The organism is Nonomuraea sp. WAC 01424 (genome assembly GCF_003947315.1).
Taxonomy (GTDB): Bacteria; Actinomycetota; Actinomycetes; order Streptosporangiales; family Streptosporangiaceae; genus Nonomuraea; species Nonomuraea spiralis.
Window position 1 is genome coordinate 392,291 of record NZ_QHHZ01000009.1, and the last position, 56,179, is coordinate 448,469.

Below are 56,179 nucleotides of genomic sequence, written 5' to 3' on the forward strand. Positions count from 1 at the left end.
GCAGGACGGCGGCCACCAGCACCATCACCACACCCTGGACGAGCAGCAGGTCGCGCCCGGCCACGCCGTTGAGCAGCAGGTCGCCGAGCCCCGGCAGGACGAAGACACGCTCGACCACGACCGCCCCGATCAGCAGGGTGGCCAGTTGCAGGCCGAGCACGGTGACGACGGGGATCGAGGCGTTACGCAGGCCGTGCCGCCACAGGGCGCCGGTGCTGCCGCGGCCCTTGGCGCGGGCGGTGCGCAGGTAGTCCTCGCGCATGACGTCGAGCACGGCGCTGCGCACGTAGCGGGTCAGCACGGCGCCCTGGACGAGCCCGAGCGAGAGCCACGGCAGCAGCAGCGAGCGCAGCCACTCCTGCGGGCTGTCGGCGATCGGGACGTACCCGCCGGACGGCAACGCCTGCGCCTTCACCGCGAACACGTACACCAGCAGGATGCCCGCGAGGAAGGCGGGGACGGCGATGCCGGCCTGGCTGAGCGCACTGACGGCGGCGCCGAGCGGGTTGCGGTGGCGCACGGCGGCGAACGTGCCGAGCGGCACCGCGACGACCAGCGCCAGCACCATGCCGCCGAGCACCAGCACGGCCGTCACGCCGAGCCGGTCGCCGATCTGCGGGCCGATCGGCGAGCTGGTGACGTAGGAGGTGCCGAAGTCGCCGTGGGCCAGGCCGCCGAACCAGTCGAGGAACTGCGTGACCGGCGGCCGGTCGGTGCCGTACTGCGCGCGCAGCGCGGCGACCGCGTCGGGGGTGGCGTTGACGCCGAGCGCGATCTCGGCCGGGTCGCCGGGCAGCAGGGCCATGAACGCGAACACCGCGACGGCGGCCACGGCGGTGCTCGCGATCAGCACCGCCAGCCGTTTGAGCAGGTAGAGCGTCACTGCTTGGCGAGAGCGGTGAAGTCGAAGGACTCCGCGATGGCGTTCTTCGGCAGCCCGGTGACGCCCTTCTTCGCCACGATCAGGTTGGGGAACAGGAACAGCCAGTCGTCGGCGGCGTCGTCGGACAGCAGTTTGGCGGCCTTCTTCAGGTCGTCGGTCTGCTGCTGCTCGGTGCCGGAGTCGGCGGAGGCGAGGAGCTTGCCGAACTCGGGGTTGTCGTAATGGAAGTAATACGACTTATCGGCAAAAATCCCCATGTCGCGGGGCTCGACGTGGTTGATGATGGAAAGGTCATAGTCGCCCTGCTTGAAGACGACGTCCAGCCAGCGGGCCGGGAACTCCAGGGGCTCGATGTCGGCCGTGATGCCCACCTGGGCGAGCTGCGACTTCACCACCTGGGCGCTCGCCACCGCGTACGGCAGGTTGGGGATGCGCATCTTGACGGTGAGCGTCTTGCCGCCCAGCAGTTCCTTGGCCTTGGCCGGGTCGTACGGGTAGTCGCCGGTGCGGTCCTCGTACCAGGGGTCGGTGGGCGGCACCATCGAGCCGATGAGCTGCCCGCGTCCGGCCCACGCGGTGTCCAGCAGGGCCTTGTGGTCGATCGCGTACCGGACCGCCTGGCGGGCCTTGACGTCGTCGAACGGCGGGCGGGCGTTGTTCATCGACAACACGACCTCGCCGTTGGTGGTGCCTTCGACCGTCTGGAAGCGGTTGGGGTCGGCGAACTGCTGCAGCGACTCGGGCGCCTGCACGCTGGAGATCACGTCGATGCCGCCGGTCAGCAGCGCGTTGTTCATCGCCGTGGCGTCCTTGAAGTACTTCAGCGTGATCGCCGACAGCGCCGGCTTGGTGCCCCAGTACGAGGGGTTGGCGTCGAGCCGGATCGACTCGCCGCGCTTCCACGCCCCCAGCGTGTACGGCCCCGTGCCGACCGGCTTGTTGGCCAGGTCGGCCACCCCGGTACGGCTGAACATCGCGCCGAGGCGGGTGGCGAGGGCGTAGAGGAAGCCGTTGCTCGGCTGCTTGAGCGTGACGACGGCCGTGGTGTCGTCGGTCTTGGCCACCTTGTCGATGACGTCGAACTGGGCCTTGATCTTGAGCTTCCAGTCCGTCCTGACCCGGTCGAGGGAGAACACGACGTCGTCGGCCGTGAACGGCGCGCCGCCGTTGAACGTGACGCCCTTGCGCAGGGTGAAGGTGTAGGTCTTGCGGTCGTCGGAGACCGTCCACTTCTCGGCGAGCAGCGGCTTGATCGCGCCGTCCTGGTCGAGCTTGACCAGGCCCTCGTAGACGTTGACGAGCAGCGCCTGCGGGATGGCCGCGCCCTCGGTGGCGGTGAAGTCGAGGTTGGCCGGCTCGGCCACGAATCCGACGGACAAGGACTGCGCCTTGGGGGTGCCTCCGGTGCCGGAACCGCCGGAACCGCCGCCGCAGGCGGCTGTGACCAGCAGGAGACCGCCCACGGCGATCCAGATTCCGATTCGCCTCATGTCTTACAGCCTCCTGGCTAGTGCACTGGTCTGACCAGTAGGCTACGCACATTGCCAGTCGGTGACGGCTCGGGTCAAGGGGGCTTCCCATGGGTGCACGGTTCGAGCCGGTGCGGGCCGTACGCGCCTACGAGCGGGTCGTGGAACAGGTCGAGGAGGCCATCGAGAGCGGGGCCCTCGGCCCGGGGGCGCGGCTGCCGAGCGAGCGCGAGCTGATGGTGCAGTTCTCGGTGGGGCGCTCCACGGTGCGGGAGGCGCTGCGGGTGCTCCAGGCGCGCGGCCTGGTGCGTTCCCGGCCGGGCGATCCCAACGGCGCCGAGGTGCTGCCGTTCTCCCCCGCCGCATTACACAAGTCGATGACCACGCTGGCGCGGGTGGCCGAGTTGTCGCTGGCCGAGCTGGTGCAGTTCAGGATGGTGCTCGACTCCTCGGCCGTGCTGCTGGCCGCGCGGCTGCGCACCGAGGAGCAGCTCGCGGAGATGGAGGCGGCCATCGCCGGCATGCGCGCGGCCCTGGCCTCCGACCACGACGCCTTCAGCGCCGCCGACGTGGCCTTCCACGACGTGATCGTGGCGGCCGGCGGCAACAAGCTGATCCAGGTCTGCACCGACGTGGTCCGTTCGGTCGTGCTGGACCTGATCGCCGGGAAGATCGCCGACGCGCCCGACCGCGGGTCGCTGATGCGGCGCAGCATCCGGCACCACGAGGAGGTGCTGGAGGCCGTGCGCGAGGGCGACGGCGCCGCCGCCGCGCGCCTGCTCCGCCGGTCCATGTACGACTACTACGCCGTCCACCTGCCCGACGCCGAACGCTCCGCCCTGCGCGCCCTCCTGGAGTGACGCCCGCCACAGGGTGTTATGTTGCACGCGTGTCGCGCGAGGATGGGGACGGGGTTGCGGAGGCGTTCCTGCGCGAGCCGCGCCGCTACACCAGCAGCCAGGTGGCCCACATGGCGGGCGTGCCGGTCTACCGCGCGCGCCGGTTGTGGCGCGCGCTGGGGTTCGCCAACGTGGCCGACGACGCGGTCGAGTTCACCGACTCCGACGTCGAGGCGCTGCGGACCATGCTCTCGATGGTCAGCTCCGGCGCCTACGACGAGGAGCACATGCTGCTGATGGCCCGCTCGATCGGGCGGGCGACGGCCCGGCTCGCCGAGTCGCAGGCCGAGCTCGACGCCGAGGCGCTCGACCAGTCGGGCGTGCCGCTGGCCGAACGTCCGCGGGCCTGGCGCCGGCGGGCCGAGCTGGTGGTGCCCGACCTGGCGCGGCTGCTGGTCTACGCCTGGCGGCGCCAGCTCGCCGCCGCCGCCGGCCGCCTCGCCGACCAGGACATGAGCGCCGTACGCATGGCCGTGGGCTTCGCCGACCTGGTGGCCTTCACCCGGCTCAGCAGGCAGATCACGGCGACCGAGCTGGCCAGGCTGGTCGACAGGTTCGAGGGGCGCTCGGCCGACATCGTGACCTCCTCGGGCGGGCGGGTGGTCAAGACGCTCGGCGACTCGGTGTTGTTCGTGGCCGACAAGTCGCACGTCGCGGCCGAGATCGCGCTGCGCCTGGTGGAGACCCACCGCGGCCGGGACATGCCGGAGCTGCGGGTGGGCCTGGCCGCCGGTCCGGTGATCTGGCGTATGGGCGACGTGTTCGGCACCACCGTCAACCTGGCCAGCCGGCTCACCGCGCTCTCCCTCCCTGGAACGATCCTGGCCGACCCCGCCCGCGCCGAGGAGCTGGAGGGCGACCGGGCCTTCCTGCTGCGCGCGGTCGACCGGCTGTCGGTGCGTGGCCTGGGCGAGCTGGCGCCCTTCACGATCATGCGCGCCGGGGCAACCTGACGTCGCCGACGATGCGTCAGTACCGGTGTGCCTGACAGAAAGCTCTTCCACGACTTCGTGGCCTCCCGGTCCGAGCGGTTGCTGCGGACCGCGTACCTGCTGACCCATGACTGGGGGACGGCCGAGGACCTGCTGCAGGAGTCCCTGGCCAAGGCGTGGTTCGCCTGGCCGCGCATCGACGAGCCCGAGGCGTACGTGCGGCGCGTGCTCGTGACGACGTACACGTCGTGGTGGCGGCGGCGCTGGCGTACGGAGCTGCCGAGCGACGCCCTGCCCGAGAAGGGCGCCAAGGCCGATCGGCACGGGCCCGACGAGCTGTGGGAGGCGGTGGGCAGGCTGCCCGCCAGGCAGCGCGCGGTGATCGTGCTGCGTTTCTACGAGGACCTGACGGTGCAGGAGGTGGCGCGGATCCTCGGGTGCCAGGACGGGACGGTCAAGAGCCAGACCTCCAAGGCGCTGGCCAAGCTGCGCGTGGACGAGTCGATCGTGAAGGAGTACCGATGAGCGTGCAGGACCTGCGTGACGTGCTGCGGGAGCGGGCCGAGGGTCCCGCGCCGGCGAACCCGGCCCGCCACGAGCACATCCGCCGCCGCGTGCGCCGGACCCGGCGGCGCAGGGGCCTGACGGCCGCCGCCGCGGCGGTGGCGGCGGCCGTGACCGTGTTCTCCCTGCTGCCGGGGGACGCCGCGCCCCCGCAGGAGGCGGCGACCTCGGCCGTCAAGGCGGCGCGCGAGTTGCCGGAACGGTTCACCGCCCGCGACGGCACCGGCTACCGGCGGCTGGCCACGGCGACGGTCAGGACGGAGAAGACGACGAAGGCGTCGGTCACGATCCCGGTCTCGGGCAAGCCGCTGGACGTGGCCGCGGTGTGCGAGGGCGGCCCCGGGGCCAAGCCGCCGGCGATCTCCGTGACCGGTGGCGACGCCGCGGCCTCCCGGTCCTTCTCCCCGTGCCCGAAGGACATGGAGCTGGTCCCGCTCGTCGTGCCCGGCGGGGCCGGCCGGGTCACGGTCACGTTCGACACGGCCACCAGGGGCTGGGGGTGCGTCCGCGAGAGCAAGGACGGGCCGTGCGTGACTCGGAAGCCCGACCAGGCGGTCTGGAGCCTGGCCGTCTACGAATGGACCCCGCCCGACCGGCCGGTCGAGCCCGGGCCGCTGAAGCCCTTCCCCAAGCGGCTGGCACGCTGGGACCTGGCCGCCGCCACCCGGCAACTGGTGTGGCCCCAGGACAGGACATTCACGGTCACGGCCGGGGGCGACGGCGGCCGGATCGGCATCGAGGCGCTCTGCACCGGTGACCTGGCACCGCGGATGCGGTTCACGTACCTGATCGAGGGCGGGGAGGGCGGCGAGGTGACCGCGACCTGCGGCCAGTGGGAGAGCGGCCCGTATCCGATGGCGATGAACGAGTTCCGCGTCCCCGCGGGCAAGCCGGTGAAGGTCACCGTCAGGGCGGGCATCATGGGCCCGGACACCAACCGCCCGGTCCGCTGGTCCGTGGCCGTCTACCGCAAGGGGTAACGTCGCTCCCGTGATCGTACGAGCGGTGGTCGAGGGCAGGGCGGTGGACGCCGACGCGCGCTTCGCGCTGGAGGCCCGCTACGGGCACTTCACCGCCATGCAGGTCAGGGACCGGCGCACCCGCGGGCTCGCCCACCACCTGGACCGGCTGGCCGCGGCCAACCTGGAGGTGTTCGGCGCCGCGCTCGACCGGGCGGCGGTGCTCGGCTCGATCCGGGCCGTGCTCGGCGACGACCTGCGCGACGCGGGCGTGCGGGTCTATGTCGTCGAGCACGACGGCCGCCCGCGGGTGGTGGCCACCGCCGCCCCGCCCACGGAGGTCTCGGCCCGCCCGCAGCGCGTCACGGCCGTCGCCTACCAGCGATACCTGCCGCACATCAAGAAGGCGGCCGGGTTCGCCCAGGCGCACATCCGGCGCGCCGCCGGGCCGCTGGGCTTCGACGAGGCGCTGCTGACCACCGGCGACGGCCTGATCAGCGAGGGCGCGATCACCAACGTCGGCTGCCTGTCCGGCGGCCGCCTCCTGTGGCCGGACGCCCCCATGCTGCACGGCACCGCCATGCGCCTGCTGGAGGACCTGGACGTGCCCCAGGAACGCCGCCCGCTGCGGGTCGCCGACCTGCCGGGCTTCGACCTGGTGTTCCTGTGCAACTCCCACGGCGTGGTCGCCGTCGGCGAGGTCGACGGCGTGCCGCTGCGCCAGGACGCGGAGACGCTGGCCCGGCTGCTCGCCTTCTACGACGCCCTCCCCTGGGACCCGCTGGATTGATCCCGGGCCGTCCGGCGTTGCACGCAGGCGTGACCCTGTACTCGATTCTCGACCGTTCGCTCCTTCGCCAGGGCTCCGGCGCGGCCGCCGCCCTGCGCGACACCGTCGCGTTCGCTCCGCAGGCCCGTCACGTCCTCGGGTTTCGTCACCAGCTCCTCCTCGGGGCCAGGTCGCACAGCATGGACGGGAAGTAGCACCACTACGGCGACCATCGCCACGACCAGGACGCCGCCAACCTGGCCCACACGGTCATCGCGAGAAGCGCCAGTGCTCGGCTTCGGCACGCGGTTCGGCGACGACGGTGGCTCACGCTTGCTTTCTACCGGAAACCATGAAGGACCCCGTCCGGGGAGCAGGCGAAAGGCATGAGGCGCATCCGGATGATCAATCGTCGACCCTCATTGCGACGGCTGGATAGGCGCAGGAGGGTGTGGCAGAGTGGCGCGACGCAGATCAGACCAACCTGCCGACACCCCCACGCGAAGGACATCCTTGACCACCCACCGTTGCGCGTGCCCCGACAATGCCGACGAGGCGGGGCCATGGAGATGCTCCGAATGCGGAATGCTGTGGGAGTCGCTCAGCGCGACGCCGATCACGCTCCAGCCGGCCGCCGAACCCAAGCGGAAGCGCACCATCTACAAGCCCGCCATCTTCGCGATCACGGGATTGATTGCGTGGGTCGGATTGGTCGAGATGGCAGCAGCGCGAGCGCTCATGGCCCCGGGCATCAGCTTGCTCTCAGTAGTAGGCGTCGCTGTGGTAGTCGCGTTCTGGCAGAAGGCCCGATCGAAGGACAGGTACTACCGCTGTCCCGACTGCGGTAGACAGGACATTCTCCCCGTATGCGTAGACTGCGCGCCGCCACCATCCATGGCACCCAACACGGACTGAGGCGCCATGCGTAGAGAAGAGACGTGGAAGCGGCGCTGAGCATACAGCTTGCACGGAAAATGCTGGCGAGAGGTGGCGCCGGTCGGCCGGCCATAGCTCGCCGACGACGTACAGTCGCTGGAACTGAGGCAGGCCGATCAGCTTGGAGGCGGTGCGGCCGGCATTGTCGTTGGTGCCGGGGTGGCGAGCGAACCAGCCGAGTATCCCCCACAAGATGGCCCACCGGCAGCAAGAAAGATCAGAATGACACGTTCAGGTGACATATGGACATTTGCGCCATATATGAGCGGACACAATACCACCTATACAAGGGCCGGGCGACATATTTGCCCTGATCGGCACGTTGAACGTCGGTTTTGTGTACCGATGCGGCGCGAACATGCCTGATGGCCGGATTGAAGCGCGGCTAGGGTGACTTGATCTCCTTGCGGTGGCGGTAGACGAGGCTGGCTACGCAGTTCAGGGTCCGGCGCGACAAATCGGCTCCGGCACGATAGAACAGCACCCAGCGCTGCTCATGTGGTGATGGTTGTGGCGATCAATCCGACCACCAGAGGCAAACTAAGTCCTCCGGAGAACGCCAGACTTGCGATCACCTTTGGCCCTGAGCCGTCCGCCGCCAGGAAACGAAAGGATCAGTACAGCGGTTCGCATAGCCGTAATGATCCAGCGCTGGCGACACAACTACCCCCTTCGCATCCCGACTCTGCAGGAGAGGTCATGTCAGACAGGAGATCGGGCGGCAACGGTCGCGGGATCGCAATCGCTTCCCTGGCTGCTGGAGTCATCTCAGCCGCAGCCGCCATTGTAGTGATCCCAGACTTTCGCATTGCGGTAGGTCTAGACACCCCTTCCTCCGCAACCTCTCCGCCAGCGTCAGCCATCCGTTCTTCAGATCCTTCGACGAAGGACACCGTGGTTGATCGTCTCAGTCCGACGCCTGTGCAGGAACAGTCCATCGAGGTCACAGTCGAACCCGATGCGGGCCCATTAGAGGCAACAGTCGTCGCTTCCGGTCAAGGGTTCGCGCCCGGCGAGATGGTTCGACTTTTCTTGACTCAGCACGGAAGCGCAGGCGGATACGATATGCGCGATACTCGTGCGGCAAGCGACGGCACGTTCTCCGCTGAAGTGGTCATTCCTTCTGACGCCTTTCTATGGCGTGGAACCATGGTCAACTTTGAAGCGTTGGGGTTGCAGAGCAAACGACGGATCGAGACCCCGTTCCGCATAACGGAATAGTCCAGATCAGCAGTCAATGCCGGCAGGGTGGATCAGTATGCGCGCCACGCTCGCCGCCGGGCCCCTTCTACGTTTTTCAAGGTGCCGTTCGATGACGCAAGAATCGCAACGGCCGTTCCCGCTTCAGGTTGCTGTCGGCGCGCACACGAGACTTGACGGACAGCACAAGGCTTCCTTGAGGCGAGAAACAGAAGGCCCCCGCATCAAACGATGCCGGGGCCTTTGATACGGAAAGCTACGAACGTGACCTACGGGGCATTGTAGTATTGATAATATACGGCGCCCGTATCGCTGCAGGATCCGATGTACCAGCCCCTCAAGAGGCACTTGCTCGCGTCCGCCAGCGGGTGGTACATGTATCGGCCGCTGTGTTTGCTGGTGCCGGCCGAGATCTTTTCCTCGTTGAACCCTTGGGTCCAGATGCTGCTGCAGCCACCGGTGGTGACCTTGAAGTTGCTGTCGACGTTCAGGCAGGTGTCATAGGCCACGTTATGGAGTGCGACCAGATGGGTGACCGTGTTGTAGCGGACGTGCCAACGCCCCCTCGTGCCGCTTGCCGCGCAGGACCCCTCATAGGTGGCGCCGCCGGAGATGGAGACCATGCACGTTCTGCTCTGAAGATCGAACACGAAACTGTAGGGGCCGTACGTCTTCCACTCGCCGCTGCTGGTCGCACTTGCAGCCGGAGTTACGACTGACAGAGTGGCAAGAATCGCCACGACAAGTGCTGCAAACTTGGCCCTGAGTTTGGGCATAATACCGCCTCCCGGGTTCGTGAGGTTATCGAGAACAACGCAAGGAAGTGCAGGTAGAAACGCAGGCCATCGCTTGGACGTTTGCGGAATTGCCCAGCTTCCTGAAGCCGTGCCACTCCTCATTCCGAACCTCGCCCTGACGGTCCTTCTGTCCACACAGCGCGACGTCCAGGTCGAGCGCACGCGTTTCCTAGGCGATGAACCAATGCTGAGCCTCGAGCGGCGGTGCCGGCACTTCTGCCATCGAGCTCAACATAAGATCGAAACTCCGCCCCGGGGCTCACCCGCCGTTGCCGGGATAGTAGTCGTCCTTCGGGGCGATCCCGCCGCTGTGGGGCCAGTAGTCGTCGCCCATCGGGGCGACCGTGCCGCCGCCGGGATAGAAGTCGTGCTTGGCGGCTGCCGGGCCAGCGGTCAGGGCGAGTCCGGTTGCGGTCAGGAGCCCGATCGCGGCCAGTTTGAGCATCGTCTTGGTCATGCTGTCACCTTTCGTCACTCTTGATGTGTGATCTCCGGTCCGTGTCCGGGGCGGACACAAAGTCCAGTGCACAACGCGGGGTCGCCGCCTGTCCCTCTGTTCCGGCCTGAACAGGAACAGGCAGTTCACAGCCCCGCCTAGGTCAGCGGCTGCATCGACATCCGCCGTGTCACCGGCGAGTCCTCAGTCTCCGCGGACCGCCGATTGTCTGACAGCCCCCTTCGCCAGTTCAGACAATCGGTGGCGGGCCTGCTCACCCACGCTCGTGCTGGGTGAGTCGATCGCCGCGTGGTGGGGTCGCTGGTGGAGGTCGCCGGGGCCGAGGAGGTGCTGGTCACGATGAACACGTACGACCTGGACCGGCGGCTGGAGTCCTACCGGCGGCTGGCCGTCACGATGTGATCGCCAATTCCGCTGCGTTTTGTTGGCAAATGCCCCTATTGCGCGCGCCAATCGGGTTCCGGTAATTACCGGATGTCACCCCTGTTCCATCCGGGCAACACCCATAGCTAGGGGGTTCAATGGCGCGCACCCGAATCATCGGAATCGCTGCCGCACTTCTCTTACTACCTGCGCTGACCGCGTCACCCGCGTCGGCCGAATCCACACCGGCCGCCGCCTCGGCGGCCCAGCCGCCGAGCGACGTCAAGGAGCTCACCCGCAAGGACGTCACGCTCGACGGCAAGCCCGTCAAGGTGCCCGCCAAGTACGAGGCCAGGGCCGGGGCCAAGGCCAAGGCCGCCGCCGAGACCCCGCCGGTCGGCACCGTACGGCAGTGGCTGGCCACCGACGACTACAACGGCCGCCTGTACCGCAAGGACTACACGCTGCGCGGCGTCGGCAACAAGATCGAGGTCTGGGTCGCCAACGACCTGGCCTTCCCGGCCGGGGACTGCCGCATGCAGGTGCCGGGGACGACGGAGATCACCGACGCCCAGGTCACCAACCTGGTGCAGCAGTTCGACACGAACATGTTCCCGAAGGAGACCGCGACCTTCAGCACGCCGCCGGACCGGGACGGCACGAACGCCACGCTCGGCCCCGACGCCAACGGCAACGGCGGCGTCTACACCGGCGCCGGCGACCGTACGGTGACGCTGATCGACAACGTCCGGGACGACAACTACTACACCTTCCCGGCCGCGACCACGTACATCGCGGGCTTCTTCTCCTCGCAGTACAACGAGCTGCTCGACCGCAACGTGATGACGATCGACGCGTTCGACTGGCTGCACAGGACCGGCGCGAACCCGCCCGACGAGCCGACCTCCGACGTGTGCACCTCGCGCTCGGCCCGGCCCTTCCAGTACGAGGGCGTCTTCGCCCACGAGTGGCAGCACCTGCTGCACTACTACACCGACCCGCTCGAGACCACCTGGATGAACGAGGGCCTGTCGGACTTCGCGATCTCGGTGACGGGTTACGGCAACCCCAAGGCGACGGTGTTCGAGAAGGGGTTCGACAACCACATCAACTGCTTCCAGGGTTTCGGCATCGTGCAGACGCCGTACAACCCGAACCCGCGCAACTGCGGCGGCCCGCAGAACTCGCTCAACCTGTGGGGCGACGGCGGCAACCCGGACGCGGTGCTGGCCGACTACGGCAACGCGTACTCGTTCATGTTGTTCCTGTACGACCGGTACGGCGCGGACTTCCTGTCCAAGCTGCACCGTGACGGCGCCCTCCAGGGCCTGGCCAGCGTCAAGGCCGCGCTCGGGACGACGAGCCTGTACCAGGTGATCCACGACTACCAGACCATGGTTCTGGTGGACAAGGTCGTCGGGAACCGCGGCGTGGTGCTGGGCGTGCCGAAGAAGCGGGTGACGACCGCGAGCCTGAACTCGACGGTCAACCTGGCCAACCCGGCCGCGTACAACACCCCGGGCGCGGCTCCGAACGGCGCCGACTACGTGCAGATCCGCAAGCCCGGCGGGGCGGCGCCGCAGTCGTTGTCGTTCGCCGGCGCCAAGACGCTGCCGCCGATCCCGCTGGCCTGGACCGTCGTCTCCGACGATCCCGACCGCGCGGGCAACGCGGTGTTGTGGTCGGGCAACGCCAGCAACCTCAACGTCGCCGCGGTCAGCCGCGTGACGGTCCCCACCGCCGACCCGACGCTGCGCTTCCTCGCCAAGTACGGCGCGGAGTCCGGCTTCGACTACGGCTACGTGATCGTCTCGGCGGACGGCGGCAAGACCTACACCGCGATCCCGGGCGACCGGACGACCGCCGGCCCGCTCGGCCCGGCCGTCAACGGCACCACCACCGGGTTCGAGCCGCACAGCTACAGCCTGTCCGCCTACGCGGGCAAGGAGATCCTGGTCGGCTTCCAGTACGTGAGCGACGGCGGGGTCAACGAGGGCGGCTGGAAGATCGACGACGTCACGGTGGGCGCGACGTCGGTGAGCGACGGGTCCAGCCTGGAGCCGTTCGACTCCCCGACCGAGATCTCCCCGACGCCGGTCAGCAACTGGAACGTGCGCCTGGTCGGCCTGGACGAGCGGCACTCGGTGGTGCTGCAGGCCCAGTTCGACGGCAAGGACACGATCAACCTCAACCGGCTGCAGCTCGCGCCGTTCGCGGTGTTCCCGTCCGTGGTCGCGATCGTGGCCTATGACGAGCCCACCGAGCAGGTGCAGCAGTACGCGCCGTACACGCTGAAGGTCAACGGCGTCACCCAGCCTGGGTGAGCCGGGAAGGCGCCCGCCGGGGTCTCGGCGGGCGCCGCCTCCTTCGGGTACGATCGCCGAACATCATTCGGCATGGGGGTGCCCAGCATGACGACGCGCCAGCACACGATCGGTGACCTCCTGCGGCGGTCGGCCGCCAGGTTCCCCGCGAAGACCGCCGTGATCTACGGCAACATCCGCCAGAGCTACGCCGACCTCGACCGTGAGGTCAACCGCACGGCCAACGCGCTGGCCGCCCGGGGCGTGACCAAGGGCGACAGGTTCGCCCTGTTCAGCCACAACAACCACGCGTTCGTACTGGCCTACTTCGCGCTGGCCAGGCTGGGCGCGATCTCCGTGCCGATCAACTTCATGCTGGGCCCGCGCGAGGTGGCGTACATCCTGGAGCACTCAGGCGCGACCGGGATGCTGGTGGAGGAGCCGGTGCTGCCGGTGGCCGAGGCCGCGGCCGGGCCGGCCGTACGGGTGCGCGGCGTGATCGGCGCGGCCGAGGGCTGGGAGTCCTTCGCCGGCTGGCGCGGCGACGACGCCGAGCCCGAGGTGGAGATCGCCGACGACGACCCGATCCAGCTCATGTACACCAGCGGCACCGAGTCCCGTCCCAAGGGCGCCACGCTGTCCAGCGGAAGCCTGCTGGCCCAGTACGTGAGCTGCGTCGTGGACGGCGAGATGAGCCCCGACGACGTCGAGGTGCACGCGCTGCCCCTCTACCACTGCGCCCAGCTCCACTGCTTCCTGACGCCCGGCATCTACCTGGGCGCCACGAACCTCATCCTGCCCGGCGCCGACCCGGCCTCGATCCTGGCCACCATCGAGGGTGAGCGCGCGACCAAGCTGTTCTGCCCGCCGACGGTGTGGATCGGCCTGCTGCGCCACCCCGACTTCGACCGCCGTGACCTGTCCTCGCTGCGCAAGGGCTACTACGGCGCCTCCATCATGCCGGTCGAGGTGCTGAAGGAGATCTCGACCCGGCTGCCGGACGTTCGCCTGTTCAACTTCTACGGCCAGACCGAGATGGCCCCGCTGGCCACCATCCTGCGGCCGGAGGAGCAGCTGACCCGGCTGGGCTCGGCCGGGCGTCCCGCGCTCAACGTCGAGACCAGGATCGTCGACGACGAGGACCGGCCGGTGGCGCCGGGCGTGGTCGGCGAGATCGTCCACCGCAGCCCGCACGCCATGCTCGGCTACTGGGACGACCCGGACAAGACCGCCGAGGCCTTCCGCGGCGGCTGGTTCCACAGCGGCGACCTCGGCGTCATGGACGCCGACGGCTACCTGTCGGTCGTCGACAGGAAGAAGGACATGATCAAGTCCGGCGGCGAGAACGTGGCGAGCCGCGAGGTGGAGGAAATCATCTACCAGCATCCGTCGGTCGCCGAGGCGGCCGTGTTCGGCGTGCCGGACGAGCGGTGGATCGAGGCGGTGACGGCCGCGGTCGTGCTGCGCGAGGGCGCCGGGCTGACCGCCGCCGAGCTGAACGCCTTCCTGCGCGAGCGGCTGGCCCCCTTCAAGAGGCCCAAGAACGTGGTGTTCGTGGACGCGCTGCCGAAGAACGCCTCCGGCAAGGTGCTCAAGCGGGAACTGCGCGACGCCTTCTGAGCACGGCGGGCGCCGCCGTCACTTGGCGAGCAGGTCGGCGGCGAGCTGCCGCAGCGCCGGGCGCCGGAGTTTGCCCGTCGCCGTCCTCGGCAGCTCGTCCAGGACCAGCACCTCGCGCGGACACCGGACGGCGGGCAGGCCCTCCGCGCAGAAGCCGAGCAGTTCGGCGGGGTCGATCGGCCGTCCCGGCGCGGGCACCACGCAGGCCACCGGCTGCTCCGGCCCGTCGCCGACGGTGTGGGCGACCACCGCGACCACCGCGCACTCGGCGACCGAGGCGTGCTCCAGCAGCCGGGCCTCGGCCTCCATGGGCGACGTCCACGTGCCGCCCGCCCTGATCAGGTCCTCGGCGCGGCCCAGGAAGCGGTAGGAGCCGCCGGGCTCGCGGACGCAGGCGTCCCCGGTGCGCAGCCACTCCCCCTGGAACGCCCGGCGGGTGGCGGACGTACGGCACCAGTAGCCGGTGGCCAGCGAGTCGCCGCGGACGTACAGGTGGCCGGGCTCGCCGTCGGCGACCGGCGCGCCGGAGTCGTCGAGCAGGCGGAGCTCGTAGCCGGGCACGGCGGTGCCGGAGCCGGCGGAAAGCGCCTGGCCCGGCCGGCCGGACAGGACGACGTGCAGGGTCTCGGCGCTGCCCAGGCCGTCGACCAGGTCCACGCCGAAGCGGGCGGTGAAGCGGCGGTGGAGCTCGGCGGGCAGGGGGTCGCCGATGGAGAGGGCCAGGCGTACCGAGGCGAAGGCGTTCTCGGGGGCCGCGGCGGCCAGCAGGGCCGCGTAGAGGGACGGGCCGGCGGAGAACAGGGTGGGGCGCTCGGCCAGCAGGCGTTCGACGACGCCGCCCGGGGTGGGCCTGGCCGGGTCGAGGATCGTGGTGGCGCCCGCGGCGAGCGGGAGGATCAGGGAGTTGCCGAGCCCGTGCGGCAGGTACAGCGGCGCGACCGAGAAGCACCGGTCCTCGGGGCGCAGGCCGAGCACCTGGCGTCCGAAGGTCTCGTGCACGTCGCGCAGCGCGCCGTGACGGTGCACGGCCGCCTTGGGCGCGCCGGTGGCGCCGGAGGTGTGCAGCCACAGCGCGGGTGAGTCCGGCCAGGTGTCGTACGGCCCGGTCGTCGCCCGGCCGGCCTCCAGCACGTCCGACCACAGGCAGACCGGCACGCCCGGCTCGATCGCCGGCTGACCGGCCCCCAGGGCGGCGACGGTGCGCGTGCCTCCGGGAGGCTGCCGTGCGGCGTCGGTGAGCACGAGCACCACGACCTCGGGCGCCGACAACAGCGCCTCCTGCACGACCGGCTCGAATTCGGGCGCGGAGACCACGACCCGCGCCCTGGACTCCCTGACCAGGTCGCCCAGCTCCGGGCCGTCGCAGGAGGTCGGGACCGGTACGGCGACCGCGCCCATCCGCAGCACGGCCAGGATCGTGATCAGCGCCTCGGGCCGGTCCGGCAGGACGAGCAGCACGCGCTCCTCCGGCCGCACCCCCATCACCCGCAGCCCGCCGGCCAGCTCGGCGACGGCCGTGGCCAGTTGCCCGTACGTCAGGGTCCCGGCGGGGCCCGCGACGGCGACGCGATCGCCGTGCCCGGTCTCGACCAGGCGGTCCACGAGAAAGGCGCTGGCGTTGAACGACTCGGCAGGCATGGTCGTCCCCATCCGCGGGCGGGCGTGCGTAGCTGAATCTTCCATACAGAATTGATGAGCCGTCAACTACTTCTCGCGAACGGGTCAGGTGCGGCGGTCGAGGGCCTGGCTCCACTTGACGGCCACCGCGGCCACCTGGATCAGCTCGGCGCGCAGCCGTACGGGATCGCTCTCGGCCAGGGCCTCCAGCACCTCCTCCACGAGGACGTGCCGCCAGGTCAGCGCGCCCCGCCGGGCCGCGGCCTCGGTCTCGTCCCTGGCCCGGTCGGACTCGGCCGTCCTGTGCTCGCCGCCGGTGCCGTCGGGCAGCGCCTGCATACCCCATAGCGCGTCCTGGGCCATCCGCTCGGCGGTCACGTCCGCGAGCACCTTCGCCAGCGAGCCGGGCACGCCCGCGTCTCCGTCGTGTGTCACGGTCATTCTTCTAGCAGGGACGCAGGCCGGGCCCGACATCGGCCGTGCCGGAGCGCACGTGGTCCAGGAAGGCGCGTACGGCGGGCGTGAGCCGCGTACCGGCGGGCCAGCACGCCCCGATCGTCCGGAACACCGGGGGCGAGAGCGGGATCTGCACCACGCCCTCGGCGGGCGCGAGGCGGGGCAGCACGGCCACGCCGAGCCCGGCCGCCACCAGGCCGCGCACGGTCTCCGACTCCTGTCCCTCGAAGGCGATCCTGGGCGTGAACCCGGCCGCCGCGCACAGGTCGTCGGTGATCTGGCGCACGCCGTAGCCGTGTTCGAGCGTCACCAGCTCCTCCCCGGCCAGTTCGGCGGGGCGTACCCGCGCGCGCCCGGCGAAGCGGTGGCCGGGCGGCACGGACAGCACCAGCTCCTGGTCGGCCAGCGGGTGCCCGGCCAGGGCCGGGTCGCCGTCCGGCAGGGGCGCGACGAACACCAGGTCGATCTCGCCCTCGCCCAGCGCGCGCAGCATGTCCTGGCGCGAGCCCTGGGCCAGGCTGAAGCGTACGCCCGGGTGGCGTTCGTGGAAGCCGCGGATGAGCGACGGGACGAGCGTGCGGCCCAGCAGGTGCAGGAACCCGAGCACGACCCGGCCGCTGCCGGGGTCGATCTCCTCGCGCACCTCGCGGGCGGCCGACTCCATGACGGCCAGCGCCCGGCCGGAGGCGGCGGCCAGGACGCGCCCGGCCCTGGTCAGCCGGATGCCCCGCCCGTACGGGACCACGAGGGGCGCGCCGACCAGGTCGGCGAGCGCGGCCAGGCGGCGGCTGGCGGTGGGCTGGGGCACGCCGAGCAGTTCGGCCGCCCGCGTGACGTGCCCGGTCTCGCCGACGGCGGCCAGCAGGGCGAGCGTGGGAGCCAGCGCGGCGGCCAGCCGCTCGTCAATCAGCTCGAATTCATCCACCACAGCATGAATTATCCCCCATTTCAGCATTGGACGTATTTATTAGCCTTGCTTAGCGTTTCCTGATGTGGCGGTCATCGAAGTTCAGCGTGTCGTGACAACCCGGCGGGCCGGTCCGGCCGTGGCGGCGGCCGGGGTGTCCTCCTTCGCCCTGCTGTACGCGCCGCAGCCCGTCCTTCCGCAGCTCGCCGCGGACTTCCATCTCGATCCCGGCGGCGCGTCCCTGGCGATCGGCGTGCCCACGGCGGCGCTCGCGATGGCGGTGCTGCCGCTGGCCGCGCTGGCGGAGGTGGTCGGCCGGCGGCGGATGATCGTGTGGTCCGTGCTGGTCTCGGCGCTGATCGGGCTGGCGCTGCCGCTGGCGCCGACGTTCCCCGTGCTGGTGGTGATGCGGGCGGCGCAGGGGGTGGCGGTCGCCGGGTTCGCGGGGGTGGGGGCGGCGTACCTGGCCGATCTGGTGGGGGCGTCGAGGCTGGCCGGCGCGGTCGGCGTGATGATCGCCGGGAACTCCGTGGGCGGCATGCTGGGCAGGCTGGGCGCCGGGTTCGCCGCCGGGCCGTGGGGGTGGCGGGGCGGCCTGCTGGTGGTCGCGGGCCTGTCGCTGCTCTGCTCGGCGTACGCGGCCCGTACGCTGCCCGCCGCGCCGCCGGTGAGCCGCACCCGCGAGCGTGCCCGGATCGGGACCGCGCTGCTGGCGCCGTACGCGGTGGGCGCGCTGGGCGTCGGCGCGTTCGTCGCCCTCTACAACGCCGCGGGCTTCCGCCTGGCCGCGCCGCCCCTGTCGCTCACACCGGCCGTGGCCTCCCTGGTGTTCCTCTCCTACGCGCTCGGCACCGCCTCCTCGGCCGCCGCGGGACGGCTGGCCGACCGGATGGGACGCCGGGCGGCCCTGGTCACCGCCCTGGCCGTGACGGCCGCGGGGTCGCTGCTGACGGTCCTGGACCCGCTGTACGCGGTCGTGCTCGGGTTCGCCGTACTGACCGCCGGGTTCTTCGCCGCGCACGCCGTCGCCAACGCCTGGGTGGCCGCGCAGGCCCCGCCCGCCGCCCGCGGGCGCGCGGCGGGGATCTACACCCTGTGCTACTACCTCGGCAGCGGCGCCGGCGGCACGGCCGGCAGCGCCGTCTACGGCCACGCCGGCTGGTCCTGGCTGATCGTCGCGACCTCGGCCGGGCTGCTGCTGGCGATCGTGACCGTGCTCGTCGCGGGCCCGAGGCGGCGGGCTGTTGCCAGGGCGCCCCGGCGGGAGTACGCCTGACATCACAGGGGTGGGCGACTTCCGGGAGGGGAAGGCAATGGCCGACCAGTTCATCGTGCTGAGGGATCTGAGCAGGACCCGCATGGCCGCGCCGTTCGAACGGGGCGCGGCGGCGGCGGAGGCACCGGGCGAGCCGCACGTCGAGGTCGTCGGGCTCGGCAAGCGGGAGGTGGCCGACCTGGCTCGCGACCCGTCGGTGGCCGCGGTCGCCCGGCCGATGCCGACCAGCGTCCCGGGGGCGCCGGAGGACGCCGACGCGCCCCCGCCGGAGGCGGAGGCCGGCGACCGGGTCACGTGGGGCGTACGGGCGCTGGGCGCGGACGCCTCGGCCCGTACCGGGGCGGGGACGGTGGTCGCGATCCTCGACACCGGGATCGACGCCACGCACCCGGCCTTCACCGGGATGACGCTGGTGGAGGAGGACTTCACCGGCTCGGGCGGCGGCGACAAGGTCGGCCACGGCACCCACTGCGCCGGCACCGTCTTCGGCCGCCCGGTGGACGGCATGCGCGTCGGCGTCGCGCCCGGCGTCGAGCGCGCGCTGATCGGCAAGGTGCTCGGGGACGACGGCAAGGGCTCGACCGCCGGCACGGTCAAGGGCCTGCTCTGGGCGATCGGGAACGACGCCGACGTGATCACCATGTCGCTCGGCATCGACTTCCCTGCGGCCATGCGCCAACTGGAGGAGCGGGGGTTGCCGCAGTTCCTGGCCACCTCGATCGCGCTGGAGTCGTACCGGGCGACGTTGCGGCTCTACGACTCGCTGATGCGGATGATCGCGGCCAGGGCGGCGTTCGGCACGGGCACGGTCGTGGTCGCGGCCACGGGGAACGCCAGCCACCGCGAGCTGCGTCCGGACTTCGAGGTCGGGCCGGAGCTGCCGTCGGCCGCCGAGGGCATGATGGCCGTCGGCGCGGTGCAGCGGCAGCCGTCGGGCCGGTTGTCGGTCGCGCGTTTCTCCAACACCTTCCCGCAGCTCTGCGCGCCGGGCGTGGACGTGGTCTCCGCCCGTACCGGAGGGGGGCTGACCTCCAAGAGCGGCACCAGCATGGCCGCGCCGCACGTGGCGGGGGCGGCGGCGCTGTGGTGGCAGGAGCTGCGCGCGCGGGGCGAGGGCGTCAGGGCCGCGGCGGTCACCGGGCAGTTGCTGCTGACGGCGGCGACGGGCGTGTTCGACGACGGCGCCGTCGCCGCCGACCTGGGCGCGGGCCTGGTCCAGGCGCCCCGCTGAGAGTCCCGGCGCCTCGCTGAAGTCCCGGTCCCCCGCCAGGGGACCGGGCCCGGAGCGTCAGGGCCCTTCGGGGTCCACGGTGTCGGCGTCGGCCCAGAACGGCGCGGCCAGCTCGCGCAGCCGCGCCGGGCCGACCCGGTCGAGCAGGGCGAGGGCGCCCGCGTTGTCGGCGAGCTGGGCCGCGCTGGTGACCCCGAACAACACGCTGGCCACCGCCGGATGGGTGAGGCAGAACGCCACACACACCTGGGCGGGCGTGGCCTCCAGTGCCGCCGCCACCTCGGCCAGCCCGGCGGCGGCCTTCGCGGCCCGCCCGCGCACCCCGCCGTGGTCGGGGAAGACCGGCCGGGCCGGCGTCTCCTTCCCCGCCAGCAGTCCGCCTTCGAGCACGTCGCTGGCCTGCAACGACACGCCCGCGTCGAACACCTCCGAGAACGGCACCCCTTCGGGGATCGAGCGGCGGCACGGGCTGTACTTGAGCTGGGCGAGCTGCGGTCCGGGCGAGCCGAGGTCGCGGGCGTGGTTGCGGATGGTCAGGATCGCGGTGGCCGACCAGTTGTTGACCCCCCAGCAGCCGAGCAGGCCCTCCGCCTCCAGCGCGGCCAGCTCGCGGGCCAGGCGGCGCAGGTCGAGGTCGTCCCGGTGGACGTCGCCGACCACGGCCAGGTCGGCGTGGTCGGTGCCGGCCCGTTGCAGCGCCCGTTCGAGCTGGTCGCGCAGCGGCCGTTCGGGGTGGCCCTGGAGCCAGAGCTTGACCGAGAGCAGGTAGTCCTCGCGGGCCAGGCCGGCGGCCCTGACCATGGCCGAGAACAGGACGTCGGTGAAGACCGGCCGCTGCCCCGGCAGGCCGTAGACGCCCACGTCGAACAGGTTGATGCCGAGGTCCACGGCCTGCCGCAGCAGCTCGACGGCCGCGCGGAAGTCCATCCGGTCGTAGGTGTGCCAGGACCCCAGCGACAACACCGACGCCTCGGGGCCGTGCGCCCCGATCTGCCGCTGGGGGACCTTGACCGTCATACGTTCGCCTCCGAGTCCCAGACCTGGTGCCGGCTGCGCCACCACAACAGCGCCACCATCACCAGGAACGGCAGCACCCCCCGGTACTGCTGAACCGTCTCCATCGAGGCCGTCACGCCTTCCAGGCAGCCCAGCAGCAGCCCGCCCGCCAGCGTCAGCCACAGGCTGCTGAACGCGCCGACCATGGCCACCGCCAGCGCGGTCGTGACGAGGTTGCCGAGGGTGGAGAAGTCGCCGCCGAGCCGGGGCGCGACCAGCACGATGACGAGCGTGCTGATCGCGCCGATGGCCACCCACACGGCCAGCGCGAGCCGGGGCGCGGGGATGCCGACGACCTGCGCGGTGGCCGGCCGCTCCGACAGCGCCTGCAGCCGCAGCCCCATCCGGGTACGCCCGAGCAGCAGCCCCACGCCGACCGTGATGAGCACCGCGAACGACAACGACACCAGCACCGCCTGCGGCACGACCACCTCGCCCACGGTGAAGGCGGGCGCGTCGAACGGCTGCGGGAAGCGCCGCGCGCCGCTGGTGTTGTTGCCGAACAGGCGCAGCCCGACCGACATCAGCGCGACGAACACCGCCACGGTGACGGCCGCCTTCGTCCGCAGGTCGTGCTCGCCGAACCAGCGCACCAGGCCGAGGCCGAGCAGCGCCGAGACCAGCCCGCCGGCCAGCGTCCCGAGCAGGAGCGCGAGCCAGACGTTCAGGCCGGCGTCGGTGAGAGTGACCATGACGAAGGCGCCCATCGCGCCCACCGCCGCCATCGCGAAGTTGACCACCGCGACCAGCCGGTACGTCAGGACCACGCAGAGCCCGAGCAGCGCGTACACGCCGCCGCTGGTCAGGCCCGCGACCACGGAGTCGAGCATCAGCCGTTCCGCTTCGGGACGATGAAGCCCTCGGGCAACACCGTCCACTTGCCGTTCTCGGCCTTGACGAACCGGCTGCCCTCGATCGGGTTGTGCGTCTGGCCGGGGCCGAACACCCAGGGCGTGCCGACCATGGGGTAGGTGATGGGCTGCATCTCCTTGAACGCCTTGGTCACCGACTCCCGGGTGATGTCCCCCTTGATCGTCTTGAGGACCTGGACGAACACGTCCGCCGCCATCACGCCGCCCTGGCTGAACGCGGTCTTCTGGATCTTGTTGTCATTGACGATCTTGGCCCACCGCTCGTTGCCCGGCAGGGTCTCATCGGTGTACGGCTGCCACTCCGTGCCCGCCTGGGCCTTCATGCCGGCCGGGATGAGCGCGGCGTTGGCGTCGGTGTAGGCGTTGGCCATGAGGATGAAGTCGACGTCCTGCATGCCCTGCGTCTTGGCCTGGGCGAACCACGGCCCGACCTGGGCGTTGTAGACGACCGCCTGGCAGCCGGCCGACTTGAGCTTGACCAGGTACGGCGTCGGGTCGCCCTGCCCGACCGAGGTGTCCTTGACCGCCAGCGTCTTGCCGGTGATGTCGCTCCACTCCTTGATGGCCGCGTCGATGCCGCCGCCGCTGCCCGGCAGCACGGTGAAGGCCAGGCACACCTTGTCGTGCTTGAGCGTCTCGGAGGCGTAGTAGAGCATCGCGGTCAGCAGCTTGAACGGCCCGGGGTTGACCGGGGCGATGTTCGGGCTGGTGAAGCAGGCCGGGTCCACGCCCACGGCCGGGATGGAGACGATCTGCGCCTTGCTGTAGGTGGCCCGGTTGAGCCCGCAGTCCACGGCGCTGGAGGAGCCGACCAGCGCCACGACCTCCTCGGAGTCGATCAGCTCGCGCGCCGCCTCCGTGGAGCGCTGCGGGTTCATCGCGTCGTCCTTGCTGAGCAGTTCGATCTTGCGGCCGTTGATCCCGCCGGCCTTGTTGACCTCCTCGAAGACGGCCTTGACCGCCTGCGGCACCTCCGGGGTCTGGAACAGGCCGGTGACGCCGTTGACGGCGCCGACCTTGATGGGCCCGTCGGTGCCCGAGCCGCCGGAACAGGCCGTCAGGGCGGTCAGCAGGCCAAGGACGGGCAGAGCCATGAGTACGCGTTTCACGATGTCTCCTCCAAGACGGTCCCGAGGTATGCGGCCCTGACGGCCGGTGCGTCCAAGACGTCGAGCGTCGGCCCCGAGGCGATCACGTGCCCGAAGTCCAGCACCGTGACCTGGCCGCAGGCGGCTCGTACGAGATCCATGTCGTGCTCCACCAGCAGGATCGACACGCCGAAGCGGGCCGGGACCTGCGCCAGGCGGCGGCCGAGCCGCAGCGACTCGGCGGCCGACTGGCCGGCGGCCGGTTCGTCCAGCAGCGCCACCTTCGGCCTGGCGGCGACGGCGGCGGCCACGTCGAGCAGTCTCCTGGTGCCCGCGTCGAGGATCGACACGGGCACCTCGCCCGGCGGGCAGCCGAAGAAGCGCAGCACCTCCTCCGACTCCTCCCTGCGCAGGCGCCGCCCGGCGACGATCGCCAGGTACTCCTCCTGCGTCAGCTCCGAGGCGATGGCGGTGGTCTGGAACGTGCGCCGCAGCCCGCGCCGGGCCCTGGCGCTCGGGCTGAGCCGGTCGAGGGGCTCCCCCGCGAGCACGACGGAGCCTTCGTAGCGGGCGGCGAAGCCGGTGACGGCGGAGATCAGCGTGGACTTGCCGGCGCCGTTGGGGCCGATGAGCCCGCAGACGCCGAGCGCCGGAACCGTCAGGTCCACGCCGTCGAGGGCCACGACCTGGCCGAACCGTGCGCTCAGCCCGCGTACCTCCAGCACGTTCCCCTCGCCGCCGGCGGCCGGGGAGAGCGGAGCCGGCTCCTCGGCGGGCACGGCGGCGGCCAGCAGCGGGCGGGCGTTGCGCGCGCGCTTGCGGGCCCGGGTGAAGTCGGTCTGGCTCACCCCGCTGCGCAGGGCGAAGATCGCCATGGCGCCGAACAGGATGCCGCCGAGGTCCTGCGGCAGGCGCAGCTTCTCCAGGATGGTGGCCATGACCGCGCCGAAGATGCCGCCCAGGACGGCGCCCTCGGTGTTGTGCGGCCCGATGAGCACGGCGACCGCGAACAGCGCGAGCGACTGCATCATCGCGAAATTTCCGGATACGACGAGGCCGAGCTGTCCCGCCATCAGCCCGCCGCCGATGCCGGCGATGAACGCGCTGATGGCGAAGGCCGTGAGCTTGCTGCGCGCCACCGAGATGCCGTGCGCCGCCGCCGCCCGTTCGGAGTGCCGCAGCTCCAGCCAGGACCGCCCGATCCTGGTCCGGTTGACCAGCGCGAGCCCGATCGCGATCAGTACGAACACGGTCATGGCCAGCACGAAGTAGGCCGCGTCGGAGGAGAAGAGCCCCGGCCGTACGACGGTCTTCAGCTCGGTCGTGCCCGGGAACTGGTTGGCGTTCAGCACGATGTCGGTGGAGACGGCGAAGCCCAGCGTGACGACGGCGAAGTTGACGCCCCTGATGCGCAGCGCGGGCAGCCCGATCGCGACGCCCACCGGCACCGCCGCCAGCCCGCCGAGCACCAGCCACAGCAGCAGGCCGCCGGGCGCGTCGGCCAGGTTCAGCCGGAGCACCACCCAGGCCCCGATCGCCGCGAACGACATCTGGCACAGCGACATGACCCCGGCCCGCCCGACGATCACGCCGTAGCTCTGCATGAGCACGCCGCTGACGACGGCCGCGATGGCCAGGTAGATCCAGTACGGCGGCAGCGCCAGCGGCAGCACCACGCACGCCGCGACGGCCAGCCCGAGCCCCGGCCCCCAGGTCCTGAGCAGTGTGTTCATGAGCTCCCGCCTTCCGTGCCGGCCGCCTGGGCGAGGCTGTCGTCGGTGACGGCGCCGAAGTAGAACTCGTGCAGGCGGTCCTCGGCCCCGCGCAGCTCCTCGCACGGGCCGTCGAAGACGACCCGGCCCTTGCGCAGCACGTACGCGCGGGTACCGATCTCCAGCGCCAGGTTGGCGAACTGCTCGACCAGCAGCACCCCGATGCCCCGCCCGGCCAGCTCCCGTACCGAGCCCATCAGCCGGCGCACCACGACCGGCGCGAGGCCGAGCGACATCTCGTCGATGAGGACCACCTTGGGCCCGGCGATCAGCGCCCGGCCGATGACGAGCATCTGCTGCTCGCCGCCGGACAGGTTCGCGGCCGGCAGGGTGCGCCTGCGATCCAGCTCGGGGAAGATGTCGTAGACCATGGCCGGGTCGCCGTCGCCGGAGACCAGCAGGTTCTGCTCCAGGGTGAGCGTGCGGAACACCGTGCGGGCCTGCTCGGCGTACCCGAGGCCGGCCTGGGCGCGGCGGTAGGTGGGCAGGCCGGTCAGCGTGGCGCCGGCCAGCGTGACCGTGCCGGAGGCGGCGGGGGCCAGGCCCGCGATGCCGTCGAGGAGGGTGGTCTTGCCCGCGCCGTTCGCGCCGAGCAGCACGGCGGCCAGGCCGGGGGCGACGCCGAGGCTGACCTCGTGCACGACGGGGACCTCTCCTCTGGAGACGCTGATGTCCCGTACGTCGAGGACATCGTCCACGGGAGCGCCCATCAGCGGCTCCGGCGGCGGTCGTCGGCCGCGGCGGTTGACGGCGTGGGCGCCGGTCCGCGAGGGGCCCTATCGATGATGCGCCGTGCCTCGGAACGCAGAGGCATCGTCACCTCCCGGCACGAAATCGTATCTGATTCCATGTACGTTATGCGGATGGAATTGAGAGTGTCCAGAGCGGAGCGGATATGAAATCTGCGGCTGACAACAGGTCGGCTGATCTGGTCATGACCGGCGGCGTCGTGCACACGATGAACCCGGCCGGCCATCTCGCGTCCGGGATCGCGATCAAGGACGGGCGCATCGTCAGAGTCGGCACTCCGTTGCAGGTCCAGGCCATGGTAGGCCCGGAGACGGAGGTCGTACGGCTGCGCGGCAGATCGGTGCTGCCCGGCATCAACGACGCCCACCTCCACGGCGCCTGGCTCGGCCTGCGCTGGCCGGACCTCCTGCTGGACCGCCTGACCGGCACCGGCAACCTCGCCCCCGACTCGCGATTAGGGAAGGCGGAGGAACGCCGGGCGGCGATCCTGCGCACCGGCGACCTGCTGGCCTCCCTGGGCATCACGAGTTACACCGAGCCCGGACTCGGCCCCTGCGAGCACGACGGCGGCGGACGGTTCGGCGTCGAGGTCCTGCGCGAGTACGCCGACATGGCCGCGCGGGGCGAGCTGAAGGCCCGGGTGAGCGCGCTGCTGCTCTTCGCCGAGATGGACGGGCGCAGCTCGCTGCCCGACGTGGTCGCCGGACTGCGCGACCTGACGCCGCCCGCCGAGGTGCCGGGCTGGTTCAAGGTGACCGGGGTGAAGATCTTCGCCGACGGCATCCCGCCGATGCGCACGGCCTGGAGCGACGAGCCGTACGAGGACGGCACCCACGGCGCCCCGCTGGTCGACGGCGACTCCCTGGACGAGCGCGAGAACGCGCTGACCACGATGATCGAGACCGTCGCCGCGGCCGGGCACCAGGTCGCCGTGCACGCCACCGGCAGCCGCGCGACCAGGACCGTCACCCGCGCCCTGGCCGGGGCCCCGGGGCGGCGCCACTACCTCGTCCACGGCGACGTCCTGCATCCGGACACCCTCAAGACGATGGCCGCGGCCGGCATCGGCCTGACCACCCAGCCGGGCATCGCCGCCGCCGCCTCCCCCATGCTGCGCGACGCCCTGGGCCAGGCCGCGCTCGGGCACGCCTGGCCGGTGCGGGACGCGCTGGCCGCCGGCGTACGGCTCTGCCTCAGCTCCGACGCCCCCATGCTCACCCCCGACTGGCGGCACGGCGTGGCCGCGGCCGCCACCCGGTGGGCCGTGGACGGCGCCCCCGACCAGCGGCTCGCGCTCGACCAGGCGTTGCGCGCCTACACGATCGCCCCGGCCTGGCAGGACGGCGCGGAGTCGTGGAAGGGCTCGCTGGAGCCCGGCAAGGTGGCCGACCTGTGCGTGCTGGACGCCGGCCTGCTGGACGTGCACCCGGCCGACCTGCCCGAGGTGCCCATCGCGATGACGCTGGTGGACGGCAAGGTCGTGTACGAGCGATGAGGCGTCAGCGGCCCTCGACCGACCGTTCGAGGGAGTCGGCCAGCCACAGGTGGCTGTCGCCCAGCGTGGCGGGGTCGCCGCTGACCTCCGCCACGAGCCGCCAGTAGCGGCGCATGCGGGGGTCGCGGTCGGGCGCCACGCCGGCCAGCAGCTCGCGGCGGAAGGCCGGGGTGTCCCTGACGCCGCGCGCCGAGGCGTGCACGCCGACGTAGAGGTCGAGCTCGGCCCCCTCGCGCGGCTCGGCGCCCGCGCGGACCAGCGGCTCGGCCAGCGCGCACACCTCGCCGACGCCGGTCATCAGCGCGTCCTCGTCGGGGATCGCCTTGCCGTTCGCGCGGGCGCGGGCCAGCAGCGTACGGGCCAGCGACCGGTCGGCGGCCACCGCCACCAGCCCGGCGTACGCGACCACCTGCGACGGCGTCGGATCGACGGGCGGCTGCGGCACGACCATGGCCAGGAACCCGGCGAACCACGCGCCCGACACCGGGGAGAGCATCTGGCCGCGCCAGAAGCGGACGAGCGCGTCGCGGGCCGCCACGCCGTCCTCCACGGCCGCCAGCAGGCCGAGCCGGGCGGCCCGGTCGGCCGGGGCCGCCTCCTCGACCGCGCGCAGCGACGCCCGCCGCCAGGCCAGCCCGGCCAGCCGGACGTCGAGCTCGGCCCGCTCGGCCGCCACCGCCTCGCCCATCGAACGTTCGCCCCTCAGCACCGCCACGATCGAGGGCAGCCCCAGCCCGAGCCCGCGCAGCCGCCTGACCAGCGCGACCCGCCCGACCGCCGCCGGATCGAACCTGCGGTGGCCGCCCGTGCTGCGCCTGGCCTCGATGACGCCTTCGTCGCAGTAGAAGCGCAGGGTCCGCACCGACACGCCGGTCAGCCGCGCCAGGTCACCGATGCCGATCGTGTCCTGCCCCAAAGGCACGTGAACCTCCACCGGGATGAATGCCTCAATGACACCACTTCCCGGCCGGCCCCGCAGCCCGGGAAACCTCAGCCTGTTTCCGCGGCGAGCCGGCGGCGAGGCGGCGCCGGGCCGGTGGGCCCGTCGTCCTCCTGGTGGTCGGTGAGGTCGCGCAGGTGCCGGATGGGCGAGGCCAGCAGGACCAGGGGCACGCAGACGGCCGCGGCGACGAAGACCAGCAGGGCGGTCCGGCCGCTGAACACCCCGGCGAGGCCTCCGGCGACCAGTCCGCCGACCGGGATCGCGCCCCAGGAGACGAAGCGGACCGTGGCCATCACCCGGGGCAGCAGGTCGGGCGGGCTGGCGATCTGCCGGTACGTACGGGTCACCACGCTGAGCAGCACGACCCCGGCGGAGAACACCACGTTGCCCACGGCGAAGGCGGCGTACCCCTGCCAACCGGCGCCGAGGGGGACGACGAGCGCCCCGGCGACCGTGAGGAAGCCGGCGAGGATCAGGGCGCGGGCGGTGCCGAGCCGGGCGGTGATCCGGTTCGTCAGGGCCGCGCCGGCCAGCGTTCCGGCCCCGTCCGCGGCCAGCAGCAGGCCGACCAGGCCGGGCTCGGCGTGCAGCTCGCGTACGAGGTACAGCGCGTAGAGCGCCTGTTGTGCGCCGCAGACCATGTTCGCCGCGGTGGCGGCCCACATGCACGGGCCCATGACCGGGTGGCGTGCGACGAACCGCCAGCCTTCGCGGATCATCGCGCGCATCGGCGGCCAGCGGTCGGGGGCCTGCGGATGGCGTTCGGGCAGGGTACGCAGCAGCAGGGCCGAGACCAGGTAGCTCACCGCGTCCACGAGGAGGGTGGGCACCGCCCCGAGCACCTGGACGACGAGACCGCCGATCGACGGCCCGCCGAGCTGGGTGGCGGCGTGGGTGCCGGAGGTCAGGCTGTTGCGGGACTGCAACTGCTCCTTGCTCACGATCGACGGCAGGAAGGTCGAGTTGGCGACGTCGAAGACGACGTTCGCGAAGCTGATCACGAGGGCCGCGACCACCAGCTGGGCGACCGTCAGCCGGTCCAGCCACCAGGCCACCGGGATGGAGACGACCGCGGCCGCGCGGGCCACGTCCGCGATGATCTGCACCCTTCGCATGGGCATTCGCTGCACCAGTACGCCGGCGGGCAGGCCGATCACGATCCAGGCGACGTAACCGGCGGCGGCGATCAGGCCCATCTCGAACGCGGAGGCGTCCAGCACCGTCAAGGCGGTCAAAGGTAACGCCACCGCGCCCACCGCCGAGCCGACCGCGCTCGTCGTGCCCGCGGTCCACCAGCGCCAGAAGACGCCCGCCGCCCCTCCACTGCCGTTGTCCATGCCGGCGCCCTCCGCCAAGTAAGTTCCAGAATGGAACGCACTCTATACTGACGGACGTGAAGCGCGCAGAGCTACCCGACTCCGACTGCGGCATCGCCCAAGCGCTGGGCGTGATCGGCGACTGGTGGACGTTCCTGGTCGTGCGCGACATCGCGGGCGGCACCACCCGCTTCGACGGCCTTCAGCGCGAGCTCGGCGTCAGCCGCCGGGCCCTGGCCGAACGCCTGGCCAAGCTCGTCGAGCACGGCGTGCTGGAGAGGCGGCCCTACTCCGAGCGCCCGCCGCGCCACGACTACGTGCTGACCCCGAAGGGCGAGGGCCTGCTGCCGGCGCTCATCGCCCTCCAGGACTGGGGCGCCAGACACGTGATGGGCGACGGGTCGCTGACCGCGACCAGCGAGGACGGGTCCGCCGAGAGCCGCCGCGTGCACGAGCTGGTCGGCCGGAAGATGCCGGACATCGTGCTGCGACGCCATGACGGCGAGCCGGTCGCGCCCGGCGCTCCGGACGGCCTCTGGACGGTGCTCTACTTCTTCCCCGGCGCCTTCGCCCCGGGCGCCCAGGCCTACCCGCCCGGTTGGGCCGACATCCCGGGCACGACGGGCTGCACGCTGGAGGCCCTCACCTACGCCTCCCGGTGCGCCGCCTTCGAGGCGGCCGGCGCCGCGATCCGGGGCGTGAGCACCCAGCGCCCCGACCAGCTGGCCGCCTTCGCGGCGCACGCGAGGCTGCCCTTCCCTCTCCTGTCCGACCAGGACAGCAGACTCGCCGCCGGGCTGCTGCTGCCGACCTTCCGGGCGGCCGGCGCCGACCGCTTCAAGCGCCTCACCCTGCTGGTCGACCCCGACGCGATCATCCGGGCGACGCAGTTCCCGATCAGCGATCCGGCCGGTTCGGTGGACGAGATGCTCGCCCTCGTACGCGACCGGCAGGCCCTTCCGTCCACCGCGTCCGGCGGTACTTGACCTCCAGTCCGACTGGAGTTCCTACCGTGACGGCGTCAACCGACGCGAAGGAGTGCGGCAGATGAGGGAACTCGGTCACGAACGGCTCGCGCTGGGCCTGAAGGAGCAGACGGCGGCGTTCGCCAGGGTGGTCGCCGAGGCGGACCCGGACACGGTCGTACCCACGTGTCCGGAATGGCGGGTACGCGACCTGGCCGGGCACATCGGGCAGGCCCACCGGTGGGCGGCGGAGATCGTGCGCACGGGCGCGTACGCCGCCGTCCCGGCCGTCCCCGACGCCGAGCCCGGCGAGCCGGCCCGCTGGACGGGATGGCTGGAGGAGGGCGCCGCGACGCTGACCGGCGCGGTCCGCGACGGCGGGCCGGAGCGCCCGGTGTGGACGTTCCTGGGCCCGCGGCCCGCGCTGTTCTGGTTGCGCAGGATGCTCAACGAGACCTGCGTGCACCACGCCGACGCCGCCCTCGCGACGGGCGCCGGCTACGAGGTGGCGGCGGACCTGGCGGCCGACGGGATCGGCGAGGGCCTGGCCCTGCTGTCCGACCCGGCGGCGGAGGCGTTCCTGCCGCGGCTCGCCGGGCTGCGCGGCCAGGGTGAGCGCATCGCGATCCGGCCCTCGGGCGCGACCGGCTGGACGATCACCAGAACCCCGGACGGCGTCCGGTACGAACGCGGCGACAGCACCGGCGACGTGACGGCCTCGGGCGCGGTCGCGGACCTGCTGCTGCTGTTCTCCCGCCGCCTGCCGTCCGGGCACCCGCGGCTGACGATCACCGGCGACCGGGCCCTGCTGGACCACTGGCTGGCCGCCACGCAGTTCTGAGGCACTACGGGCTGCGAGGCGCTACAGCTCCACGTGGTGGTCGGGGTCGCCGCCGAGCCGGCCACCGCCGCTGCCCAGCGCCGAGACGCGCGCCATCTCCTCGGGCGACAACTCGAAGTCGAACACCTCCAGGTTGTGGCGCATGCGTCCGGGATCGGCCGACTTGGGGATCGGCACGGCGCCGAGCTGCACGTGCCACCGGAGCACGACCTGCGCGGGGGTGCGGTCGGCCTCGGCGGCGACCTCGGTGACGGCCGGGTCGTCGAGCAGCTTGCCGCCGGCGCCGAGCGGGCTCCACGACTCGGTCGCCACGCCGTGCCCGGCGTGCCAGGCCAGCAGGTCGCCCTGCGGGAACCCGGGGTGCAGCTCGACCTGGTTGACCGCGGGCCACACGCCGGTGGCCTCGACCACCCGCTCGATCTGGCCGGGGGTGAAGTTGGAGACGCCGATCGAGCGGGCCAGGCCCTCCTCGCGCAGCCGTACGAACGCCTTCCAGGTGTCGACGAACAGGCCGTGGCCGGGCAGCGGCCAGTGGATCAGGTAGAGGTCGACGTAGTCGAGGCCGAGCCGGGACCGGCTCTCCTCGAAAGCGCGCAGCGCCAGGTCGTAGCCGTGCTGGGCGCCGCGCAGCTTCGTGGTGACGAACAGCTCCTCGCGCGGCACGCCGGACTCGGCGACCGCGGCGCCCACGCCCTGCTCGTTGCCGTAGCTAGCGGCGGTGTCGACCAGCCGGTAGCCGAGCGTGAGGGCGTGGGCGACGGCCTGGCGCGCCTGGCGGTCGTCCATCGGCCAGGTGCCCAGGCCCAGGCGCGGCATGGGGCGGCCGTCGGAGAGCACGAGGGTCGGCGCGGTCGTCATGGCTGGTCCTCTTCCGGGTGCGGGCAGGTGTCGTACGTACCCGGCGGCGCCGCGGTCAACCCGGGTGGGTCAGCGGCCCTGGTTGACCGCCTCGACCGCGGCGTGGACCTCCTGCCTGCCCTGGGGGCCGGAGAGCGCCTCGGCGAGGAGCGTGTCCGTCTCGTCGCGGCCCTTGCCGTCCGCGGGCACGTCGAGGTAGGCCAGCAACACCTCCTGGTGGTCGAGGTAGGGCAGCAGAGGCCACTCGAACGGGCTCAGGCTCGTCCCCTTCGCCGAGCTCAGCATCTCCTCGTCCACGACGAGCCGCAGCGCCAGATAACCCTTGAGGCAACACCGCCGGGCCTGGTCGAGGATCTCGGCGGCCCGGCTGAGCGCGGGCACCTCGGGCGGCGGCGCGTCGTCCGTGTCGTCGGGCGAGTCGGGGACGAGGTCGGCCCGTACGGCCTCGTACTCGTTCTGCAGGTCCTCCATGGCCTTGGCGTCCGTCTCCAGCCGGCGGACGACGTCGGCGTGCCGCTGTTCCCTGTCGGCGCTCCCCGGGCCGCCGCGCAGGTACGCCCTGGCCAGCGTCTGGCAGGCGTCGAGCGTCTTCCGCGCCTCGTCGAGGAGGGCGGGGAGCGCGGCGTTCGCCTTCCTGACCCGGTCGGGGGTGTCGCGGGGGCGGTTCCCGTCGAGGGTGCGCAGGGTTTCGAGGCTGTCGCGCAGGTGGACCAGCGCCCAGACCAGCCCGTCGGCGCCGCCCGGACCCGACCGCGGGGACCGCTCGGCCCCGCGGCGGAAGGCGGTCTCCACACCACCGTCCTCGGTGCTGGTCAGCCAGGCCCTGACCAGGTCGAGTTTGCCCTGCAAGCGGTCCCGTACGGCCCGCTGGACGACCGCCGCGTCCGCCGTCATGCCTCCCCCTCACTGTTGTCCGGGTCCCGAGTGGTCGTCCACTGGTTCTCCGGCTTCGCGCGTTCGATGTCCCTGATGGCCTCGCGCTCGTCCTCCAGGTCCTTCCAGAACTTGTCCAGGTCCGCGATGATCTGGTCGGCGTTCTGCTGGCCGTTGAGCTTCGCGAGCTGCTTGATCGTCTTCGCGATCTCGGGGACGGCCGGGAGCGGAGAGACGATCTTCCGCCGGGCGCCGACCGGCGCGGCCGGGACGCGGGTGCTCGTGAGGTAGCGGGGACGCTTCTGGACCAGCGCCACCACCATCTGCTCCATGCGGTCGCGGTCCAGGTACATCTGGTCGAGCCCCTGGCTGTAGAGCTTCCGCAGCGCCCACACGAACCGTTCGGGCGGCACGCCTGGGCGGATGCGCGCCACCTCGGTGAGCCAGAACATGATCTCCTGGTCGAACTGCCCCCACGGCTGGCCGTCCGGGATGTTCGCCTCGGGCGGCGGGATGCGCACGAGGTCGAGCCCGGCGGCCTGCTTGTTCACCCGGCGCACGGCGTAGATGTCGATCGGGCTGAGGAAGCCCACCACCTGGACGGCCATGTCCGGCACCTCCGTCAGCAGGCGCGCGAGGACGGAGGGAGGCTCCTGCCTCCTGGTCTTGACGACCTTCTTGGTGCTCCCCTGCGGCGACTCGTCGTCTTCGCCCTTCTTCCGTTTGGCCGTCCCCGAGCCCCCATGTTTTTTTGCTCGTTTCATCGCCCCTCCCCCTCATCTGCCCCCTCATCGGCCCCCCTTGTCGGCCGGTGAGGACTAATGCTCTGGGGTGACGCCGACCGTGCCTACTAGCCGGACGGTCAGCATCACGGACCGCCCGGCCCGCCGGGCGGCGTACGATCCGAGACGTGATCACTGCTCCACGTCTGCTCGCCGTCAGCGACCTGCACGTGCACCATCCCGAGAACCGGAAGATCGTCGAGGAGCTGCGCCCGGGGTCCGACGGCGACTGGCTGGTCGTCGCGGGCGACGTCGGCGAGCTGTCCACGGACATCGCCTGGGCGCTGAGCCTGCTGGCCGGCCGGTTCGCCAAGGTCGTCTGGGCGCCGGGCAACCACGAGCTGTGGACGCCGGCCCGCGACCCGGTGCGGCTGCGCGGCGAGGAGCGTTACCGGTACCTGGTGGAGCTCTGCCGCGACCTCGGCGTCGTGACCCCCGAGGATCCGTACCCGGTCTGGGAGGGGGCGCGCGGGCCGGTCACGGTGGCGCCGCTGTTCGTCCTGTACGACTACACCTTCCGGCCGGAGGGCGCGGCGACCAAGGAGGAGGCGCTGCGGATGGCGTACGAGTCGGGCATCGTCTGCACCGACGAGGCGCTGCTGCACCCCGACCCCCACCCGAGCAGGGACGCCTGGTGCGCGGCCCGGGTCGAGCTGACCGAGGCGCGACTGGCGGCCCGGCCGCCGGGGTTACCGACCGTGCTGGTCAACCACTATCCCCTGGTCCGCGAGCCGACGCGGGTCCTCAGGTATCCGGAGTTCGCCCAGTGGTGCGGCACCGAGCGCACCGCCCGCTGGCACCTCGACTACGACGCCGCCGTCGTCGTGTACGGCCACCTGCACATCCCGCGCCTGACCCACTACGACGGCGTGCCGTTCATGGAGGTCTCGCTCGGCTACCCCCGGGAGTGGCAACCCCGGCCGAACCCTCCGGCGCTGCCCCGCGTGATCGACGTGTGACCGACGTGTGAGCAGGCCGGACCGCCCCGGCCGTCAGCTCTCCAGGTAGCGCAGGATCGCCAGCACCCGCCTGCTGTAGCCGGCGTCGCGCGGCAGGTCGAGCTTGTCCATGATCGCGTTGACGTGCTTCTCCACCGTGGACGCCGACACGTGCAGCCGCTCGGCGATGGCCGCGTTGACCAGCCCCTGCGCCAGGTGCGCCAGAACCTCGCCCTCGCGCGGGCTCAGCCGGCTCAGCGGGTCGGCGTGGCTGGTACGGGCCAAAAGCTGCCGGACGACCTCGGGGTCGAAGGCCGTGCCGCCCGCGCGTACGCGCTCGAGCGAGTCGAGGAAGTCGGCCACCTCCGAGACCCGGTCCTTCAGCAGGTAGCCGAGCCCTTCGGCGGGCCCGGCCAGCAGGGTCGCGGCGTAGTGCTGCTCGACGTACTGGGACAGGACGAGCACGCCCACCTCCGGCCATCGTGCCCGGATCTCCAGGGCGGCCCGCAGCCCCTCGTCCTTGTGGCCGGGCGGCATGCGCACGTCGATCACCGCCACGTCGGGCCGGTGCCCGGCGACGGCGGCCAGCAGCGCGGACGCGTCGCCCACGGCCGCGACGACGTCGTGGCCGGCCTCGGCGAGCAGCCGGGTCAGGCCCTCGCGCAGCAACACGGAGTCGTCGGCCAGGATCAGCCGCACGGCGGCTCCTTCGGCAGCGTGGCGACGATCTTCGTGGGCCCGCCGGGCGGGCTGTCCACGGTGAACGTGCCGTCGAGCGCCAGGATCCGCCGGGACAGCCCGGACAGGCCGCCGCCCGCCGGGTCGGCGCCGCCCTCGCCGTCGTCGGAGACCGCCACGCTCACCGTCCGTTCGTCCTCGCCCACGACGACCAGGATGTCACGGGCGCGGGCGTGCTTGACCGCGTTGGTGATCGCCTCCCTGGTCACGAAGTACAGGGCGGTCTCGATCTCGCCGGCGGGGCGGGCCGACAGCCCGTAGTGCACGGTGACCGGCACGCCGGCGCGTTCGGCGACGCCGGCGAGGGCGGCCTTGAGGCCCAGCTCGTCCAGGGCGGTGGGGTAGACGCGCCAGGCCACGCTGCGCAGCTCGTCGAGGAGGCGGCGGGACTCGGTGTAAGCCTGGTCGACCAGCTCGACGGTCCTGGCCTGGTCGCGGCCGTGCCGGGCCCGGCCGAGCAGCATGGCCAGGGCCACGCCGCGCTGCTGGACGCCGTCGTGCAGGTCGCGTTCGATCCTGCGGCGTTCGTCGTCCACGGCCCGGACGATGCCGGAGCGGGTCGCGGTCAGCTCGGCGATGCGGCGGCGCATGAGCTCGTCGCCGCCGGGGCCGAGGAAGTGGGCGGCCAGGCGGCGTTCGAGGGCGCCCATGGCCAGGGCGAGCAGCGCGGTCACGGCCAGCAGGGCCACGCCGCCGGTCAGGCCGAGCATGCCGCCGCTGGTGACGATCTTGACGCCCGGCAGGTCGATCGGGACGGCGTCCGAACCGCCCGCGACCAGTTCCCACGCGCCGCCGGCCAGCAGCAGGCCGCCGACGAACAGGGCGACGGCGCAGCCGTACCCGCCGAGCACGCCCAGGGCGGCGCGGGCGGCGAGGTAGGCGTAACCGCCGTCACGGGTGGTGGCGGGGTGGCCGAGCCACCTGCTCAGCCGGGCGCGTTCGAGCGCCATGAGCCGGGCCAGGCCGCGCCGGGCCGCCGGGCGGGCGGCCGGGATCAGCGACGCGGGCCAGGCCACGCAGAGGAAGGCCAGCTCGACGGCGCCGAGCGCCATGCCGGCCAGCACCCCGGTCAGGGCTCTGGCCGCCCGCCTGCCCGTGGTATCCCGTTGCTCGTTGTCCCGATGGTCCGACACGGGCCCGAAGTCTAGGCGTCGCGGCGGCGCAGTACGGCGTAGCCCGCCGCCACCCCCGCCGCCGCCCAGGCCAGCAGCCATGCCAGACCCTCCCCTGCCGAGTACGGGATGGGCCCGCCGGTCATGTTGTCCACGCTGTCCATGAAGGCCAGCCCGGCGAACATCGGCATGCGCATCGAGGCGTCCAGCGCCGCCTGGCTCCCGGTCATCAGCAGCAACAGCGGCAGGCCCATGAGCAGCATGAACACCACGGTCAGTGTGCCCGCCGCGCTGCGCATCGCGGCCCCGACGCCCAGCGTCAGCACCGACACCAGAGCGAAGTACAGGCCCGCGCCCGCCAGGTCGCGTACGGCCTCCCCGAACGGCAGCACGACGAGCCCGCCGAACGCGTCGGCCTGGAGCACCGCGTAGACCGCCGCCGTCGCCACCGCGCCCGACAGGACCCCGGCGGCGAACATCACCGGCGCCACGACCAGCGCCTTGGCGGCCAGCACGACCCCGCGTACCGGCGTGGCCTGCAACGTGACCCTGATGCCGCCGGAGGAGTACTCGGCCGTGATCACCAGCATGGCCAGGGCGACCAGCGCGAACTGCACGAACGACGTCGCCGACACCACGGACTCGCTCGCGGTCACCCGTACGCCGGGCACCCGGTCGCGCACGGCGTCGGTGGCCTGGGCGGCGGCCAGGGCCACCGCGGTCAGCACCATGAGCGCCGACGCGCAGGCCAGGCACCACCACGTGGACCGGACCGACCACAACTTCCCCCATTCGGCCCAGGCCGCCTGTCCCAACGCCCTCACGCGCCCGCTCCCGTCGCCCCGTACTCCACGCTGTTCTCCGTCAGCTCGTGATAGGCCTGCTCCAGGGACGCCTCCCTGGTGCGCAGCCCGTGCAGCCTGATCCCGGCCTCGTGCGCCAGGTCGCCGACCCGTTCGATGGGGGCGCCGGTGGCGGCGACCTCGTTCTCGGCGACGCGTTCTGCGGCGATCCCGGCGGCGCGCAGGCGTCCGGCCAGATCCCCCGCGTGCGGGGTGCGGGCCAGCACGGCCGTCAGCGAGCTGCGCCCGATGACCTCGGCCAGCGGCGCGTCGGCGATCAGCCGGCCCTTGCCGATCACCACCAGGTGGTCGGCGGTGAGCTGCATCTCGCTCATCAGGTGGCTGGAGACGAACACCGTGCGGCCCTCGGCGGCCAGCGACCGCATGAGCCCGCGCACCCACCGCACCCCGTCGGGGTCGAGCCCGTTGACGGGCTCGTCGAACATCAGCACCTCCGGATCGCCGAGCAGCGCGGCGGCGATGCCGAGCCGCTGGCTCATGCCGAGCGACAGCGCCCCGGCCCGGCGACCCGCCGCGCCCGCCATCCCGACGCTCTCCAGCACCTCGCCCACCCGCCGCGTGGCGATCCCGTTGCTGCGGGCCAGCGCGGTCAGGTGCGCGCGCCCGCTGCGCCCGGGGTGCGGCGCCCGCGCGTCGAGCAGCGCGCCGACCGTCCGCAGCGGGTTGCTGATCCGGTGGTACGGCACGCCCCCGATGAGCGCCGTGCCCGCCGAGGGCCGGTCGAGCCCGAGGACGAGGCGCATCGTGGTGGACTTGCCGGCGCCGTTCGGCCCGAGGAAGCCGGTCACCGCGCCAGGCCTCAGCTCCAGTGACAGGTCGTCCACCGCCGTGCGGGCGCCGTACCGTTTGGTCAAACCCCTGAGACTGATCACGACGGTCACGCTAGGCAGCCGGCGGCCCGGCCACCATGGGGTCCGGCCGCCGACCTTGATGGCGGAAAACCGGAAGAGACCAAGTCAGAACGGCTGGCCGGGTGCCGGCTCCCGCGCCCAAACAAGGTGTTGACGTTGCCCCGCGTTGACGTCCGGCTCACTACGGTTGCCGAGCATGACCGACGACAAGAGCCGGAACCGGCGGCGGATCAGCATCGACGAAGCGGGCCTCGACAGGCGCAGGTCCGCGATCCAGGCGCTCATGGAGCAGACGCCGTCACCGGCGTCCGAGCAGGCGGGCGTCTTCGCCGAGGCGAACGCCCCGGGCGCGCCACAGGCCGACCTCGGCTGAGCCAGCCCGGCGCGGCCCCGGGTTCGGCAAAGCGGCGGCGCGTCGCGCCGCCGCCCCCGGGGCCGGGATGTCAGGCTCGCCGGGAACGAGGAGTACTGCCATGAGCAAAGCCGTACAAGGGCCCGAGGCGCATCCTCTCCTGGTCAAGCTGCTCCAGGAGGGCCACCCGGACACCATGACGTTCTGGGGCTACGTGGGCCCGCCGCACCAGGACGGCTTCGTCACGCTGTATCCCAGCCTGGAGGATCTGAACTCGGCCCTCGACATCCCGCTGAGTGGCGTCCTGCACATCGAGAACGTGCCCGAGACCATCCTGCTCTTCGGCGCGAAGGTGCTCTGGGTACGCCGGGACGCCAAGGTCGTCCGCCGGCAGGCCGGCACGGCGGAGGCGTCCCTGACCTCGGAGGTCGCCGAGGACGCCGGGGAGATCCGGACGGGCCGGCTGCACCTGCGGGTCAAGACCGAGCGCGCCGACTGCCACAGCCCCTGCATGACCTGCCGCGACTGCAGCAGCGTGTGCGTCTCGTCCTGCCGCAGGAAGTCGTCGCCGGAGTAGGGGGACCCATGATCACCGACACCTCGCTCGCCGCGCTCGACCACCAGGCGCCCTACCTCCTCGAACGGCTCGTCAAGGAGCGCGTCGCCGCGACGGAGGAGGAGGCCGGGGAGCTGTTCGCCGAGGCGAAGAAGTACCTCGTGCTCACGCAGGTCGACCGGTCGCGGATCTGGATGATGCACTCGACGCGCGTGGACGACGCCTGGCATCACTTCATCCTGTTCACCGGCCTGTACACCGAGTTCTGCCGCACCTACTTCGGCCGGTACGTCCACCACAGCCCGAGCAACGACCCCGGCGTGCGGGACGAGCCCGCCGAGGAGACCCCGGTGGCCACGTTCGCCGAGTTCCGCGACCGCTACGAGGAGCTCTTCGGCTGCCCGCTCCCCGACGTCTGGTACGACCACCGCACCGTCACGCTGACCCGCCGCGTGCTGAACGACCGCGCCGGGCTGCTGACCACCCGCCGCGACGGGAACCAGGTCGAGCTGCTCTCCCCGTCGGGCGAGCCGCTGGTGGGCGCCAACATGATCGCCTCGCCCGCGCTGGAGTTCGTGGCCCGCACCGGCGCCTTCTACGTCAGGGAGCTGCCCGGCGGCCTGACCGGGGAGGAGCGGGTCGCCCTGGCCGAGGTGCTGATCGAGCAGCGCATCCTCAAGGTGAGCGGCTAGCGGCGGCGTGACCTACGCCTCCCTGCGGGCGGGGCGGGGGCCCAACTCGCTCGTCGTCGAGGCGCTGGGCGTGCTCGGCGGCGTCCGCGGGCGCGCGCTGGACGTCGGCGCGGGCCCGCTCAACGACACCCGCTTCCTGCTGGAGCTGGGCTTCTCGGTCGAGGCCGTGGACACCGACCCGTGCACACTCGCGCTGGCGGCGGCATGGCGGCATCCGCGGCTGCGGGTCGTGCACGCCGACGTACGTGACGTGCCGGTCGCGGCAGGAGCCTACTCGTTCATGGTCGCGATCCACGTCCTGCCCTTCCTGCCCAGGGCCGACGTACGCCGGGTGGCGGCCGCGCTGGCCGGCGGCCTGGCCGCGGGCGGCGTGTTGTGCTGCACCTTCTTCGGTCCCGAGGACGCCTGGGCGGGGCGGCCGGGACGCACGTTCCTGCGCGCTCCCGAGGCGGGCGCGCTGTTCCCCCGGCTGGAGCCGGTCGTCCTGCGTGAGGACCGCTACGACGGCATCGACGCCAGGGACGAGCCCAAACACTGGCACGTGGTGCGCTGCGTCTTCCGCAGGCCCGCCGGGTCAGCCTGACGCCGCGAGGGTCAGGAAACCCTCCTCGACCAGGCGGCGTACGAGGGCGAGGCCGTCCTCCCCGGGCAGGCCGGCCGCCGTGAAGGGCTCGCCGTCCGCCATGCGCAGGAAGGCCGCCTCGTGCCGGGCCGGGAGGCTCAGCCGTTTGCCGTGGAAGGGGAGGACCAGCGTGCCGGCGTCCCGTCTGGTCTCCCAGCGCAGGCCGGGGCGGCGCCGTACGGCGGTGCCCGCGTCGAGTCCGGCCAGGCCCGCGAGGTCGAGCAGGTGGCCGCCCAGCCGGTCGCCCTCGGCGAGCAGCGCCATGTCCACGGCGTCGTCGGCCAGCCTGTCGGGGGTGAGGACGGCTCCCAGGCGGGCGGTCAGCTCCCGGACGCGCTCCCGCGTGGCGGCCCGGCCGCCGGTCGTACGGGCGAAGCCGAAGGGCAGCGGCTCCTGGAAGGCGGGGTCGTCGGCGACGGCCGCCTCGCACCCGGCCAGCAGCACGTCGGCCCAGGTGAGGGGATGGACGCCGACGCTCAGGTGCAGGGACGTGCCGTGCGCCGAGGCGGCCTCGTGCGGCAGTCCGCGCGGCAGGTAGAGCAGGTCCCCCTCGCACAGGTCGAACTCCTGGCGGGCGTCCTGGTGGATTCTCCAGCGTTTGGACCCGGCCACCTGCAACACGAACACGTCGTGGGAGTCGCGGTGGACGTCGAAGCCGCGCGCCCGCGGCGGTGTGAGGTAGGCGTTGACCCGGCACTCCGCGCTGAACTCGCCCGCCAGCCGGCGGCACAGCTCCCGCAGCGGCGGCCAGCGGTCGTGGACCGAGGGCATGATCAGGGTCGAGCCGTCGCGGTAGCGGGCGTAGAGGTCCTCCAGCCCGGCCGCGCCGCCGTCGGCGCGGCCGTCGCGGACCACGCGCACGGCCCCGGCGTGCAGGCCGGAGCCGGACAGGAGCTCGTCGAAGCGGGCCAGCGAGAACAGCTCGCGGTAGTGGCCGGGCGACCGCCTGCGCAGCAGGAGATGCCGCCGCCCCCGGTGGTCGCGCAGGAACTCCTCGCGGGACACCGGGCCGAGCAGCCAGTCGGTGGCGGGCGTGACGTCCGCGCCGTCCCGCTCGTCGATCATCATCTCCGGTCCGTACCCGTGGCGTCCGCGCGCCACGCCCCGGGCCGCGCGGCGGCGGCCCGGGAAGGCGCGTCAGTCGGTGCCGAACTCCATCGCGGCGCGGTCGAGCAGCTCGTCGTCCTCGGCGACCTCGCCGCGCGAGGCGATGGCCTCGGCGCCGCCCTGCGGCATCGCGCCGATGAGGCCGGTCGAGGCCGCCTGGGCGGCGCCGATGAGCGCGGGGTGGGTGGTGCCGACCATGCCGAGCGTGGCGTACTGCTCCAGCTTGGCGCGCGAGTCGGCGATGTCCAGGTTGCGCATGGTGAGCTGGCCGATGCGGTCGACCGGGCCGAACGCGGAGTCCTCGGTGCGCTCCATCGACAGCTTGTCGGGGTGGTAGCTGAAGGCGGGGCCGGTGGTGTCGAGGATCGAGTAGTCCTCGCCGCGCCGCAGGCGCAGGGTGACCTCGCCGGTGATCGCCGTGCCGACCCAGCGCTGCAGCGACTCGCGCAGCATGAGCGCCTGCGGGTCGAGCCAGCGGCCCTCGTACATGAGCCGGCCGAGCCGCCGGCCCTCGTTGTGGTACGTGGCCAGCGTGTCCTCGTTGTGGATGGCGTTGACCAGCCGCTCGTAGGCGGCGTGCAGCAGCGCCATGCCGGGGGCCTCGTAGATGCCGCGGCTCTTGGCCTCGATGATGCGGTTCTCGATCTGGTCGGACATGCCCAGGCCGTGCCGGCCGCCGATCGCGTTGGCCTCCATCACCAGGTCGACCGGGGAGCCGAACTCCTTGCCGTCGATCGTCACCGGGCGGCCCTGGTCGAAGCCGATGGTGACGTCCTCGGGCAGGATCTCGACCTCGGGGTCCCAGAAGCGCACGCCCATGATCGGGTCGACGGTCTCGACGCCGGTGTCGAGGTGTTCCAGGGTCTTGGCCTCGTGGGTGGCGCCCCAGATGTTGGCGTCGGTCGAGTACGCCTTCTCGGTGCTGTCGCGGTAGGGCAGCCCGTGGGCGAGCAGCCACTCCGACATCTCCTTGCGCCCGCCGAGCTCGGAGACGAAGTCGGCGTCGAGCCAGGGCTTGTAGATGCGCAGGTGGGGGTTGGCCAGCAGGCCGTAGCGGTAGAACCGCTCGATGTCGTTGCCCTTGAACGTCGAGCCGTCGCCCCAGATCTGCACCTGGTCCTCGAGCATGGCCCGCACCAGCAGGGTCCCGGTGACGGCGCGGCCGAGCGGGGTGGTGTTGAAGTAGGCCCGCCCGCCCGAGCGGATGTGGAACGCGCCGCAGGTGAGCGCGGCCAGGCCCTCCTCGACCAGCGCGGCGCGGCAGTCGACCAGGCGCGCGAGCTCGGCCCCGTAGGCCAGCGCGCGGCTGGGCACCGAGGCGATGTCGGGCTCGTCGTACTGGCCGATGTCGGCGGTGTAGGTGCACGGGACGGCGCCCTTGTCGCGCATCCACGCGACGGCCACCGAGGTGTCGAGACCGCCGGAGAAGGCGATGCCGACCCGCTCGCCGGTGGGCAGGGAGGTGAGAACCTTGGACATGGATAAGATTATGCATTGCAACGCATGGTCATGCAAAGCCATCCGCTCATCCGCCTGCCGGACAGTCCCCGGCGGACACCGCGCCCGCGGTGTTTTCCCAGGGAGGCTGGACAACAGGGCGGGGACGTGATCTGACGGAGGAAGGACCGCGACGATCACGAACAGGAGCACCGGGACATGAGCGACAAGCCGCGACTGCATTCCGCCGGCCCGACCCACCTTGACCGTGCCCGCGACCTGCGCCCGCTGATCGAGCGCGAGGCCGCCGAGGCCGAGGCGCTGGGCAGGCTCACCGACCCCGTCGTGGAGGCCCTGCACGAGGCCGGGCTCTTCGGCATCTGGCTGCCCGCCCCGCTGGGCGGCGCGGAGTTGTCCCCGGCGGAGCTGCTCGCCGTCTTCGAGGAGCTGTCCTACGCCGACGCCTCGACCGGCTGGGTCGTCATGGCCACCACCCTGGAGAACGGCACGGGCGGCGCCTACCTGGGCGACGAGGCCGTGGAACACATCTTCCGCGGCCCCCGGACGCCGCTGTTCGCGGGCCAGGGCACCCGGCCGGGCACCGCCGTGCGCGAGGACGGCGGCTTCCGGCTGAGCGGCCGGTGGAGCTTCGCCTCGGCCATGCCGCACGCCCAGTACGTGCACAGCCTGGGCGTCGTGGAGGGCACCGGCGAGGAACGCATCTTCATCACCCCGGTCGAGGCGGCCGAGCCGCTCGGCAACTGGGACGTCCTGGGCCTGCGCGCGACGGGCAGCATCGACTACGCCATCGACGACGTGTTCGTGCCGGAGTCCCGGACGCACCTGTTCAGCCAGGACGAGCCGCTGCGCGGCGGCGCGATCTACCGGCTCGGCCTGCTCGACCAGGCGCTGATCTGCCACTCGGCCTGGGCGCTCGGCGTCGGCCGCCGCCTGCTGGACGAGCTGGGCCGCCACGTGACGGCCCGCGCCGGGCGGCCCGGCCAGCTCGCCGCGAGCGAGGCCTTCCACACCGGCTTCGCCCGCGCCGAGGCGGCCCACCGCGCCGCGCACGCCCTGGTCCGCCAGACGTGGGACGACGTCGAAGCCACCCTGGACGCGGGCGGCACGCTGTCCACCCGCCAGGAGACGATGGTACGGCTCGCGCTCAACCACGCCACCTCGACGCTCACGGAGGTGGCCGGGTTCGTCTACGCCTCGGGCGGCACCGGCGCGCTGCGCGACGGCCTGATCCAGCGCCTGTTCCGGGACGCGCACGCCGGAGCCCAGCACATCACCTCGGGCCCGCAGGTGCTGCGGGAGTGCGGGCGCGAGCTGGCCGGGCTGGCCCAGGGCGAGGAATGGGCGGTCTTCGCCCTGGAACCCTGAGCCCGGCCGACGGAACGGGCCGGGCCGGTGGTGCGGGTCCGGCCGATGGTGTGAGTGCGGTCAGTGCCGGCGGGAGACCTGGGCGGTGTGCAGGGCGTCGGCGGTGGCGATCTTGTGGTTGCGGGCGGCCTGCTCGATCACCCCGGCCTCGGCGTCGTTCTCGATCAGGCCCAGCAGGCGGTCATGCTCCTCCACCGACTTGCGCGCCCGCCCCGGCACGTACGTGAAGCTGGAGCGGCGCATGTGGTCGAGCCGCGCCCACTCCGACTCCAGCAGGGCGTTGAGGTGCTCGTCGGGGCAGTGGCGGTAGAGCGAGAAGTGGAACTCGCGGTTGAGCGCGGTGAAGGAGGTCGGGTCGAACTCCTCCAGCGCCTCCTTCATCCGCTCGTTGATCTCGCGCGACTCCTGGATCTTGGCCGCGTCCATGTGGGGGGCGCAGATGGCCGTGGCGTAGCCCTCCAGCCGGGCCAGCACGTTGAGGGTGTGCTCGACCTGTACGGAGTCGAAGACGGCGACCCGGGCGCCGATGTTGCGCACGACCTCGACCAGCCCGTCGGACTGGAGGCGGCGCACGGCCTCGCGCAGCGGGATCGTGCTCACGCCGGTCTCCCTGGCGAGCTGGTCCATGACCAGCCGGTAGCCGGGGCCGTACGTGCCGTCGAGGATGCGGGCCCGCAGCAGGTCGTAGCTGATCTCGGCCTTGGAGCCCTTGGGCCGCTTGGCCTGGGCCGGTTTTCTCGTGCTGCTCACCATCACCCCTGCAGGACCTTCACGACGGCCTCGCGCAGGCCCGCGCCCGCCAGAGCCTCGACGTGACCACCCGGAACTCTCACCAGCTCCGCCCCCGGAGTCAGCTCGACAATACGCTCGATGCCCGCTGTCATCCCATCATCTTGCCCGACGACGAACACGGGCGGCAGCTTTCCCGACCACGAGCGTGCCGTGAAAGGCGTCTCACGCAGCCCTTCCACGCACAGGGCGCGGCCGGGCGTGCGGGCCAGGCCCGCGATCATCGCGGTGAAAGGGTCGGAGGGCTGCTCCCCGTGCGTCACGGCCCGCGCGATCGCCGGCGCGTGCGCCTCGGCGGCCGTCGCGGGATCGGGGCTGGACCCGTGTCCGGGCAGGTCGGGCACGATCACCGTGTGGCCGAAGGCGGCCAGCATCGCGGCGGTGCCGGTGTCGATCCAGTCGCGCTGCCCGTCGGAGCCGAAGCCGTGGAGCAGGACGACGACGGGACCGCCGGGCGGACGGGGGTCGAGCCGCCGGGAGAACAGCCCCGCCATAGAACCTCCGTCTGTCATATTTCACATATGATTTCAGATCTTATCGTACGCGGGCACGGGAAAGTCCACGACGACCTGGCCGGTTCCGGTCGAGCCGAAGTACGGACAGAGCTGCTCCCCCCTCCCCTTGTACGACCGCCACCCCAGCAGCCCGAACAACATCGCCGTGTCCGCCATCGCGCCCTCGCCCGTGCACCGGGCGTTGTAGTCGGGCAACATGTCCAGGAACTCCTCGATGCGCCCCTCGGCCCACATGTCCAGCACGGCCATGTCGATCTTCCGGTTGAGCGGGCTGCTGACCTCGTTGAGCAGCGACTCGGCGGTCTCGTTCGGCGGGAAGGCGTGCGAGAGCGAGCCGCTGGCCAGGAAGGCGACCTTGCGCTCGCTGCGCTGGATGCCGCGCAGCAGGGCCTCGCCGATGCGCCGGTTCTCGTCGATGGAGGAGTAGATGTTGCAGCCGATCGGCAACACCCGTACGGCGGAGTCCTCGTTCATGAAGTGCATCGGGACCAGCGTCGCGTACTCCAGACCCAGGTCGCGGTAGGTGTGCACGAGCGCCTTCTGACCGCCCGCGACGATCTCGGCGCGGAGCTGCTCGGCCAGCTCCGGGTCGCCCGGGTAGTCGTAGTCCAGGTCGTGGATGAAGTGCGGCAGCTCGTGGCTGGCGTAGGAGTCGCGGTGGCGCTCCTTGCCGTTGAGGTGGAAGCCGATGCTGTTCATCCAGTGGGTGTCGGCGATCAGGAACGTGTCCGCCCCCAGCTCGCGCGCCCGCCTGCCGATCTCGGTCAGGGCCAGCTCGGCGGGCCGGCGGATGCCGAAGTGCCTGCCCGGCTGGATCGACAACCAGATCGACGGCACATGCGTGATCTTGGCTGCCAGGACGAGCTCTCCCATCACACCCTCCCCAGGTGTGTCCAGACGCCCTTGACCTCGGTGTAGGCGTCGATGGCGTATGGGCCCATCTCCCTGCCCCACCCGCTGGCCTTGTAGCCGCCCCACGTGGTGGCGGCGTCGGGCACGTGGATCATGTTGATGAACACCGCTCCCGCCTTGATCCGGGCGGCCAGGCGGTGGGCGGTCGACAGGTCGTTGGTCCAGATGGAGGCGGCCAGGCCGTACTCCAGTCCGTTGGCGCGGCCGACGATCTCCTCGGGGTCGTCGTAGGCCAGCACCGGGATGACGGGGCCGAACACCTCCTCGCGGGCCACGGCCATGGTGTCGGTCACCTCGGCGAACACGGTCGGCTGGTAGAAGAAGCCGGGGCCGTCGGCGCGTCTGCCTCCGGTGACGAGTTGCGCGCCATCGTACAGCGCGCTGCGGACGTGGGCGTCGACGCTCATCAGGTGCTCCTCACTGATGAGCGGGCCGAGGTCCGTGGCGGGGTCGAGACCGGGCCCGACCTTGAGCGCGGCGGCCGCGGCGGCCATCTTCGAGGTGAACTCGTCGGCCCGCTTGCGGTCCACGTAGAAACGCGAGTACGCGGCGCAGACCTGCCCGCTGTTGAACAGCGCGCCCTGGACGTTGCCCGCCACGGCGGCGTCGATGTCGGCGTCGGCGGCGATGATGCTCGGGGCCTTGCCGCCCAGCTCCAGCGTCAGGCGCTTGAGGTCGCCCGCGGAGGCGTGCACGAGCGAGCGGCCGACCGCGGTCGAGCCGGTGAAGGAGATCTTGTCCACGCCCGCGTGCCCGGCCAGGGCCGCGCCGGTCTCCGCGCCGCCGGTCAGCAGGTTGACCACGCCGGGCGGGAACCCCGCCAGCTCCATCAGCTCCACCAGGCGGACCGTGGACAGCGGGGTCTGCTCGGCGGGCTTCAGGACGACCGTGTTGCCGCAGGCCAGCGCGGGGGCCAGCTTCCAGGCCGCGATCATCAGCGGGAAGTTCCACGGGGTGATGAGCGCGCACACGCCGACGGGCTCGCGCCGGGTGTAGTGCAGGGTGTCGGGGTACGAGACGGGCAACACCGAGCCCTCGATTTTCGTACACCATCCTGCGAAATATCGGAAATGTTCGGCGGTGCCGGGGACTGTCACGTTCCTCGCCACCGCGAGCGGCTGGCCGTTGTCCCTGGTCTCCAGCTCGGCCAGCTCGTCGGCGTGCTCCTCCACCAGGTCGGCCACCTTCCACAGCAGCCTGGCGCGGGCGGCGGCGGGCAGCTGCGCCCAGGCCGGGTCGTCGAGCGCGGCCCTGGCGGCCGTCACCGCGCGGTCCACGTCGGCCGGGCCCACCTCGGCGCACTCGGTGATGACGGTGGCCTCGGCCGGGTCCAGCGTGGCGAACGTCGCGCCGTCCGCGGCCGGGCCCCAGGCTCCGCCGATGTACAGGCCGGTCATGAGCCGATCTCCTCTCGCACCATGTCCGCGCACCGCTCCCCGATCATGATGGCGGGCGCGTTCGTGTTCCCTGACGTGACGGCGGGCATCACCGAGGCGTCGGCGACGCGCAGCCCGTCGATGCCGTGGACTCTGAGCCGCTGGTCCACGACGGTCCCCATGGCGCAGGTCCCGACCTGATGGTGGTAGGTCACCAAGGTCCTCTCTATGTGCTCGGACAGTTCACGGTCACCGGGGTAGAGCTCCGGTCCCGCCCATTCACGCAGGGCGGCGGCGTGGGTCAGCTCCCGGCACAGCTCGACGGCCGCGAGCATGCACGCGCGGTCGGCGGGCGCCCGCAGGTAGGCCGGGTCGATGTGCAGGGGGGCGTCGGGGTCGGCCGAGGTCAGCGCCAGGTGGCCCCTGCTCTCCGGCCGGACGATCCCGGCCATGAGGGTGAAGGCGTCATCCGGGCCGGTCATGTCCTCGTCGTACAGGGGGACGTGGAAGAACAGCGGCTGCACGTCGGGGCCGGGCAGTCCGGGACGGCTGCGCCAGAAGAGCTGGCTGTGCATGGGCTGCAGGCCGGGCAGCGCGGGCGGCACCGGACGGCGCGCGGCCACGATCACCGGGACCAGCGCGTGGTCGTGCAGGTTGCGTCCCACGCCGGGCAGGTCCTCCACCACGGCCAGGCCGTGCCGTCGCAGCCCGGCGGCGTCGCCCAGGCCGCTCAGCAGGAGCAGGCGCGGCGACTCGACGGTCCCGGCGCTGACCACGACCTGGTGGGCGGCCCCGACGCGGTGCAGCCGCCCGTCCCGGGCGTACTCGACGCCGACGCACCGGCGGCCGCGCATGATCAGCCGGCGGGCGCGGGCCCGGGTGCGGATCTCCAGGACGGGCCGGTCGCAGCGCGGGCGCAGGTACGCGTCGGCCGTGCTGTGCCGGCGGCCGTGCCGGATCGTGAGCTGGCAGAACCCGGCGCCGTCGGGCCGCTCGGCGTTGCAGTCGGGGTTGAACGGCATGCCCTGCTCGACCGCCGCGGCCACGATCGCCGCGTTGACCTGGTGCGGCGCGTAGTCGGCGATCACCCGTACGGGCCCGCCCGCGCCGTGGTAGTCACCGGCTCCCCGGTCGAAGTCCTCCAGCCGCTTGAAGTACGGCAACACCTCGGGGTACGACCAGCCGGGGCCCCAGGCGTCGTAGTCGGCCGGCGCGCCCCTGACGAAGATCATGCCGTTGAGCGAGGACGAGCCGCCCAGCACCTTCCCGCGCGGCCAGTGCGGCCGCCGCCCGCCGAGCCGGGTCTGGGGCGCGACGCGATAGTCGTAGTCCTCGGGGCCGCCCCACAACCGGAAAACCCCGCCGGGGTCGTGGATGTCGGGGTTGACGTCGGGGCCGCCAGCCTCGAGCAGCAACACGCGCAGCGCGTCGTCGTCGGCCAGCCGGCGCGCCACGGCGGCGCCCGCCGAGCCGGCGCCGACCACGACGACGTCAAAGGTCTCCATCGCCCTCTCCCAGATAGGCCGAGCGCAGCCGGCCGCGCAGCTCGTCCGGCGTGCCGCGCAGGGCGACGCGGCCCCGGTCCAGCACGTGGACGCGGGTGGCCAGCTCCAGCGCGAGCCGGGTGTACTGCTCGATGAGCAGCACCCCGATCCCGGCCTCGGCGAGCGCGGCCAGGGCGGGGACGAGCCTGGCCACGACGGCGGGCGCCAGGCCGAAGGACAGCTCGTCCACCAGCAGGTAGCGCGGGGCGCCGGCGATGGCCTGGGCCAGGGCGAGCATCTGCTGCTGGCCGCCGGACAGCGTGCCGGCCTGCCGGTCGCGCAGCTCGGCCAGCTCCGGGAAGGCCGCCAGGGCCGGCGCGGGGTCGGGCCCGGCCACGCGCAGGTTGTCGGCCACGCTGAGCGAGCGCAGCACCCGGTGCCCCTCGGGGACGGCGGCGACGCCCAGGGCCCGGACACGTTCGGGACGCAGGCCGGTCAGCTGGTCGCCGTCGGCGGTGACGCCGCCCGCCGCGACCGGCAGCAGCCCGGCCACGGCGAGCACGAGCGTGCTCTTGCCCGCGCCGTTCGCGCCGAGCAGCGCGGTGATCTCGCCGGGCGGCACGTCGAGCGCCACGTCGTGCAGCACCTCGCGCCCGCCCCTGCGCACCCGCAGGCCGCGCACCTCCAGGCTCATGGCGCCTCCCCCAGGTAGGCGGCGCGTACCCGCTCGTCGGCCAGCACCGCGGCGGTCGGGCCGGCGGCGATCAGGCGGCCGAAGTCCAGGACGGCCGTGGTCGCGCAGACCTCGCCGACCAGGGCGACGTCGTGCTCGATGAGCACGACGAGCGCGCCGAACTTCTCCGGTACGGCCACCACCACCTCGGCCAGCGCCCGCGACTCGGTCTCCGACAACCCGGCGGCCGGCTCGTCGAGCAACACGATCCTGGGTGTGCCGACGAGGGCGCGGGCCAGTTCGAGCCGCCGCCGCTCCAGCAGCGTCAACTCGCCCGCCGGCCGCGCCGGGTCCTCCAGGCCGCAGAACCCGAGCAGTCCCTCGTCCGGGCCGCCGAGGTGGTCGGCGGCCAGGCGCAGATTGCCGGCCGCGCTCAGCTCGGCGACCACCTGCTCCTGCTGGAACGTGCGGCGCAGCCCCCACCGGGCCCGCCGGTGCGGCGCGAGCGCCAGCAGGTCCGTCCCGCCGGCGGTGATCCGCCCGGAGACCGGCCGTACGAAGCCGGACAGGACGTTGAACAGGGTCGTCTTGCCCGCCCCGTTGGGCCCGATGAGCCCGCACAGGCCGGAGTCGAAGGTCAGGGTGACGCCGTCCAGCGGGCGTACGCCGCCGAACCGTACCCGCAGGTCCTCGATCTCCAGCCTCATGCGGGCCGCCGCAGGTCCTCTAGCCGGCCGCCGATGCCGCGCGGCGCGGTTACCAGGGCGTGCACGGTGCCCGCGCCGAACACGACGAGCATGAGGTTGCCGTTGACCCCGGCGGCGTCGAGGACGGCCTGCCCGACCTGGCCGACGACGCCGGACAACACCACGCCGGTCAGCCCGTACGCGCCCCCGACCAGGACGACGGCGAACAGCAGCACCGAGTCCGAGGCCCGGAACGAGATCGGGTCCAGCCGCCCGGTGTTGGCCGCCAGCAGCGCCCCGGCGGTGCCCGTGACGAACGCCGCCAGCGCGAACGCCCACACCTTGTACCTGGTCAGGGCCACGCCGACGGCCAGCGCGCCGGCCTCGCCGCTCCTGATCGCCGCCCACGCCCGTCCCGGCCGCCCGCGCTGGTGCAGCACGACGAGGATGAGCGCGAGCACGGCGCAGACGACCGCGAGGCGGAAGAACCCGGTGTCGGAGGCCGCCATCGAGGGCCTCGGCATGGCCTGCTGCATCCCGCTGCCCGCCACCCGGCCGAGGAACCCGGGCCCGCCGTCGGGGAACCCGGTCGCCGAGAACGCCACCTGGAACGCTCCCCCGGCCATGAGCGTCACCAGCGCCAGGTCCACGCCGGACAGGCGCAGCGCGGGCAGCCCGTACACGATGCCGACCAGGCACGTCACCGCGCCCGCCGCCAGCACGACCAGCGGGAACGGCCATCCGGTGGCGAACGCCAGCCGCAGCGCCACCCAGCCGCCGACGCCCAGCAGCGCCACCTGGCCGAGCGAGACGAGGCCGAGCCGCGCGTACAGCAGGGCGATGCCCGCGGCGGGGATCACGAAGATGACCGCGGAGGTCAGCACGCGTACCCAGTAGCCGTCCACGGCCAGGGGCACGAGCACCGCCAGCGCGCCCGCCCCCGCCACCAGCCCGACCACCACGCGCAGCACCGAACGCGGGTCGCCGGGCGGCAGCGGCCGGACCCGCTCGGCGGGTTCCGCGGACGCGGTCCCGGCCGAACGCACCTCGACCGTGCCGCCCCGCCTGGCCCGCGCACCCCTGCGCTGGAGCCACAGGATCGCCGCGACGGCCACCGCGAACGGCGCCACCGACCGGTACGGCGCCGTCTGCTCCCACGCCCCGCCCACCGCCTCGGCCAGCCCGATCGCCAGCCCGGCGGCCAGCGTGACCGGCAGCGACCTGAAGCGGCCCACGACGCCCGCCGCCAGCGAGGCGATCACCAGGAACGTCAGGGTGCCCGCCTCCAGCCGGGTCAGCGATCCGAGTACCAGCCCGGTCAGCCCGGCCACCGCGCCGCCCGCCACCCAGGTGACGGTCTCGACCCGGCGGATGCGCACGCCGAGCAGCGCGCTGATCTCGCGGTCGTCGGCCAGCGCGCGCATGGCGGTGCCGAAGCCAGTCCAGCGCAGCAGCGCGGCGGTCCCGGCGGTCAGCGCCACGGCCAGCACCAGGGCGAGGGCCTGGGTGAGGGTGACCCGTACGCCGGAGTCGCCCACGTCGAAGCCGGCCGTGTCGGTCGGCAGGGTGAGCGTGCGCGGGTCGTCGCTCCAGGTCCAGTAGCACAGGCCGAGCAGCACGAGCGCGAATCCGAGTGTGCACACCGCCTTGACCAGCGGGTCGCGGCCGGCGACGAGCGGGCTGATCAGGCCGCCGTACAGGCCGGAGAGCAGGGCCGACAGCAGCGGGGCGGCGATCAGGGCGGGCGCGACCGGCCAGCCGTCCTGGAGGAGCTGCCAGGACAGCAGCGCGCCGATCGCGCCGATCGCGCCGTAGGCCAGGTTGAGCACGCCCGTGGCGCGGTAGAGCACGACGATGCCCACGCCCGACAACGCGTAGACGGCGCCGAGCGCGAGCCCGCTGATGACGAACGGCAACATCAACCGGTCAGCCCCAACTGCTTCTCCTCCCGCAGGATCGGCGCGAGGTCGGGGTCCTGGGTCGGCGTGCAGTCCTTGATCTTGGACCAGCCGCCGCCCTTCATCTCGACGTAGCGGGTGTCGTGGTTGGCGTTGTGCCGGGCGGCGCGGCCGAAGTACCAGGGGGCGCAGAGCAGGTCGCTGCGGAAGCCCTTGACCTCCGACAGGGCCCGGCTCACCGAGGCGCGGTCGATCGTCCCGGCGGTCTTGACGAGGGTGTCGACGAAGATCTTGGCCGCCAGGAAGCCGCCCTGGGAGAAGGAGTCGCGGGGGGCCTTGTCGTCGGCGTACTCGTCCATGACGCGGCGCCAGAGCTTGTTGTCCGGGGTGGTGGCGTCGAGCAGGGTGAACTCGGAGTTGGAGACGAAGCCCTCCCAGTAGCTGCCGACCTGGCCCGGGAAGGTGGTGTCGTAGCAGGGGGTCAGGCAGACGAAGGTGACCTTGTCCCGCAGGCCCTGCGCCTGGGCGGCCTTGAGGATGGCGGCGTCGTCCGGGGCGGGGTCCTGGAGGATGATCGCGTCGGGCCGGCCCCGCATGGCTTCGAGCAGCACGGCCGTGGCGTCCTTGATGCCGGGGTCGTGCAGCACGTCGCCGGCCGAGGTCAGGCCCTTGCTCCTGAGGTAGGCGCGCACGCCGTCCTGGGTCCAGTCGCCGACGTTGGGCACCCGGTTGCTGATCTGGGCGACCCTTCTGGCGCCCTTGACCTCGACGGCGTACTGGGCGGCGGCCACGGCGCTGACCCTGGGCCCGGCGTTGACCGGGGAGATGCGCGGCGACTCGAAGCAGTCTCTCGGCACGCCGACCGCGAGCACGTCGAACAGCCCGTTCTGCTCCCAGATCGGGCCGGACACGCCGCAGGCCACGAAGCTGGAGCCGCCGACCAGGGCGACCAGGTCCTTGTCGCCGGCCAGTTTGGTGGCCAGGGCCGAGGCCTTCTGCGGGTTGAGGCCGTCGTCCTCGACCAGGTACTCGACCGGCCGGCCGCCGATCCCGCCGCCGGCGTTGACGCAGTCGAAGTACGCCTTGGCCGCCGTGGTGGCCGAACTGAAGTCGATGCCGCCGCTCGCGGTGACGATCGCGCCTACGGTGATGGGGGTCCCGGTGGCGGGCTTCCCCGTGCCGCAGGCCGTTCTGGCGGTCCCGCCGTCCTGGCCCGTCCCGCAGGCGGAGACCACCAGAGCGATGGCGGCCCACCACACCAGGCGTCGTGGACATCGCATTCGCACCCCTCCTAGAAGCGCCGTGCGTCCAGCCCCGATGGACAAATCATGTACGACATCAGATATTTCTGTCCATAGGCTCCGCATGTATCATCGACGATGTCCTATACGATTTGACGGGGTTGCGAGGGGCCTTCCGCTGGGCCTTCCACCTGGGAAATCATCGTGGCGGGGCCGAGGAGGAGTGCCATGTGGTTCCGGTCCGGCCGCACGCCCATCAGGGGATCGATCGCACCCGTGGCCGGAGAGCCGCCGTCCCAGTGCAAGGAGATCGCCCGTTGAACCTGGAGCACTACATCGACGGGACGCACGTCCCCAGCGTGTCCGGCGAGACGTTCACCTCGCTCGAACCCGCGACCAACCGACCCACGCTGACCGTGGCCTCAGGAGACGCCGAGGACGTCGAGCGGGCCGTACGCGCCGCGCTCAAGGCGTTCACCGACGGGCCGTGGCCGCGGATGCCCGGCGAGCGGCGGGCGGAGGTGCTGCGCGGCATCGCGGCGGCCATCGAGGCCCGCGACGAGCGCATCGCCGAGCTGGAGTGCGGCGACACCGGCCTGCCCATCACCCAGGCGCGCGGCCAGGCCCGCCGCGCCGCGCAGAACTTCCGTTTCTTCGCCGACGTCATCACCAGCCTGGGCGAGGACGTCTACCGCGTCGGCTCCGCCCAGCTCAACTACGTCGTACGCAAGCCGGTCGGGGTGGCCGGGCTGATCACGCCGTGGAACACGCCGTTCATGCTGGAGACCTGGAAACTGGCCCCGGCGCTGGCGGCCGGCTGCCCGGTGGTGCTCAAACCGGCCGAGTGGTCGCCGCTGTCGGCCAGCCTGCTGCCGGAGATCATGGAGGAGAGCGGGCTGCCGACCGGCGTGTTCAACCTGGTCCACGGCATCGGCGAACGGGCCGGGGCGGCGCTGGTGGCACATCCCGACGTACCGGTGATCTCCTTCACCGGCGAGACCACCACCGGCCAGACGATCATGCGCGACGCCGCCACCGGCCTGAAGACGTTGTCGATGGAGCTGGGCGGCAAGTCGCCGCTGCTGGTCTTCGACGACGCCGACCTGGAACGGGCGCTCGACGCGGCCGTGTTCGGCGTCTTCTCGCTCAACGGCGAGCGCTGTACGGCCAGCTCGCGCGTGCTCGTGCAGGACACGGTCTACGAGGAGTTCGTGACCCGGCTGGCCGAGCGCGCCGCGCGGGTGCGCGTCGGCCCGCCGCACGACCTGGCCACCGAGCTGGGCGCGCTCATCCATCCCGAGCACTACGAGCGGGTGGTGTCGTACGTGCGCGCCGGGGTCGAGGAGGGCGCCCGCCTGGTGGCCGGCGGCGGCCGTCCGGAGGGCCTGCCCGAGGGCAACTTCCTGGCCGCCACGGTGTTCGCCGACGTGACGCCCGCGATGCGCATCTTCCAGGAGGAGATCTTCGGACCGGTCGTGTGCGTGACGCCCTTCTCCACCGAGACGGAGGCGGTGGAGCTGGCCAACGCCACCCGGTACGGCCTGGCCGCGTACGTGTGGACCAGCGACCTGCGCCGTGCCCACCGCCTGGCCCAGTCCGTGGAGGCCGGCATGCTCTGGATCAACTCCCAGAACATCCGCGACCTGCGCACGCCCTTCGGCGGCGTGAAGTCCAGCGGGCTCGGCCGGGAGGGCGGCCGGCACAGCATCGACGTCTACACCGAGGCCCACATCGTGCACGTGGCCACCGAGGACCTGCCGATCCCCCGATTCGGGCTCGGCTGAGTTCCCGGCCGGTCGCGTCTTTCACCGTGCCGCGTCTTTCACTGTGCGCCCATGTGTAACGCGCGGGCCACCTCGGCGGTCTACCGTGCGCGCATGACGACGCGCAGGTTGTTCGCGAGCGTGCTGGCCGCCCTCCTGGCCGGCGGTACGGTCGCGGTCGTACTGACCCAGACGCCATCCGCCACGGCCGAGCGCCGCGGCCAGGCCCCCGTCGTGATCGGGCACCGCGGCGCCAGCGCCCACCGGCCCGAGCACACGCTGCTGTCCTACGAGGCGGCCATCGCGATGGGCGCCGACTACATCGAGCCCGACCTGGTCTCCACCAAGGACCACGTGCTGGTGGCCCGGCACGAGAACGAGATCTCCGGCACGACCGACGTGGCCGTCCACCCCGAGTTCGCCGACCGGCGCACGACCAAGACCGTGGACGGCCGGCCGGTCACCGGCTGGTTCACCGAGGACTTCACGCTGGCCGAGCTGAAGACCCTGCGGGCCAAGGAACGCGTGCCCGACCTGCGGCCGGACAACACCGCCTTCGACGGGCTCGCCGAGATCCCCACGTTCGAGGAGGTCGTGCAGCTCGCGCTCCGGCACGGCGTCGGGGTCTATCCCGAGACCAAGCACCCGACGTACTTCGACGCGGCCGGGTTGTCGCTGGAGGAGCCGCTGCTGGAGGTGCTGAACCGGTACCACGTGCGCAAGGCGTACATCCAGTCCTTCGAGACCGCGAACCTGCGCGAACTGCGCGGCCGGACGCGGCTGCCGCTGATCCAGCTCATCACCTACGGCGGCGCGCCCTACGACTGGGTCGCCTCGGGCAGCACCCGCACCTACGACGACATGGTGAGCCCCGACGGCCTGCGCGAGGTCGCCCGGTACGCCTCCGGCATCGGCGTGGACACCCGCCGCGTGGTCCCG

54 protein-coding genes (2 of these 54 cut by a window edge) are annotated in these 56,179 nt (G+C 72.3%); 22 read left to right on the plus strand and 32 right to left on the minus strand.

Features of this window, described 5'->3' with window-relative positions; translation table 11 throughout:
- Positions 1–883, minus strand: the 5' portion of a protein-coding gene (locus DMB42_RS26150) for an ABC transporter permease (protein WP_125637643.1). It extends 56 nt beyond the left edge of the window; only the first 883 of its 939 coding nucleotides appear in the window; it begins with the start codon at positions 881–883; its stop codon lies beyond the left edge, outside the window.
- Positions 880–2,373, minus strand: coding sequence for an ABC transporter substrate-binding protein (locus DMB42_RS26155; protein WP_125637644.1), 1,494 nt, complete (start codon positions 2,371–2,373; stop codon positions 880–882). The genes DMB42_RS26150 and DMB42_RS26155 overlap by 4 nt, the downstream gene beginning before the upstream one ends.
- 89 nt (positions 2,374–2,462) lie before the next feature.
- On the opposite strand from DMB42_RS26155, the gene DMB42_RS26160 reads away from it, so the two are divergent.
- From DMB42_RS26160 to DMB42_RS26185, 7 genes are all read left to right on the plus strand, one after another.
- Positions 2,463–3,212 carry a FadR/GntR family transcriptional regulator gene (locus tag DMB42_RS26160; RefSeq protein WP_125637645.1) on the plus strand — a complete coding sequence of 250 codons (750 nt, stop codon included), beginning with the start codon at positions 2,463–2,465 and terminating at the stop codon, positions 3,210–3,212.
- A 29-nt stretch (positions 3,213–3,241) separates the two neighbouring features.
- A complete protein-coding gene (locus DMB42_RS26165; protein ID WP_260477948.1) occupies positions 3,242–4,204 on the plus strand; it encodes an adenylate/guanylate cyclase domain-containing protein in 963 nt (320 codons plus the stop codon).
- 27 nt (positions 4,205–4,231) lie between these two features.
- Complete coding sequence (locus DMB42_RS26170; RefSeq protein WP_125637646.1) at positions 4,232–4,708, plus strand: SigE family RNA polymerase sigma factor; 477 nt, start codon at positions 4,232–4,234, stop codon at positions 4,706–4,708.
- Positions 4,705–5,727, plus strand: a complete 1,023-nt coding sequence (locus DMB42_RS26175) for a hypothetical protein (RefSeq protein WP_125637647.1) — start codon at positions 4,705–4,707, stop codon at positions 5,725–5,727. Before DMB42_RS26170 ends, DMB42_RS26175 begins: the two co-directional genes overlap by 4 nt.
- A gap of 10 nt (positions 5,728–5,737) precedes the next feature.
- The gene (locus DMB42_RS26180; RefSeq protein ID WP_125637648.1) at positions 5,738–6,496 is read left to right on the plus strand and encodes an aminotransferase class IV; all 759 of its coding nucleotides are present in this window, start codon (positions 5,738–5,740) and stop codon (positions 6,494–6,496) included.
- A 29-nt stretch (positions 6,497–6,525) separates the two neighbouring features.
- A complete protein-coding gene (locus tag DMB42_RS53415; RefSeq protein ID WP_185844865.1) occupies positions 6,526–6,690 on the plus strand; it encodes a hypothetical protein in 165 nt (54 codons plus the stop codon).
- Between the two features lie 1,615 nt (positions 6,691–8,305).
- The gene (locus DMB42_RS26185) at positions 8,306–8,632 is read left to right on the plus strand and encodes a hypothetical protein (protein WP_125637649.1); all 327 of its coding nucleotides are present in this window, start codon (positions 8,306–8,308) and stop codon (positions 8,630–8,632) included.
- Between the two features lie 248 nt (positions 8,633–8,880).
- Here the strand turns inward: DMB42_RS26185 and DMB42_RS26190 are convergent, their stop codons facing one another.
- Together DMB42_RS26190 and DMB42_RS26195 are read right to left on the minus strand one after the other, a co-directional pair.
- Positions 8,881–9,387, minus strand: coding sequence for a hypothetical protein (locus DMB42_RS26190; protein ID WP_125637650.1), 507 nt, complete (start codon positions 9,385–9,387; stop codon positions 8,881–8,883).
- A 280-nt stretch (positions 9,388–9,667) separates the two neighbouring features.
- Positions 9,668–9,865, minus strand: coding sequence for a hypothetical protein (locus DMB42_RS26195; protein ID WP_125637651.1), 198 nt, complete (start codon positions 9,863–9,865; stop codon positions 9,668–9,670).
- 521 nt (positions 9,866–10,386) lie between these two features.
- Here DMB42_RS26195 and DMB42_RS26205 point away from each other — a divergent pair.
- Complete coding sequence (locus DMB42_RS26205; RefSeq protein WP_125637652.1) at positions 10,387–12,552, plus strand: choice-of-anchor J domain-containing protein; 2,166 nt, start codon at positions 10,387–10,389, stop codon at positions 12,550–12,552.
- Between the two features lie 87 nt (positions 12,553–12,639).
- Positions 12,640–14,151 (plus strand): acyl-CoA synthetase, encoded by a 1,512-nt coding sequence (locus tag DMB42_RS26210; RefSeq protein WP_125637653.1) that lies wholly within the window; start codon positions 12,640–12,642, stop codon positions 14,149–14,151.
- Between the two features lie 18 nt (positions 14,152–14,169).
- On the opposite strand, the gene DMB42_RS26215 is transcribed toward DMB42_RS26210, so the two are convergent.
- From DMB42_RS26215 to DMB42_RS26225, 3 genes are all read right to left on the minus strand, one after another.
- Positions 14,170–15,789 (minus strand): benzoate-CoA ligase family protein, encoded by a 1,620-nt coding sequence (locus tag DMB42_RS26215; RefSeq protein WP_125637654.1) that lies wholly within the window; start codon positions 15,787–15,789, stop codon positions 14,170–14,172.
- An 84-nt stretch (positions 15,790–15,873) separates the two neighbouring features.
- The gene (locus tag DMB42_RS26220) at positions 15,874–16,203 is read right to left on the minus strand and encodes a hypothetical protein (protein ID WP_221762330.1); all 330 of its coding nucleotides are present in this window, start codon (positions 16,201–16,203) and stop codon (positions 15,874–15,876) included.
- A 10-nt stretch (positions 16,204–16,213) separates the two neighbouring features.
- Positions 16,214–17,152, minus strand: coding sequence for a LysR family transcriptional regulator (locus tag DMB42_RS26225; RefSeq protein ID WP_260477950.1), 939 nt, complete (start codon positions 17,150–17,152; stop codon positions 16,214–16,216).
- Positions 17,153–17,216: 64 nt separating this feature from the next.
- Between DMB42_RS26225 and DMB42_RS26230 the strand changes: the two genes are divergently transcribed.
- Complete coding sequence (locus DMB42_RS26230; protein ID WP_221762331.1) at positions 17,217–18,407, plus strand: MFS transporter; 1,191 nt, start codon at positions 17,217–17,219, stop codon at positions 18,405–18,407.
- Positions 18,408–18,444: 37 nt separating this feature from the next.
- Positions 18,445–19,638, plus strand: a complete 1,194-nt coding sequence (locus tag DMB42_RS26235) for a S8 family serine peptidase (RefSeq protein ID WP_125637657.1) — start codon at positions 18,445–18,447, stop codon at positions 19,636–19,638.
- 57 nt (positions 19,639–19,695) lie between these two features.
- Here the strand turns inward: DMB42_RS26235 and DMB42_RS26240 are convergent, their stop codons facing one another.
- From DMB42_RS26240 to DMB42_RS26260, 5 genes are read right to left on the minus strand one after another with little or no spacing between them, the layout of a single operon-like run.
- Entirely contained in the window at positions 19,696–20,655 is a 960-nt protein-coding gene (locus tag DMB42_RS26240; protein ID WP_125637658.1) for an aldo/keto reductase, read from the minus strand.
- Positions 20,652–21,524 carry a branched-chain amino acid ABC transporter permease gene (locus DMB42_RS26245; RefSeq protein WP_125637659.1) on the minus strand — a complete coding sequence of 291 codons (873 nt, stop codon included), beginning with the start codon at positions 21,522–21,524 and terminating at the stop codon, positions 20,652–20,654. Before DMB42_RS26245 ends, DMB42_RS26240 begins: the two co-directional genes overlap by 4 nt.
- Positions 21,524–22,675, minus strand: coding sequence for an ABC transporter substrate-binding protein (locus tag DMB42_RS26250; protein WP_221762332.1), 1,152 nt, complete (start codon positions 22,673–22,675; stop codon positions 21,524–21,526). Before DMB42_RS26250 ends, DMB42_RS26245 begins: the two co-directional genes overlap by 1 nt.
- Positions 22,672–24,387, minus strand: coding sequence for an ABC transporter permease subunit (locus DMB42_RS26255; protein ID WP_125637660.1), 1,716 nt, complete (start codon positions 24,385–24,387; stop codon positions 22,672–22,674). Before DMB42_RS26255 ends, DMB42_RS26250 begins: the two co-directional genes overlap by 4 nt.
- Positions 24,384–25,136: an ABC transporter ATP-binding protein gene (locus tag DMB42_RS26260; protein WP_125637661.1), complete on the minus strand. Its 753-nt coding sequence runs from the start codon at positions 25,134–25,136 to the stop codon at positions 24,384–24,386. The genes DMB42_RS26255 and DMB42_RS26260 overlap by 4 nt, the downstream gene beginning before the upstream one ends.
- 185 nt (positions 25,137–25,321) lie before the next feature.
- Here DMB42_RS26260 and DMB42_RS26265 point away from each other — a divergent pair, with 185 nt between their 5' ends.
- Positions 25,322–26,671 (plus strand): amidohydrolase, encoded by a 1,350-nt coding sequence (locus tag DMB42_RS26265; protein ID WP_125637662.1) that lies wholly within the window; start codon positions 25,322–25,324, stop codon positions 26,669–26,671.
- A 4-nt stretch (positions 26,672–26,675) separates the two neighbouring features.
- Here the strand turns inward: DMB42_RS26265 and DMB42_RS26270 are convergent, their stop codons facing one another.
- Together DMB42_RS26270 and DMB42_RS26275 are read right to left on the minus strand one after the other, a co-directional pair.
- Positions 26,676–27,593 (minus strand): MerR family transcriptional regulator, encoded by a 918-nt coding sequence (locus tag DMB42_RS26270; RefSeq protein WP_125637663.1) that lies wholly within the window; start codon positions 27,591–27,593, stop codon positions 26,676–26,678.
- A gap of 68 nt (positions 27,594–27,661) precedes the next feature.
- The gene (locus DMB42_RS26275) at positions 27,662–28,951 is read right to left on the minus strand and encodes an MFS transporter (protein WP_125637664.1); all 1,290 of its coding nucleotides are present in this window, start codon (positions 28,949–28,951) and stop codon (positions 27,662–27,664) included.
- 56 nt (positions 28,952–29,007) lie between these two features.
- Here DMB42_RS26275 and DMB42_RS26280 point away from each other — a divergent pair, with 56 nt between their 5' ends.
- On the plus strand, positions 29,008–29,916 hold the full coding sequence (locus DMB42_RS26280) for a winged helix-turn-helix transcriptional regulator (protein WP_125637665.1): 909 nt from the start codon (positions 29,008–29,010) through the stop codon (positions 29,914–29,916).
- A gap of 61 nt (positions 29,917–29,977) precedes the next feature.
- Complete coding sequence (locus DMB42_RS26285; protein ID WP_125637666.1) at positions 29,978–30,736, plus strand: maleylpyruvate isomerase family mycothiol-dependent enzyme; 759 nt, start codon at positions 29,978–29,980, stop codon at positions 30,734–30,736.
- A 21-nt stretch (positions 30,737–30,757) separates the two neighbouring features.
- On the opposite strand, the gene DMB42_RS26290 is transcribed toward DMB42_RS26285, so the two are convergent.
- The 3 genes from DMB42_RS26290 to DMB42_RS26300 all read right to left on the minus strand — a co-directional run bounded on the left by DMB42_RS26290 (position 30,758) and on the right by DMB42_RS26300 (position 33,231).
- Positions 30,758–31,594 carry an aldo/keto reductase gene (locus tag DMB42_RS26290; RefSeq protein ID WP_125637667.1) on the minus strand — a complete coding sequence of 279 codons (837 nt, stop codon included), beginning with the start codon at positions 31,592–31,594 and terminating at the stop codon, positions 30,758–30,760.
- Positions 31,595–31,663: 69 nt separating this feature from the next.
- Complete coding sequence (locus DMB42_RS26295; RefSeq protein ID WP_125637668.1) at positions 31,664–32,488, minus strand: hypothetical protein; 825 nt, start codon at positions 32,486–32,488, stop codon at positions 31,664–31,666.
- Entirely contained in the window at positions 32,485–33,231 is a 747-nt protein-coding gene (locus tag DMB42_RS26300; protein WP_125637669.1) for a hypothetical protein, read from the minus strand. The genes DMB42_RS26295 and DMB42_RS26300 overlap by 4 nt, the downstream gene beginning before the upstream one ends.
- A 149-nt stretch (positions 33,232–33,380) precedes the next feature.
- Here DMB42_RS26300 and DMB42_RS26305 point away from each other — a divergent pair, with 149 nt between their 5' ends.
- Entirely contained in the window at positions 33,381–34,208 is an 828-nt protein-coding gene (locus DMB42_RS26305) for a metallophosphoesterase (RefSeq protein ID WP_221762345.1), read from the plus strand.
- Positions 34,209–34,241: 33 nt separating this feature from the next.
- Here the strand turns inward: DMB42_RS26305 and DMB42_RS26310 are convergent, their stop codons facing one another.
- Genes DMB42_RS26310 through DMB42_RS26325 form a run of 4 tightly spaced genes read right to left on the minus strand, consistent with a single transcriptional unit; the run spans position 34,242 to position 37,772 of the window.
- The gene (locus DMB42_RS26310; protein WP_125637671.1) at positions 34,242–34,886 is read right to left on the minus strand and encodes a response regulator transcription factor; all 645 of its coding nucleotides are present in this window, start codon (positions 34,884–34,886) and stop codon (positions 34,242–34,244) included.
- Positions 34,877–36,058 carry a sensor histidine kinase gene (locus DMB42_RS26315; RefSeq protein ID WP_260477951.1) on the minus strand — a complete coding sequence of 394 codons (1,182 nt, stop codon included), beginning with the start codon at positions 36,056–36,058 and terminating at the stop codon, positions 34,877–34,879. Before DMB42_RS26315 ends, DMB42_RS26310 begins: the two co-directional genes overlap by 10 nt.
- An 11-nt stretch (positions 36,059–36,069) precedes the next feature.
- Positions 36,070–36,861 carry an ABC transporter permease gene (locus DMB42_RS26320; RefSeq protein ID WP_125637673.1) on the minus strand — a complete coding sequence of 264 codons (792 nt, stop codon included), beginning with the start codon at positions 36,859–36,861 and terminating at the stop codon, positions 36,070–36,072.
- Positions 36,858–37,772, minus strand: a complete 915-nt coding sequence (locus DMB42_RS26325) for an ATP-binding cassette domain-containing protein (RefSeq protein WP_125637674.1) — start codon at positions 37,770–37,772, stop codon at positions 36,858–36,860. The genes DMB42_RS26320 and DMB42_RS26325 overlap by 4 nt, the downstream gene beginning before the upstream one ends.
- A gap of 175 nt (positions 37,773–37,947) precedes the next feature.
- Here DMB42_RS26325 and DMB42_RS53420 point away from each other — a divergent pair, with 175 nt between their 5' ends.
- The 4 genes from DMB42_RS53420 (at position 37,948) to DMB42_RS26340 (ending at position 39,934) form a co-directional block, all read left to right on the plus strand.
- Positions 37,948–38,124 (plus strand): hypothetical protein, encoded by a 177-nt coding sequence (locus tag DMB42_RS53420; RefSeq protein ID WP_185844866.1) that lies wholly within the window; start codon positions 37,948–37,950, stop codon positions 38,122–38,124.
- Positions 38,125–38,224: 100 nt separating this feature from the next.
- On the plus strand, positions 38,225–38,680 hold the full coding sequence (locus DMB42_RS26330; protein ID WP_125637675.1) for a hypothetical protein: 456 nt from the start codon (positions 38,225–38,227) through the stop codon (positions 38,678–38,680).
- An 8-nt stretch (positions 38,681–38,688) separates the two neighbouring features.
- Positions 38,689–39,351, plus strand: coding sequence for a hypothetical protein (locus DMB42_RS26335; protein WP_125637676.1), 663 nt, complete (start codon positions 38,689–38,691; stop codon positions 39,349–39,351).
- A 7-nt stretch (positions 39,352–39,358) separates the two neighbouring features.
- Complete coding sequence (locus DMB42_RS26340) at positions 39,359–39,934, plus strand: bifunctional 2-polyprenyl-6-hydroxyphenol methylase/3-demethylubiquinol 3-O-methyltransferase UbiG (protein WP_125637677.1); 576 nt, start codon at positions 39,359–39,361, stop codon at positions 39,932–39,934.
- Here the strand turns inward: DMB42_RS26340 and DMB42_RS26345 are convergent.
- Both DMB42_RS26345 and argG read right to left on the minus strand, forming a co-directional pair.
- A complete protein-coding gene (locus DMB42_RS26345) occupies positions 39,926–41,041 on the minus strand; it encodes a cupin domain-containing protein (RefSeq protein ID WP_125637678.1) in 1,116 nt (371 codons plus the stop codon). The genes DMB42_RS26340 and DMB42_RS26345 overlap by 9 nt on opposite strands.
- Positions 41,042–41,110: 69 nt before the next feature.
- Complete coding sequence (argG, locus tag DMB42_RS26350) at positions 41,111–42,559, minus strand: argininosuccinate synthase (protein WP_125637679.1); 1,449 nt, start codon at positions 42,557–42,559, stop codon at positions 41,111–41,113.
- 177 nt (positions 42,560–42,736) lie between these two features.
- On the opposite strand from argG, the gene DMB42_RS26355 reads away from it, so the two are divergent.
- Positions 42,737–43,903 (plus strand): acyl-CoA dehydrogenase family protein, encoded by a 1,167-nt coding sequence (locus DMB42_RS26355; RefSeq protein ID WP_125637680.1) that lies wholly within the window; start codon positions 42,737–42,739, stop codon positions 43,901–43,903.
- Between the two features lie 60 nt (positions 43,904–43,963).
- On the opposite strand, the gene DMB42_RS26360 is transcribed toward DMB42_RS26355, so the two are convergent.
- Genes DMB42_RS26360 through DMB42_RS26400 form a run of 9 tightly spaced genes read right to left on the minus strand, consistent with a single transcriptional unit; the run spans position 43,964 to position 53,516 of the window.
- On the minus strand, positions 43,964–44,653 hold the full coding sequence (locus DMB42_RS26360; protein ID WP_125637681.1) for a GntR family transcriptional regulator: 690 nt from the start codon (positions 44,651–44,653) through the stop codon (positions 43,964–43,966).
- 2 nt (positions 44,654–44,655) lie between these two features.
- On the minus strand, positions 44,656–45,186 hold the full coding sequence (locus DMB42_RS26365; RefSeq protein WP_125637682.1) for an alpha/beta fold hydrolase: 531 nt from the start codon (positions 45,184–45,186) through the stop codon (positions 44,656–44,658).
- A gap of 33 nt (positions 45,187–45,219) precedes the next feature.
- A complete protein-coding gene (gene hpaD / locus DMB42_RS26370; RefSeq protein WP_125637683.1) occupies positions 45,220–46,080 on the minus strand; it encodes a 3,4-dihydroxyphenylacetate 2,3-dioxygenase in 861 nt (286 codons plus the stop codon).
- Positions 46,080–47,516 (minus strand): aldehyde dehydrogenase, encoded by a 1,437-nt coding sequence (locus tag DMB42_RS26375; protein WP_125637684.1) that lies wholly within the window; start codon positions 47,514–47,516, stop codon positions 46,080–46,082. Before DMB42_RS26375 ends, hpaD begins: the two co-directional genes overlap by 1 nt.
- On the minus strand, positions 47,513–49,000 hold the full coding sequence (locus tag DMB42_RS26380) for a GMC family oxidoreductase (protein WP_125637685.1): 1,488 nt from the start codon (positions 48,998–49,000) through the stop codon (positions 47,513–47,515). Before DMB42_RS26380 ends, DMB42_RS26375 begins: the two co-directional genes overlap by 4 nt.
- Entirely contained in the window at positions 48,987–49,673 is a 687-nt protein-coding gene (locus tag DMB42_RS26385; RefSeq protein WP_125637686.1) for an ABC transporter ATP-binding protein, read from the minus strand. The genes DMB42_RS26380 and DMB42_RS26385 overlap by 14 nt, the downstream gene beginning before the upstream one ends.
- On the minus strand, positions 49,670–50,359 hold the full coding sequence (locus tag DMB42_RS26390) for an ABC transporter ATP-binding protein (RefSeq protein ID WP_125637687.1): 690 nt from the start codon (positions 50,357–50,359) through the stop codon (positions 49,670–49,672). Before DMB42_RS26390 ends, DMB42_RS26385 begins: the two co-directional genes overlap by 4 nt.
- A complete protein-coding gene (locus DMB42_RS26395; protein ID WP_125637688.1) occupies positions 50,356–52,257 on the minus strand; it encodes an ABC transporter permease in 1,902 nt (633 codons plus the stop codon). The genes DMB42_RS26390 and DMB42_RS26395 overlap by 4 nt, the downstream gene beginning before the upstream one ends.
- Entirely contained in the window at positions 52,257–53,516 is a 1,260-nt protein-coding gene (locus DMB42_RS26400; protein ID WP_185844867.1) for an ABC transporter substrate-binding protein, read from the minus strand. Before DMB42_RS26400 ends, DMB42_RS26395 begins: the two co-directional genes overlap by 1 nt.
- A 278-nt stretch (positions 53,517–53,794) precedes the next feature.
- Between DMB42_RS26400 and hpaE the strand changes: the two genes are divergently transcribed.
- Together hpaE and DMB42_RS26410 are read left to right on the plus strand one after the other, a co-directional pair.
- Positions 53,795–55,261: a 5-carboxymethyl-2-hydroxymuconate semialdehyde dehydrogenase gene (hpaE, locus tag DMB42_RS26405; RefSeq protein ID WP_125637690.1), complete on the plus strand. Its 1,467-nt coding sequence runs from the start codon at positions 53,795–53,797 to the stop codon at positions 55,259–55,261.
- Between the two features lie 93 nt (positions 55,262–55,354).
- On the plus strand, positions 55,355–56,179 hold the 5' portion of the coding sequence (locus tag DMB42_RS26410; RefSeq protein ID WP_125637691.1) for a glycerophosphodiester phosphodiesterase. Its footprint extends 270 nt past the window's final position; the window shows 825 of its 1,095 coding nt (coding positions 1–825); the start codon lies at positions 55,355–55,357; the stop codon falls past the right edge of the window.

Bases quoted from the DNA above. Each gene is read 5' to 3' on its own strand.
- DMB42_RS26205 (WP_125637652.1), top strand. From the start codon at position 10,387: ATGGCGCGCACCCGAATCATCGGAATCGCTGCCGCACTTCTCTTACTA.
- DMB42_RS26240 (WP_125637658.1), bottom strand. From the start codon at position 20,655: ATGACGGTCAAGGTCCCCCAGCGGCAGATCGGGGCGCACGGCCCCGAG.
- DMB42_RS26290 (WP_125637667.1), bottom strand. From the start codon at position 31,594: ATGACGACCGCGCCGACCCTCGTGCTCTCCGACGGCCGCCCCATGCCG.
- DMB42_RS26215 (WP_125637654.1), bottom strand. From the start codon at position 15,789: ATGCCTGCCGAGTCGTTCAACGCCAGCGCCTTTCTCGTGGACCGCCTG.
- DMB42_RS26155 (WP_125637644.1), bottom strand. From the start codon at position 2,373: ATGAGGCGAATCGGAATCTGGATCGCCGTGGGCGGTCTCCTGCTGGTC.
- DMB42_RS26400 (WP_185844867.1), bottom strand. From the start codon at position 53,516: ATGCGATGTCCACGACGCCTGGTGTGGTGGGCCGCCATCGCTCTGGTG.
- DMB42_RS26385 (WP_125637686.1), bottom strand. From the start codon at position 49,673: ATGAGCCTGGAGGTGCGCGGCCTGCGGGTGCGCAGGGGCGGGCGCGAG.
- DMB42_RS26255 (WP_125637660.1), bottom strand. From the start codon at position 24,387: ATGAACACACTGCTCAGGACCTGGGGGCCGGGGCTCGGGCTGGCCGTC.
- DMB42_RS26380 (WP_125637685.1), bottom strand. From the start codon at position 49,000: ATGGAGACCTTTGACGTCGTCGTGGTCGGCGCCGGCTCGGCGGGCGCC.
- DMB42_RS26245 (WP_125637659.1), bottom strand. From the start codon at position 21,524: ATGCTCGACTCCGTGGTCGCGGGCCTGACCAGCGGCGGCGTGTACGCG.
- DMB42_RS26330 (WP_125637675.1), top strand. From the start codon at position 38,225: ATGAGCAAAGCCGTACAAGGGCCCGAGGCGCATCCTCTCCTGGTCAAG.
- DMB42_RS26260 (WP_125637661.1), bottom strand. From the start codon at position 25,136: ATGGGCGCTCCCGTGGACGATGTCCTCGACGTACGGGACATCAGCGTC.
- DMB42_RS26300 (WP_125637669.1), bottom strand. From the start codon at position 33,231: ATGAAACGAGCAAAAAAACATGGGGGCTCGGGGACGGCCAAACGGAAG.
- DMB42_RS26275 (WP_125637664.1), bottom strand. From the start codon at position 28,951: ATGGACAACGGCAGTGGAGGGGCGGCGGGCGTCTTCTGGCGCTGGTGG.
- DMB42_RS26160 (WP_125637645.1), top strand. From the start codon at position 2,463: ATGGGTGCACGGTTCGAGCCGGTGCGGGCCGTACGCGCCTACGAGCGG.
- argG (WP_125637679.1), bottom strand. From the start codon at position 42,559: ATGTCCAAGGTTCTCACCTCCCTGCCCACCGGCGAGCGGGTCGGCATC.
- DMB42_RS26390 (WP_125637687.1), bottom strand. From the start codon at position 50,359: ATGAGGCTGGAGATCGAGGACCTGCGGGTACGGTTCGGCGGCGTACGC.
- DMB42_RS26265 (WP_125637662.1), top strand. From the start codon at position 25,322: ATGAAATCTGCGGCTGACAACAGGTCGGCTGATCTGGTCATGACCGGC.
- DMB42_RS26195 (WP_125637651.1), bottom strand. From the start codon at position 9,865: ATGACCAAGACGATGCTCAAACTGGCCGCGATCGGGCTCCTGACCGCA.
- DMB42_RS26355 (WP_125637680.1), top strand. From the start codon at position 42,737: ATGAGCGACAAGCCGCGACTGCATTCCGCCGGCCCGACCCACCTTGAC.
- DMB42_RS26345 (WP_125637678.1), bottom strand. From the start codon at position 41,041: ATGATGATCGACGAGCGGGACGGCGCGGACGTCACGCCCGCCACCGAC.
- DMB42_RS26395 (WP_125637688.1), bottom strand. From the start codon at position 52,257: ATGTTGCCGTTCGTCATCAGCGGGCTCGCGCTCGGCGCCGTCTACGCG.
- DMB42_RS26335 (WP_125637676.1), top strand. From the start codon at position 38,689: ATGATCACCGACACCTCGCTCGCCGCGCTCGACCACCAGGCGCCCTAC.
- DMB42_RS26235 (WP_125637657.1), top strand. From the start codon at position 18,445: ATGGCCGACCAGTTCATCGTGCTGAGGGATCTGAGCAGGACCCGCATG.
- DMB42_RS53420 (WP_185844866.1), top strand. From the start codon at position 37,948: ATGACCGACGACAAGAGCCGGAACCGGCGGCGGATCAGCATCGACGAA.
- DMB42_RS26295 (WP_125637668.1), bottom strand. From the start codon at position 32,488: ATGACGGCGGACGCGGCGGTCGTCCAGCGGGCCGTACGGGACCGCTTG.
- hpaD (WP_125637683.1), bottom strand. From the start codon at position 46,080: ATGGGAGAGCTCGTCCTGGCAGCCAAGATCACGCATGTGCCGTCGATC.
- DMB42_RS26175 (WP_125637647.1), top strand. From the start codon at position 4,705: ATGAGCGTGCAGGACCTGCGTGACGTGCTGCGGGAGCGGGCCGAGGGT.
- DMB42_RS26190 (WP_125637650.1), bottom strand. From the start codon at position 9,387: ATGCCCAAACTCAGGGCCAAGTTTGCAGCACTTGTCGTGGCGATTCTT.
- DMB42_RS26285 (WP_125637666.1), top strand. From the start codon at position 29,978: ATGAGGGAACTCGGTCACGAACGGCTCGCGCTGGGCCTGAAGGAGCAG.
- DMB42_RS26375 (WP_125637684.1), bottom strand. From the start codon at position 47,516: ATGACCGGCCTGTACATCGGCGGAGCCTGGGGCCCGGCCGCGGACGGC.
- DMB42_RS26210 (WP_125637653.1), top strand. From the start codon at position 12,640: ATGACGACGCGCCAGCACACGATCGGTGACCTCCTGCGGCGGTCGGCC.
- DMB42_RS26365 (WP_125637682.1), bottom strand. From the start codon at position 45,186: ATGGCGGGGCTGTTCTCCCGGCGGCTCGACCCCCGTCCGCCCGGCGGT.